49 protein-coding genes, 3 tRNA genes and 3 pseudogenes (1 of these 55 running past the window's edge) are annotated in these 55997 nt (G+C 65.0%); 30 read left to right on the forward strand and 25 right to left on the reverse strand.

What is annotated here, in order from left to right; genetic code table 11:
* The 9 genes and pseudogenes from BRC58_03100 to BRC58_03140 all read left to right on the forward strand — a co-directional run.
* Nucleotides 1-135 (forward strand): transposase (locus tag BRC58_03100; protein PSP18608.1); only part of this gene is annotated, 135 nt, incomplete at its 5' end.
* 32 nt (nucleotides 136-167) lie between these two features.
* Nucleotides 168-419, forward strand: a pseudogene (locus tag BRC58_03105) (sugar ABC transporter).
* 9 nt (nucleotides 420-428) lie between these two features.
* Nucleotides 429-1016, forward strand: coding sequence for a spermidine/putrescine ABC transporter ATP-binding protein (locus tag BRC58_03110; GenBank protein PSP18609.1), 588 nt, complete (start codon nucleotides 429-431; stop codon nucleotides 1014-1016).
* A 143-nt stretch (nucleotides 1017-1159) separates the two neighbouring features.
* Nucleotides 1160-1525, forward strand: coding sequence for a hypothetical protein (locus BRC58_03115; protein ID PSP18610.1), 366 nt, complete (start codon nucleotides 1160-1162; stop codon nucleotides 1523-1525).
* 65 nt (nucleotides 1526-1590) lie between these two features.
* A complete protein-coding gene (lysS, locus tag BRC58_03120; protein ID PSP18611.1) occupies nucleotides 1591-3306 on the forward strand; it encodes a lysine--tRNA ligase in 1716 nt (571 codons plus the stop codon).
* Nucleotides 3307-3373: 67 nt separating this feature from the next.
* Nucleotides 3374-3502 (forward strand): annotated as a pseudogene (locus tag BRC58_03125) (alpha/beta hydrolase).
* Nucleotides 3503-3773: 271 nt separating this feature from the next.
* A complete protein-coding gene (locus tag BRC58_03130; protein PSP18612.1) occupies nucleotides 3774-5429 on the forward strand; it encodes an ABC transporter substrate-binding protein in 1656 nt (551 codons plus the stop codon).
* 11 nt (nucleotides 5430-5440) lie between these two features.
* Complete coding sequence (locus BRC58_03135; GenBank protein ID PSP18613.1) at nucleotides 5441-6448, forward strand: peptide ABC transporter permease; 1008 nt, start codon at nucleotides 5441-5443, stop codon at nucleotides 6446-6448.
* Nucleotides 6449-6462: 14 nt separating this feature from the next.
* On the forward strand, nucleotides 6463-7323 hold the full coding sequence (locus tag BRC58_03140) for a peptide ABC transporter permease (GenBank protein ID PSP18614.1): 861 nt from the start codon (nucleotides 6463-6465) through the stop codon (nucleotides 7321-7323).
* 245 nt (nucleotides 7324-7568) lie between these two features.
* Here BRC58_03140 and BRC58_03145 read toward each other — a convergent pair whose 3' ends face one another.
* The 3 genes from BRC58_03145 to BRC58_03155 form a co-directional block, all read right to left on the reverse strand.
* Nucleotides 7569-8657, reverse strand: coding sequence for an SAM-dependent methyltransferase (locus BRC58_03145; GenBank protein ID PSP18653.1), 1089 nt, complete (start codon nucleotides 8655-8657; stop codon nucleotides 7569-7571).
* Between the two features lie 103 nt (nucleotides 8658-8760).
* The gene (locus BRC58_03150; protein ID PSP18615.1) at nucleotides 8761-11283 is read right to left on the reverse strand and encodes an ATP-dependent Clp protease ATP-binding subunit ClpC; all 2523 of its coding nucleotides are present in this window, start codon (nucleotides 11281-11283) and stop codon (nucleotides 8761-8763) included.
* A 130-nt stretch (nucleotides 11284-11413) separates the two neighbouring features.
* Nucleotides 11414-12028 (reverse strand): ribosomal-protein-alanine N-acetyltransferase RimI, encoded by a 615-nt coding sequence (locus tag BRC58_03155; protein PSP18654.1) that lies wholly within the window; start codon nucleotides 12026-12028, stop codon nucleotides 11414-11416.
* Nucleotides 12029-12152: 124 nt separating this feature from the next.
* On the opposite strand from BRC58_03155, the gene lysA reads away from it, so the two are divergent.
* Nucleotides 12153-13562 (forward strand): diaminopimelate decarboxylase, encoded by a 1410-nt coding sequence (gene lysA, locus BRC58_03160; GenBank protein PSP18616.1) that lies wholly within the window; start codon nucleotides 12153-12155, stop codon nucleotides 13560-13562.
* A gap of 68 nt (nucleotides 13563-13630) precedes the next feature.
* Nucleotides 13631-14563 carry a TIGR00159 family protein gene (locus BRC58_03165; protein ID PSP18617.1) on the forward strand — a complete coding sequence of 311 codons (933 nt, stop codon included), beginning with the start codon at nucleotides 13631-13633 and terminating at the stop codon, nucleotides 14561-14563.
* On the opposite strand, the gene BRC58_03170 is transcribed toward BRC58_03165, so the two are convergent.
* A complete protein-coding gene (locus BRC58_03170; protein PSP18655.1) occupies nucleotides 14560-14829 on the reverse strand; it encodes a DUF3143 domain-containing protein in 270 nt (89 codons plus the stop codon). The two genes, BRC58_03165 and BRC58_03170, sit on opposite strands and share 4 nt — an antisense overlap.
* The gene (locus BRC58_03175) at nucleotides 14829-15434 is read right to left on the reverse strand and encodes a molecular chaperone DnaJ (GenBank protein PSP18618.1); all 606 of its coding nucleotides are present in this window, start codon (nucleotides 15432-15434) and stop codon (nucleotides 14829-14831) included. Before BRC58_03175 ends, BRC58_03170 begins: the two co-directional genes overlap by 1 nt.
* Before the next feature lie 98 nt (nucleotides 15435-15532).
* Here BRC58_03175 and BRC58_03180 point away from each other — a divergent pair, with 98 nt between their 5' ends.
* The 3 genes from BRC58_03180 (at nucleotide 15533) to BRC58_03190 (ending at nucleotide 19646) form a co-directional block, all read left to right on the forward strand.
* Complete coding sequence (locus BRC58_03180) at nucleotides 15533-16342, forward strand: glutathione S-transferase (GenBank protein ID PSP18619.1); 810 nt, start codon at nucleotides 15533-15535, stop codon at nucleotides 16340-16342.
* A gap of 84 nt (nucleotides 16343-16426) precedes the next feature.
* Nucleotides 16427-18145 (forward strand): ATPase, encoded by a 1719-nt coding sequence (locus tag BRC58_03185; protein PSP18620.1) that lies wholly within the window; start codon nucleotides 16427-16429, stop codon nucleotides 18143-18145.
* Nucleotides 18146-18617: 472 nt separating this feature from the next.
* Nucleotides 18618-19646: an RNA polymerase sigma factor, RpoD/SigA family gene (locus BRC58_03190; protein ID PSP18621.1), complete on the forward strand. Its 1029-nt coding sequence runs from the start codon at nucleotides 18618-18620 to the stop codon at nucleotides 19644-19646.
* Here the strand turns inward: BRC58_03190 and cobO are convergent.
* On the reverse strand, nucleotides 19643-20260 hold the full coding sequence (gene cobO / locus BRC58_03195) for a cob(I)yrinic acid a,c-diamide adenosyltransferase (GenBank protein PSP18622.1): 618 nt from the start codon (nucleotides 20258-20260) through the stop codon (nucleotides 19643-19645). The two genes, BRC58_03190 and cobO, sit on opposite strands and share 4 nt — an antisense overlap.
* Before the next feature lie 165 nt (nucleotides 20261-20425).
* Between cobO and pgsA the strand changes: the two genes are divergently transcribed.
* Nucleotides 20426-20989 carry a CDP-diacylglycerol--glycerol-3-phosphate 3-phosphatidyltransferase gene (gene pgsA, locus BRC58_03200; GenBank protein PSP18623.1) on the forward strand — a complete coding sequence of 188 codons (564 nt, stop codon included), beginning with the start codon at nucleotides 20426-20428 and terminating at the stop codon, nucleotides 20987-20989.
* Here the strand turns inward: pgsA and BRC58_03205 are convergent.
* From BRC58_03205 to BRC58_03225, 5 genes are all read right to left on the reverse strand, one after another.
* Nucleotides 20923-21870 (reverse strand): 3-beta hydroxysteroid dehydrogenase, encoded by a 948-nt coding sequence (locus BRC58_03205; GenBank protein PSP18624.1) that lies wholly within the window; start codon nucleotides 21868-21870, stop codon nucleotides 20923-20925. The two genes, pgsA and BRC58_03205, sit on opposite strands and share 67 nt — an antisense overlap.
* Before the next feature lie 58 nt (nucleotides 21871-21928).
* Nucleotides 21929-22678 carry a hypothetical protein gene (locus tag BRC58_03210; protein ID PSP18625.1) on the reverse strand — a complete coding sequence of 250 codons (750 nt, stop codon included), beginning with the start codon at nucleotides 22676-22678 and terminating at the stop codon, nucleotides 21929-21931.
* 3 nt (nucleotides 22679-22681) lie between these two features.
* Entirely contained in the window at nucleotides 22682-24235 is a 1554-nt protein-coding gene (locus tag BRC58_03215) for a hypothetical protein (GenBank protein ID PSP18626.1), read from the reverse strand.
* 335 nt (nucleotides 24236-24570) lie between these two features.
* Nucleotides 24571-24654, reverse strand: a tRNA-Leu gene (locus BRC58_03220).
* 56 nt (nucleotides 24655-24710) lie between these two features.
* On the reverse strand, nucleotides 24711-28454 hold the full coding sequence (locus BRC58_03225; protein PSP18627.1) for a cobaltochelatase subunit CobN: 3744 nt from the start codon (nucleotides 28452-28454) through the stop codon (nucleotides 24711-24713).
* An 83-nt stretch (nucleotides 28455-28537) separates the two neighbouring features.
* Here BRC58_03225 and BRC58_03230 point away from each other — a divergent pair, with 83 nt between their 5' ends.
* A complete protein-coding gene (locus tag BRC58_03230) occupies nucleotides 28538-29152 on the forward strand; it encodes a hypothetical protein (GenBank protein PSP18628.1) in 615 nt (204 codons plus the stop codon).
* Nucleotides 29153-29214: 62 nt separating this feature from the next.
* Entirely contained in the window at nucleotides 29215-29559 is a 345-nt protein-coding gene (locus BRC58_03235) for a hypothetical protein (GenBank protein PSP18629.1), read from the forward strand.
* On the opposite strand, the gene BRC58_03240 is transcribed toward BRC58_03235, so the two are convergent.
* The gene (locus BRC58_03240) at nucleotides 29556-30275 is read right to left on the reverse strand and encodes a hypothetical protein (protein PSP18630.1); all 720 of its coding nucleotides are present in this window, start codon (nucleotides 30273-30275) and stop codon (nucleotides 29556-29558) included. The two genes, BRC58_03235 and BRC58_03240, sit on opposite strands and share 4 nt — an antisense overlap.
* Nucleotides 30276-30470: 195 nt before the next feature.
* On the opposite strand from BRC58_03240, the gene BRC58_03245 reads away from it, so the two are divergent.
* Nucleotides 30471-31388 (forward strand): metallophosphoesterase, encoded by a 918-nt coding sequence (locus BRC58_03245; protein PSP18631.1) that lies wholly within the window; start codon nucleotides 30471-30473, stop codon nucleotides 31386-31388.
* Nucleotides 31388-33184 carry a peptide ABC transporter substrate-binding protein gene (locus BRC58_03250; protein PSP18632.1) on the forward strand — a complete coding sequence of 599 codons (1797 nt, stop codon included), beginning with the start codon at nucleotides 31388-31390 and terminating at the stop codon, nucleotides 33182-33184. Before BRC58_03245 ends, BRC58_03250 begins: the two co-directional genes overlap by 1 nt.
* Before the next feature lie 80 nt (nucleotides 33185-33264).
* Here the strand turns inward: BRC58_03250 and BRC58_03255 are convergent, their stop codons facing one another.
* The 4 genes from BRC58_03255 to BRC58_03270 form a co-directional block, all read right to left on the reverse strand.
* Nucleotides 33265-33987 carry a hypothetical protein gene (locus BRC58_03255; GenBank protein PSP18633.1) on the reverse strand — a complete coding sequence of 241 codons (723 nt, stop codon included), beginning with the start codon at nucleotides 33985-33987 and terminating at the stop codon, nucleotides 33265-33267.
* Between the two features lie 78 nt (nucleotides 33988-34065).
* Nucleotides 34066-35007 carry a 5,10-methylenetetrahydrofolate reductase gene (locus tag BRC58_03260; GenBank protein PSP18634.1) on the reverse strand — a complete coding sequence of 314 codons (942 nt, stop codon included), beginning with the start codon at nucleotides 35005-35007 and terminating at the stop codon, nucleotides 34066-34068.
* Nucleotides 35008-35338: 331 nt separating this feature from the next.
* A complete protein-coding gene (locus BRC58_03265) occupies nucleotides 35339-36385 on the reverse strand; it encodes an ABC transporter substrate-binding protein (protein ID PSP18635.1) in 1047 nt (348 codons plus the stop codon).
* Nucleotides 36386-36412: 27 nt separating this feature from the next.
* Nucleotides 36413-36937, reverse strand: a complete 525-nt coding sequence (locus BRC58_03270) for an adenine phosphoribosyltransferase (GenBank protein PSP18636.1) — start codon at nucleotides 36935-36937, stop codon at nucleotides 36413-36415.
* Nucleotides 36938-37095: 158 nt separating this feature from the next.
* On the opposite strand from BRC58_03270, the gene BRC58_03275 reads away from it, so the two are divergent.
* Both BRC58_03275 and BRC58_03280 read left to right on the forward strand, forming a co-directional pair.
* The gene (locus tag BRC58_03275) at nucleotides 37096-37722 is read left to right on the forward strand and encodes a hypothetical protein (GenBank protein ID PSP18637.1); all 627 of its coding nucleotides are present in this window, start codon (nucleotides 37096-37098) and stop codon (nucleotides 37720-37722) included.
* Nucleotides 37719-38363, forward strand: coding sequence for a DUF4335 domain-containing protein (locus tag BRC58_03280; GenBank protein ID PSP18638.1), 645 nt, complete (start codon nucleotides 37719-37721; stop codon nucleotides 38361-38363). Before BRC58_03275 ends, BRC58_03280 begins: the two co-directional genes overlap by 4 nt.
* Here the strand turns inward: BRC58_03280 and leuS are convergent.
* On the reverse strand, nucleotides 38341-40905 hold the full coding sequence (gene leuS / locus BRC58_03285) for a leucine--tRNA ligase (protein PSP18639.1): 2565 nt from the start codon (nucleotides 40903-40905) through the stop codon (nucleotides 38341-38343). The two genes, BRC58_03280 and leuS, sit on opposite strands and share 23 nt — an antisense overlap.
* Nucleotides 40906-41041: 136 nt before the next feature.
* Between leuS and BRC58_03290 the strand changes: the two genes are divergently transcribed.
* Nucleotides 41042-41983 (forward strand): phosphoribulokinase, encoded by a 942-nt coding sequence (locus BRC58_03290; protein ID PSP18640.1) that lies wholly within the window; start codon nucleotides 41042-41044, stop codon nucleotides 41981-41983.
* Nucleotides 41980-42399: a hypothetical protein gene (locus tag BRC58_03295; protein ID PSP18641.1), complete on the forward strand. Its 420-nt coding sequence runs from the start codon at nucleotides 41980-41982 to the stop codon at nucleotides 42397-42399. The genes BRC58_03290 and BRC58_03295 overlap by 4 nt, the downstream gene beginning before the upstream one ends.
* Here BRC58_03295 and BRC58_03300 read toward each other — a convergent pair.
* From BRC58_03300 to BRC58_03315, 4 genes are all read right to left on the reverse strand, one after another.
* Nucleotides 42396-42914, reverse strand: a complete 519-nt coding sequence (locus BRC58_03300; GenBank protein PSP18642.1) for a transcriptional regulator — start codon at nucleotides 42912-42914, stop codon at nucleotides 42396-42398. The two genes, BRC58_03295 and BRC58_03300, sit on opposite strands and share 4 nt — an antisense overlap.
* A 51-nt stretch (nucleotides 42915-42965) precedes the next feature.
* The gene (locus tag BRC58_03305) at nucleotides 42966-43619 is read right to left on the reverse strand and encodes an RNA polymerase subunit sigma (protein ID PSP18643.1); all 654 of its coding nucleotides are present in this window, start codon (nucleotides 43617-43619) and stop codon (nucleotides 42966-42968) included.
* A 70-nt stretch (nucleotides 43620-43689) separates the two neighbouring features.
* Nucleotides 43690-44568, reverse strand: a complete 879-nt coding sequence (locus BRC58_03310) for a peptidase (GenBank protein ID PSP18644.1) — start codon at nucleotides 44566-44568, stop codon at nucleotides 43690-43692.
* A 10-nt stretch (nucleotides 44569-44578) separates the two neighbouring features.
* Nucleotides 44579-44791: an RNA-binding protein hfq gene (locus BRC58_03315; protein PSP18645.1), complete on the reverse strand. Its 213-nt coding sequence runs from the start codon at nucleotides 44789-44791 to the stop codon at nucleotides 44579-44581.
* A gap of 35 nt (nucleotides 44792-44826) precedes the next feature.
* Here BRC58_03315 and BRC58_03320 point away from each other — a divergent pair, with 35 nt between their 5' ends.
* The 4 genes from BRC58_03320 (at nucleotide 44827) to BRC58_03335 (ending at nucleotide 47282) form a co-directional block, all read left to right on the forward strand.
* Nucleotides 44827-45669 (forward strand): diaminopimelate epimerase, encoded by an 843-nt coding sequence (locus tag BRC58_03320; GenBank protein PSP18646.1) that lies wholly within the window; start codon nucleotides 44827-44829, stop codon nucleotides 45667-45669.
* 344 nt (nucleotides 45670-46013) lie between these two features.
* A complete protein-coding gene (locus tag BRC58_03325) occupies nucleotides 46014-47045 on the forward strand; it encodes an HlyC/CorC family transporter (protein PSP18656.1) in 1032 nt (343 codons plus the stop codon).
* Between the two features lie 72 nt (nucleotides 47046-47117).
* Nucleotides 47118-47201: transfer RNA gene (locus BRC58_03330), tRNA-Tyr, on the forward strand.
* A 9-nt stretch (nucleotides 47202-47210) separates the two neighbouring features.
* A tRNA-Thr gene (locus tag BRC58_03335) sits at nucleotides 47211-47282 on the forward strand.
* On the opposite strand, the gene BRC58_03340 is transcribed toward BRC58_03335, so the two are convergent.
* From BRC58_03340 to BRC58_03355, 4 genes are all read right to left on the reverse strand, one after another.
* Nucleotides 47274-47606, reverse strand: a complete 333-nt coding sequence (locus tag BRC58_03340) for a hypothetical protein (GenBank protein PSP18647.1) — start codon at nucleotides 47604-47606, stop codon at nucleotides 47274-47276. The two genes, BRC58_03335 and BRC58_03340, sit on opposite strands and share 9 nt — an antisense overlap.
* Nucleotides 47603-48586 (reverse strand): hypothetical protein, encoded by a 984-nt coding sequence (locus BRC58_03345; GenBank protein ID PSP18648.1) that lies wholly within the window; start codon nucleotides 48584-48586, stop codon nucleotides 47603-47605. Before BRC58_03345 ends, BRC58_03340 begins: the two co-directional genes overlap by 4 nt.
* A gap of 4 nt (nucleotides 48587-48590) precedes the next feature.
* Nucleotides 48591-51473: an isoleucine--tRNA ligase gene (locus BRC58_03350; protein PSP18649.1), complete on the reverse strand. Its 2883-nt coding sequence runs from the start codon at nucleotides 51471-51473 to the stop codon at nucleotides 48591-48593.
* A gap of 68 nt (nucleotides 51474-51541) precedes the next feature.
* A complete protein-coding gene (locus tag BRC58_03355) occupies nucleotides 51542-52147 on the reverse strand; it encodes a hypothetical protein (protein PSP18650.1) in 606 nt (201 codons plus the stop codon).
* A 153-nt stretch (nucleotides 52148-52300) separates the two neighbouring features.
* Here BRC58_03355 and BRC58_03360 point away from each other — a divergent pair, with 153 nt between their 5' ends.
* From BRC58_03360 to BRC58_03370, 3 genes and pseudogenes are all read left to right on the forward strand, one after another.
* Nucleotides 52301-53722, forward strand: a complete 1422-nt coding sequence (locus BRC58_03360; GenBank protein ID PSP18651.1) for a phosphogluconate dehydrogenase (NADP(+)-dependent, decarboxylating) — start codon at nucleotides 52301-52303, stop codon at nucleotides 53720-53722.
* Between the two features lie 98 nt (nucleotides 53723-53820).
* A complete protein-coding gene (locus BRC58_03365) occupies nucleotides 53821-54789 on the forward strand; it encodes an alpha/beta hydrolase (GenBank protein PSP18657.1) in 969 nt (322 codons plus the stop codon).
* Nucleotides 54789-55997: pseudogene (locus BRC58_03370) on the forward strand (TldD/PmbA family protein); it runs 315 nt beyond the window's last position. The gene BRC58_03365 and the pseudogene BRC58_03370 overlap by 1 nt, the downstream one beginning before the upstream one ends.

A 55997-nucleotide genomic window follows, 5' to 3' on the forward strand; every position in this document is an offset into this window, starting at 1 on the left:
GAGTGCGGCTACACTACCGACCGGGATGTGGCTGCCGCGCAAGTCGTTAGTACCGTTGGGCAGACGGGAAAAATGCTCGCTGAGGGTAAAGGTTCCGGGGAACTGGTACAAGCTAGTTCTAGGGCCTCCCAATGAAGCGAGAATCCCCTTTCTTTAGGAAGGGGAGTGTCAAAACCGGCATTTTGGCCTTTATTTTTTCTTAGAACGAGTTCATTTTTGCGCTTACCTTTATCACCCAAGAGTAGATGAAGACGCTGCCGGTGGGCACCGCGCAACTGGGAGCGACGGCCCTATTCAAGGTTCCCTACGGGCCCATCGCGGCAGCGACTGTCACCGGCACGCTGCCGCTAGTGCTGCTGGTGCTGGTCTTCCAGCGCCGGATCGTGCGCGGCCTGACCGCCGGTGCCGTCAAAGGTTAGGAGCGTGCCATGGCCAAGCTCGAGCTGCGCCAGCTGCAAAAGCAGTACGATCCCCAAACCGTTCCGCTCAAGGAGCTCAACCTGACCGTCGAGGACGGCGAGTTTTTAACCTTTGTCGGGCCCTCGGGGTGCGGTAAGTCAACGCTGCTTCGCACCATTGCCGGTCTGGAGCAGCCCACCCGCGGCGAAGTCGCCATCGGCGGGCGATCAGTCAACCGCTTCCCGCCTGGCAAGCGCAACGTCGCCATGGTCTTTCAGAGCTACGCGCTCTACCCGCACATGACCGTGGGCGAGAACATCAGCTCGCCGCTGCGCATCCGCAAAACCCCCAAGCCCGAGATCGAGCGGCGCGTGCGCGAGGCCATGACTAAACTCAATCTGGATCCGGGGCTGCGCGATCGCCGCCCCAGCCAGCTCTCGGGTGGCCAGCGGCAGCGGGTCGCTGTGGCCCGGGCGCTGGTGCGCGACCCGGACGTATTTTTGCTGGATGAGCCGCTCAGCAACCTGGATGCGCTGCTGCGCGAGCAAGTGCGCGCCGAGCTCAAGCAGATCTTTCAAAACCAGAACAAGCCGGTGGTCTATGTGATACCAATTTGAGCAGCAGATGCACGCCCACCAAAGAACATGACTCCCATATTGAGGGAGTTTCGGGGATCGCGATCTAGTGCATAAACTACGAGTACACCATCTACACGGCACCGGCCAATCGCTTTGTGGCCAGCTTTATCGGCAGCCCGCAGATGAACCTGCTAACGCTCAACTGCCGCGACGGCAAGACCCTCCTGGGCGAGACGCCCGTGCCGCTCCCGGAAGCGGCCCGCGATCGCCCCCAGATCGTGCTGGGCATCCGGCCCGAGGCCCTGCGCCTGGCCCGCGCGGACGACGCCTTGGCCGTAACCGGCGAGCTCTATCTGACCGAGCAGCTGGGCCGGGATCAGCTGGTAAGCTTGCAACTGCCGCGCACGGGCCAAACCCTGCGGGCACTGCTTCCGGCCGAGCGGCGCGAGGCGGGCGAGGCGCTCGAGCTGGCCCTGCCCGACCGGGCGCTGCACTGGTTCGATGTTGAAACGGGCGAGCGCCTCAACGCGGCGCCGCAGGCCGCCTGAGCGGCGAGGTCCCCAGTTGGGATCCGATAGAATCAGACGGGCTGCCCGAATGCCCGGACGCTGTTATGCCCGCCGATCACGCCGACGACAGCACTGCGACGTTAGAGAGCATCCGCGCCACGCGCCGCGAGAAAGCCCAGAAGCTGCAGGCCGTTGGCCTCGAGGCCTACGCCTACCGCTGGGAGCCCACCCACCGCGCTGCCGAGCTGCAGGCTCGCTACGCCGATTTGCCCGCCGGCGCCGAGAGCGAGGCCGAGACTGTGGCAGTGGCCGGGCGCATCATGGCGCGCCGCGTGTTCGGCAAGCTGGCCTTTTTTGAGCTGCAAGATGCCAGCGGGACCATCCAGCTCTATCTGGACAAACAACGCATTGCGGCGGGCATGGCCGAGGTGCCGGAGGCCTTCGACCACCTCAAAAAGCTCACCGATACCGGCGACATTCTGGGCGCGTGCGGCACGCTCAAGCGCACCGACAAGGGCGAGCTCTCGGTCCATGTCGATCGCTACGCCGTTTTGACCAAATCCTTGCTGCCGCTGCCAGACAAACGGCATGGCCTGACCGATACCGAAAAGCGCTACCGGCAGCGCTATGTCGACCTTATTGTCAACCCCAAGGTCCGCGAGACCTTCCGCCAGCGCGCGCGCACGATCTCGGCCATCCGGCGCTATCTGGAAGCGCAGGGCTTTATTGAGGTCGAGACACCGGTGCTGCAGGTGCGGCCCGGCGGCGCCGACGCGCGCCCGTTCGAGACCTACCACAATGCGCTTGAGATGGATCTCTACCTGCGCGTGGCCACCGAGCTCCACCTCAAGCGCCTGGTGGTGGGCGGTTTCGAGCGCGTATTCGAGCTGGGGCGCGTTTTTCGCAACGAAGGCATCTCCACGCGCCACAACCCCGAGTTCAGCTCCCTGGAGCTGTATCAGGCCTATGCCGATTACACCGACATGATGGCGCTGACCGAGGATCTGGTCGCTGCCGTGGCGCGCGAGGTGCTGGGCACGCTGCAGGTCAGCTACCAGGGCCAAACTATCGATTTGAGTCCCCCCTGGCAGCGGGTAACTATGCAGGAAGCCGTGCGCGCCCAGACGGGGGTCGATTTTTGGCAATTGCCAGATCCCGACGCGGCGCAAGCGGCTGCCCGCGAGGCCGGCATCGCGCTCTCGCCCGAGTGCGACACGGTGGGCAAGGTGCTCAACGAGGCCTTCGAGCAAGCCGTCGAGCCCACGCTGATCCAGCCCACGCTGGTGACGGACTTCCCCGTCGAGATTTCGCCGCTGGCCAAGCCGCACCGCAGCCAGCCTGGCTTGGTGGAGCGCTTCGAGCTGTTTGTCGGCGGGCGCGAGATTGCCAACAGTTTCTCCGAGCTCACCGATCCCATCGACCAGCGGCAGCGCCTGGAGCGGCAGGCGGCACTCAAAGCGGCCGGCGATCCCACTGCCCACGGGCCCGATGAAGACTTCCTGGCAGCGCTGGAGTACGGCCTGCCCCCCACTGGCGGCCTGGGCATTGGCCTGGACCGCCTAGTCATGCTGCTGGCCGATCTCACCAGCATCCGCGACGTGATCGCCTTTCCGCTGCTGCGCAGCCACGGCCTGGTACCGCACGCTTTCGACTACGACCGCGAGCACCAAACGCTGCAGGTCACCTTCGATAGCGGCCGCACCTACGCCTACCACGCCGTGCCGGCCGGGGCCTACGACGGGCTGCAGCAAGCGGACTCGGCTGGCGACTACTTCAACGCCCACATCCGCGGCCGCTACCGCTGCGAGCGCATCCGCTAGCGTGCGCGGCCGCAGCGGGCAACCGGCGTAGCTGGATCGGGCGCAGTTGCCGTTCCGGAGCCGCTGGATGGCACTGCAGGGGCACGCGCTGCACTACCTGGATGAAGGCAGCGGCCCGCCGCTGCTGCTGCTGCACGGCAATCCCACCTGGAGCTTTCTCTATCGCCAACTCATCCGGTACCTGCGCGATCGCTGCTGGCCGGCCGGTTCTGGCCGCGGTGTGGCGCCATCTGGACTGCCTGACGGGCAAGCCCAGCCTGCTGCTGTGGGGCGAGCGGGATCCGGCCTTCGGGCGCGCTTACCGGCAGCGCTTGGCGCGGGCGACGGTGGTACCGCTGCCTGGTGCTGGCCACTTCAGCCCCGAGGATGCCCCAGCTGCGATCGCCACAGCGCTGGCGGACTGGCATGCTGGGGGCACTAGTGGGCGCTAGCAGCGACGGCCATCGGCGCCCACGGACAAAATCGCCATGCAGTACCAGCGACACTGGCGGCGGTGGGGCCTGCTGGCAGCTGCCGTTGCCCTGGCCGTGGGCCTGCTCAACTGCAGCGGCAACCCCAATGGCAGCGGCGAGCGCACCGCCTCCACGCCCCCCAACACCTTGGTCTACGGCTCGGGCGGCGAACCTGTCAGCCTCGAGTCGGGCAACATCACCGATGGCAACTCCATCATCGTGCAGAACCAAATCTACAACCGCCTGATCGAGTTCGAGCCCGGTACTACCGAGCTCCGGCCGGGCCTGGCAACGGACTGGCAGGCGGCCGCTGGCGGTCGGGAATGGACCCTAACCCTGCGCCAGGGCGTGCGCTTCCACGACGGCACTCCGCTCAATGCCGAGGCGGTCCAATTCAACCTCGAGCGCTGGTGGGACCCCGAGCACCCGCACGGCTACCGCGACGCCGGCAAAGGGTACGAGCCCTGGGCCTACCTGTTCGGCGGCTTTAAGGGGGACCCCGATTCGCTGGTCCGAGACATTACCGTCACCGGATCCCATACCCTCCGGATCGCGCTCAGCCAGCCGTTTGCAGCCTTCCCTGACGCTCTGGCATCAGGGTATTTTGGCATTGCCAGCCCCAGCGCCATTCGCCAAGCGGGCGCCGATTACAGCACGCCCACGGCACCGGCGGTGGGAACAGGGCCGTTCCAGTTGGACGCGTGGCGCAGCGGCGATCGCGTCGAGCTCAGCGCCCATCCCGACTACTGGCGCGACGGCCTGCCCCGGACCGAGCAGCTCGTCATCCGCTTTGTCAGCGATCCGGCCGCCCGCTTGGCCGAGCTCCGGGCCGGGGCCTTGGACCTAACGGTCGATTTCGCCCCGGACCAGCGCAGTGCCCTGGAGCGCAGCGAGCGCCTGGATCCGGTCCTGCGGCCGGCATTCAATGTGGGCTATCTGGCGCTCAACCCCAGCCACGAGCCGCTGGCCCAGCCCCAGGTCCGGCGCGTGATCGCGGCGGCCCTCGACCGCGAGGCCATCGTCGAGGCCTTTTGGCAGGGGTTGGGGACCGCCGACGCCCACTTTACGCCCCCCGCGCTCGACTGGGCGCAATCGCCCCAAGTCTCGGGCTACGGCAGCGACACCCAGCGCGCCCGGCAGGCGCTCGCCCGGGCGGGTTACCCGGACGGGTTCGAGCTCAACCTCTGGTACATGCCCGTCTCGCGCCCCTACTACCCCACACCCAAGCCCATCGCTGAAGCCTTTGCCGCCGAGCTCAGCGACATTGGCATCGAGGTCAATCTCCAAACCAAAGACTGGGCCGCCTACCTCAGCGATCGCAACCAGGATCCGGGCTTCCAGGCCTTCATGCTGGGCTGGAGCGGCGACTACGGCGATCCGGATAACTTTTACTACCCCCACTTTGGCCCCACCGGCACCGACGACCTAGGCGACTGGCAAAACGAACGCGTGGTGGAGCTGCTGGAGCGAGCGCGCCGCGTGCAGGCGCGCGAGGAGCGCGCCCAGCTGTACGCCCAGGTGAACGAGATCCTGTTTGAGGAGGCCGTGCGCATTCCGGTGGTCCACGCCCAGCCGCTGCTGGGCAAGCGCGCCAACATCACGGGCTGGGATCCTAGCCCGGTGGGCGCAGAGTCGCTCGAGCGCGTCCGCAAAACCGCCGGCACCTCGTAATTGCCTCGCCCATGCTGCGGTACCTGCTTCGGCGCTTGCTGGATCTGATCCCGGTGCTGCTGGGCGTAGCGCTGTTGATGTTTGGGTTTTTGCACTTAACGCCCGGCGATCCGGCCACTGTGCTGTTGGGCGAGCAGGCCACGCCCGCGCGCGTGGCGGCGCTGCGCGAGCAGCTGGGCCTGGATCGCCCGCTGCCGGTGCAGTTCGTGGCCTTTCTGGGCCGAATCCTGCGCGGGGAGCTGGGGACCAGCATTGAGACTGGGTTGCCCGTGGCGCAGGGCATCGCGCAGCGCTGGCCGGCCACCTTCGAGCTGGCGGCCGCTGCCATGCTCGTGGCGGTTGGTTTGGGCATTCCGGCCGGCGTACTGGCCGCTGCCTACCAGAACCGCGCTTGGGACCAGCTCACTATGACCGGATCGCTGTTGGGCGTTTCCATGCCCGTCTACTGGCTGGGGCTGCTTCTGGTGTACGCGTTTGCGGTCAAGCTCAACTGGCTCCCGCCCAGCGGGCGCCTGGGCCTCGAGCGGGCGGCGTTTGAGACCCCCACCGGCTTTTACGTGTTGGACGCGCTCTGGCAGCGCGATGGGCTGCTGCTGCGCGATGCGCTCGCCCATCTGGTGCTGCCCGCCCTGACCCTGGGTACGATCCCGCTGGCCATCCTGGCCCGGATCGCGCGCTCGGCCACCCTAGAGGCCCTCAACCAGGACTACATCCGCACAGCGCGGGCTAAGGAGCTGCGCGAGTCGCTGGTGCTAGGGCGGCACGCGCTGCGCAACGCGCTGCTGCCGGTGGTAACCGTGGCCGGGCTGCAGTTCGGCACGCTGCTGGGCGGCGCCATCCTCACCGAGACCATTTTTTCCTGGCCGGGGTTGGGAAGTTGGATCTACGAGGCCATCCTGGCGCGGGACTACCCGGTCGTTCAGGGCGGGACCTTGGTAGTCGCCGTCGCCTTCGTGACGCTCAACCTGCTGGTCGATATTAGCTACACGCTGCTCGACCCGCGCATCCGGCAGCGCTGAGCGAGGCAGCCGTCATGGCAAGCACCGCACGACCGACGCTGGCGGCGCTGCGCGCAGGCATGCGGCAGTTGTGGCGATCGCCGGCCGGGCGCGTGGGGCTGGTGCTGGTGGGAGCGCTGGTGGGACTAGCCCTGCTGGCTCCCGTGCTGCAGCCGTTCGAGCCCGAGACGGCGCGCAACTATGCGGCGCGGTTGGAGCCGCCCAGCGGCCGGCACTGGTTCGGCACCGACAGTTTGGGGCGGGACGTGCTGACGCTGGTGTGGTATGGGGTGCGCACCTCGCTGCTGATGGGGCCGCTCTCGGTGGCGCTGGGCCTAGTCGCTGGCACGCTGCTGGGGCTAATTGCAGGCTACTTCCGCGGCGCCATCGAGGTAGTAGTGGGCTGGCTCACCGATATCCTGCTGGCCTTTCCGGCGATCCTGCTGGCGATCACCATTGTGACGCTGGCCGGCCCGAGCTTGGCCGGTGCCATGGTTGCGGTGGGTGTGGTGCAGGTGCCCATTTTCATTCGGCTGACGCGCAGCATGGTGCTCTCGCTGCGCGAGCGCGAGTTTGTGGTGGCCGCTCGGGCCCAGGGCGCTGGCTCGGCGCGCGTTCTGTTTCGGCACCTGCTGCCGGCCAGCTTGGGGCCTATCGTGGTGCAGGCCACGCTCTCGGTGGGAACGGCGACGCTGGAAGCCGCCGGCCTGGGCTTTTTGGGGCTGGGCGCGCAACCGCCCACCCCGGAGGTGGGCACGATGCTGGCCGATGCCTTCCGCGGGGGCTACGCCCTCTCGGCCCCTTGGACCATGCTGTTTCCCGGCGCTTTCATTACCGCCATCGTGCTGGCGTTCAACCTGTTGGGAGACGGCCTGCGCGACATGCTGGATCCGTGATCGCGACCGCAGTAGCATTACCGCAAGTTCGGCCTTTTATTTGTTATGATTAAAAAAAATTAACAATCTGGGCGAGGTGGGGCGATGCCACGTCTTGGGGTTTGGTACCTGCTCGTTGCCGCCTGGATCACAGCAGAGCTGCAGCTGGTGGGCCTGGCAGCCATCAAGCAAACGCCGCTGTCGCTGGCAAGCGTGGCGATTGGCGCCGTGCTGCTGGCTATGACGGCGGCCCTCAAGCCCCACGGTTAGGCTGCTGCCGGCTTGCGCGCCACCCAGTACTTGCTGACAAAGTGCGAGCTCGTGCCGAGCAGCTCAAAGCCGGCTTGCGCCAGGCGCGCCTCAATACTGTCGTGGATGTAGTGCCGGTAGTAGGGCTCGTGCAGTAGGACGGGGAAGTTCTCCAACATGGGATTGAGCGCCGGCACGTCATCGAGCTGCAGGGAGTCGCAGAGCACGAATGCGCCCCCCGGGCGGGTAATGCGGCATGCCTCATCCAGCGCGCGCTGGCGGGCGGGCGCCGGCAGCTCGTGCAGCGTAAAAACGCAGCTGACGCCGTGGAAGCGATCGCTAGGGCAGGGCAGGGCCTCTAGGTTGGCGGCCAGCAGCCGCGGTTGCTCGCCCGGTTGGGCAGCGAGCCGCTCGCGGGCCTTGCGCAGGTAGCTCCGGGAGAGATCTATCCCCCACAGGGCTGCTTGCGGGAAGGCGGCGCGCAAAAACTGCAGTGTGCGCCCCGTACCGCAGGCCAGATCGGCCAAACGGCGGGGCTGCTGCGGCGCGGCCAACGCTTGCTGCATTGGCGTCAGGATGCGCCGGCGCATGGCATCGGCGGTGCCGTTAAAAAAGAGCTCCACTTGCAGGTCGTACAAGCGCGCCGACAGCTCGCTGAGGTAGCCATCGGTCTGGTGGTGAAAGTTTTGCAGGTAGTAGTCGGGGTAGCCGCTGGTGTCGATCTCGGGGGCAAATTCGCGGTGGCGGGCCGCCTGGATGCGCTGCCAAGCGCGCATGGCATCCCACCAGAATGTGGGATAGTCGCGCAGCCACTCCGGCCAAGGAGCTTCAAACAGCAGGCTTTGCGGGTAAACGCCGCGCTGCGCGTCCTGCCAGTCTTGGGCTAGCAGCCGCCCGCGCCGCTGCTGCAGTTGCTGCTGCCCGGCTGCCGATAGCGGCTTCGTCGGCTGATCGGCCTGGGGCGCCAGCAACCGTTTCAACTGCGAGGTCGCGCGCTTGTGCGCCAGGCTGAGGCCGCCTCGCAGTTGCTGGATGGCGTAGTAAGCGCCGGCGTTGAGCGGATCGAGCGGGGTCGGGAACGGCTCGCGCTTGGCAATGGCAGGCATGGCGGGGGTTCTATTGGCCGACATACCGGCATCTAGGCAAGCGACGAGTAACCTCCCGTAGGGACCACTAGATGGCCCCTACAGCTAGCACGCTCCGGTTTCGTTACTGCGCCGTTTGCGGCGTCAGCTCTTGTCCCTCGCCGCGATCGCTGCTGGGCAGAACCTGAACGTTGCCCTCCTCGTCCAGATCGACCAATGCCTTGTCTCCTTCCGAGAGGCGGCCGGAGAGCATTTCCTCGGCCAAGACATCTTCCAGCAAGCGCATGATGGCGCGGCGCAGCGGGCGCGCCCCGTAGCTGGGGCTGTACCCTTCCTCCACCAACCGATCGCGGAACCGCTCGCTAACCTCGAGCGAGATGTTCTGCTCGGTCAGCCGCGAGAAGATCTCGCGCAGCAGAATTTCGGCAATGGATTTGACCTCGTCGCGCGTGAGCTGGCGGAAGACGATGATCTCGTCCAGCCGATTGAGAAACTCCGGCCGGAAGTACTGCTTGAGTTCCTCGTTAACCAGGGTGCGAATGCGCTGGTACTGCGACTCGGCTTGATCCTCGTTGAGCTCGAAGCCCAGGCCGCCGCCCCCTTTTTCGATCACCTGCGAGCCGACGTTGGAGGTCATGATCAGCATGGTGTTTTTGAAATCCACCACGCGCCCTTTGGCGTCGGTGAGGCGACCGTCTTCCAGGATCTGCAGCAGCGTGTTGAACACATCGGGGTGGGCCTTTTCGATCTCATCGAACAGCACCACCGTGTAGGGGCGCCGGCGGACGGCTTCGGTTAGCTGGCCGCCCTCGCTGTAGCCCACGTAGCCCGGTGGGGAGCCGATGAGCTTGGAGACCGTGTGGCGCTCCATGAACTCGGACATATCGAGGCGAACCATCGCCTCCTCCGAGCCAAAGAAGTAAGCGGCCAGCGCTTTGGTTAGCTCGGTTTTTCCCACCCCTGTCGGCCCCGAGAACACGAAGCTGGCAATGGGGCGATTGGGGTTTTTGAGCCCGACGCGCGCCCGTCGGATCGCCCGCGAGACTGCCTTGACGGCTTCTTCTTGACCGATCAGGCGGTCGTGGAGCGTATCCTCCATGTTGAGCAGTTTCTCGGACTCGGTCTCGGTGAGCTTGTTCACCGGGACCCCCGTCCAAGACGAGACGATTTGGGCGATTTCCTCTTCATTGACCACGGGGAGATTGCCCGCTTCGCTCTCGCTACTTTCGGCGTCGCTATCGCCATCGCCCTGGGCATCTCCATCCCCTTTGTTGGCCGATGCCAGCGAGCGAATCTTGGCTTTGATTTCCATTTCGCGATCGCGCAGCTCCCCAGCCTTGTCGAAATCTTGGGCCCGCACGGCCTCATCCTTCTGTTTGAGGATTTGGCGCAGCTCGCGATCCAGCTCCTTGGCCGCGGGCGGCAGCTGCGAGTTGATCAGGCGCACCCGCGAACCGGCCTCGTCGATCAAATCGATGGCTTTGTCCGGCAGGTAGCGATCCGAGATGTAACGATCCGAGAGCTTGGCAGCTGCTTCGAGGGCTTCATCGGTGATTTTGAGCTTGTGGTGCTGCTCGTAGCGATCGCGCAGCCCGTGGAGGATTTCGCTAGTTTCTTCTACCGAGGGCTCGCCTACGGTGATGGGTTGAAAGCGCCGCTCTAGCGCAGCGTCCCGCTCGATGTGCTTGCGGTATTCATCCAGGGTTGTGGCGCCGATGCACTGCAGCTCGCCGCGGGCCAAGGCGGGCTTGAGAATGTTGGCCGCGTCGATGGCGCCTTCCGCAGCGCCAGCCCCGATGAGCGTATGGACCTCATCGACCACCAGGATGATGTTGCCGGCCTGGCGGATCTCATCCATGATTTTTTTCAGGCGTTCCTCGAACTCGCCCCGGTACTTGGTGCCGGCAACCAGCAAGCCAATATCGAGGGTGACGACGCGCTTGTCTTCCAAGATGTCGGGCACGTCGTTGTTAATGATGCGCTGGGCCAGGCCTTCGGCAATGGCGGTTTTGCCCACCCCCGGCTCGCCGATGAGGACGGGATTATTTTTGGTGCGGCGCCCCAAGATTTGAATGACGCGCTCGATCTCCTGCTGGCGGCCCACAACCGGATCGAGCTTGCTCTCCTGCGCCATTTGGGTCAGATTGGAGCCAAACTCATCCAGGGTGGGCGTTTTGGTTTTGCCTTGGGGGCTGCCGGTGGATACCTCGGCCGATTCGCCCAGCATCCGGATCGCTTGGGTGCGGACCTTGGACAGATCTACGCCCAGATTCTCCAGCACGCGGGCGGCTACGCCTTCGCCTTCCCGAATCAGGCCTAACAGCAGGTGCTCGGTGCCGATGTAGTTGTGGCCCAGTTGGCGGGCTTCTTCCAGCGAGAGTTCCAAAACGCGCTTGGCCCGCGGCGTAAACGGAATCTCAACTGCCACAAAGCCCGAGCCGCGCCCGATGATTTTTTCGACTTCAATGCGGGCATCTTTGAGGTTGACGCCCATGGACTTGAGCACTTTGGCAGCAACGCCAGTGCCCTCGCCGATCAGGCCCAACAGGATCTGTTCGGTACCGACAAAATTATGTCCCAGGCGGCGCGCTTCCTCCTGGGCCAGCATGATTACTTTAATAGCTTTCTCGGTGAAGCGTTCGAACATGACCTACTTCCATCACCTGCTGAATGCCCTTGTAAAAGCAATCCTAGCACAGGTGTCTTGTCCCGCTTTTGCCCCGGAATCGGCAGTTGGTGGGGAGGCTGGCGAACGGGTGCGACCGCACCGGGTGCAGCTAGGGGCCATCCCAGGCCGGGACCGCCGCCCGATCGCGCTCGTCGCAGAAGGCCCAGCCTGCCCGAGCTAGGCGGCGCTGCAGGGCCGCTTGCTGCCGCTGCAACCACGCCGCCAGGGTGGGCTCGTCCAAGCCGCGCAACCACAGCACCGTGGCATCCTCGATTGGGTCCGTGTAGTAGTTGCGCCGCTGCCCGAGCGCTACAAAACCGAACTGCCGGTACAGCCCGATGGCTGCGCCGTTGGAGGCGCGAACTTCCAGGCTGGCTCGCTCGAGCTGGCGCGCGATCGCGGCTTGCAACAGGGCCCCTAACAGCAACTGCCCCAGCCCTTGCCTCCGGCACTCGGGGCGCACGCCCAAAACAGTGATGTGAGCCTCCTCCAGAATCGACCACAAGCATCCCAACCCCAGGGCCCGCTCGAGCGGAACGCGCGCGCGGCAATCCCGCTCGGCTAGCAACAGCAGCGTACTGTTGGGGCTGGCCAGCTCGCGCGCGTACCCCTGGCGGTTCCACAGGCCGCCCAAGCACAGCCGATCTAGCGCCAGAAGCTGCTCCAGATCCGCTGGCGCTGCCGGTTTGAGCCGCAAAACCCGAGCCGGCCTGTTGCGAGGCATGACAGCAGTGCTTGGGGCCGGTTCGCCTCTATAGTAGGGTGGTGGCTCGGGCATCGCGGCCGCCTGGGCGGCAGTGGCGCCGCCTGCCAGCGAGCCCGGTTCGCCCCACCTGCCTGGTTCGACCATGATTTCGACTTCTGCCGCTGCCGGTACTTCGGGCCTGCAATACCTGCCCTCGGGCGAGGGGTCGCCCAACCAACAGCTGCTGCCGCTAACAGCGCGGGCCAACGCGCGCGATCGCCTCGAGATTGGCGGTTGCGAGGTGACTGTGCTGGTGCAGCAGTTCGGATCGCCGCTCTACATCCTGGACGAGCGTACGCTGCGGAAAGCTTGCCGCCAGTACCGCGACAGCCTGGCGCAGTACTATCCAGGCGAGTCGCAAGTTCTCTATGCCTCCAAAGCCTGGAGCAGTCTGGCGGTCGCGCGCCTGGTGGCCCAGGAAGGCTTGGGCATTGACGTTGCCTCCGGCGGCGAGCTGCATACCGCCCTGCAAGCGGGTCTGGAGCCGGGGAACATCTACCTGCACGGCAACAACAAATCCCGCGCCGAGCTCCAGCAGGCGCTGGACGCCGGGACCACTGTGGTAGCCGACAACTGGCAGGAGCTACACCAGCTGGACCAGCTCGCCAGCGATCGCGGCACGCCCGTCCCGCTGCTGCTGCGCGTGACGCCCGGCATTGAGTGCCACACGCACGACTACATCCGTACCGGCCACCTCGATAGCAAATTCGGCTTCGATCCCAGTCAGCTGGAGGCCGTTTACCGCTTTGTGGCCGCCTGCCCCCAGCTCGATTGCAAAGGCGTTCACGCCCACATCGGCTCCCAGATCTTCGAGTTGCAACCGCACCGGGATCTGGCAGCGGTGCTGGTCGAGTGCTTGCAGCAGGCCGCGGCCTTCGGGCTCGCCCCGCGCGAGCTCAACCTGGGCGGCGGTTTGGGCATTCGCTACACCGAGGCCGACGATCCGCCCGCGATTGTCGCTTGGTGTGAGGCCGTTGCCCGGGCAACGGCCGAGGCCTGCCACGCGCGCGAGGTTCCGCTGCCGCGCTTGCTAATCGAGCCGGGCCGCTCGGCCATTGGGCCGGCCGGCATCACGGCTTACACAGTGGGCAGTCGCAAAGTCGTTCCCGAGACGCGCACCTACATCGCCGTCGATGGCGGCATGTCCGATAACACCCGCCCCATCACCTACGAGTCGGTCTATCGCTGCCTGATTGCCGACCGAATGTCGGCCGCGGCCAGCGAGACCGCAACCGTTGCAGGCAAGCACTGCGAATCCGGCGACATCCTGATTCGGGATGCCGAGCTACCAGCGCCGGCAGCTGGCGACACCCTGGTGGTGATGGCAACCGGCGCCTACGCCTACAGCATGGCTTCCAACTACAACCGCCTGCCCCGGCCGGCGGCCGTGCTGGTTGCCGATGGCGACGCAGCGCTCATTGTCGAGCGCGAGCGCTATGCCGACCTCCTTGCGCGCGATCGCGTGCCGGCGCGGCTGGAGGACCCGCAGTCGGCCGCTACAATCGGGACATAGGGTATTTCTATTTCCTGCCCCAACGCTCGCCCCAGCTGCGGCGCTGACTGACCGATTCCACCTCCGCAATGCCTCCCGCGGCCTCGCCCGACGATCCCAGTAGTTGGTCCTTTTGGCTGACCTACGGGCTCGACATTGGGCTGGTCCTGGCGCTGGCTTACGGCTTGTTGCTCGTCATTGGCGAGCGCCGCACCCTCTGGATGGTGCGCGGCGCGTTTGCACTGCTGGTGGGCCTGCGCTTGGCAGCTATGGGCAGCAGCTGGCTGGGCCTGGCCGTGTTGCCCTTCGTGCTAGATAAGCTCGTTTTGGCCACCATCGTCGCCATGGCGCTGATGTTCCAATCCGAGCTCCGCTACTTTTTGGAGCAGTTGGGGCGCGGCGAACTCGCTTCGGTGTTTCCCAGCTCGCGGCGCCCCAACGCACAGCCCAACAGCGCGTTCGAAGAAATCGTTAGCGCCATCAAAGACCTATCCCAACACCGGACGGGCGCGTTGGTCATCCTAGAAACCAGCGGCGCGATCGATAAGCGCGATTTTTCCGTTCCGGGGGTGCCCATCAACGCCGAAGTCTCCAAGGAGCTGCTGCAGAGCATCTTTCAAACCACCTCCCGACTGCACGATGGCGCCACCCTCATCCGCGGCTACCGCATCGTTTCGGCCGGTATCATCCTGCCGCTGTCAGAGCGGGCGGCCTCGCGGCAGCTGGGAACCCGCCATCGGGCCGCTATGGGGATCACCGAGCGCGTCGCCAACTGCCTCTGCATCGTCGTTTCGGAAGAAACAGGCGCCATCTCGCTGGCCGAAAAGGGCACGCTCTACCGCCCGCTGACCCGCAGCAAGCTCAAAGAGCTGCTCGAGACCAAACTGGCAGCTCCCGGCGATCGCGATGCCGTTGCCGGCGGCCTGAACCGCCTGCGGCGCCGCGTGGGCTCCGATCGCCTGTTACGGCGCCGCAAGCGGGCCTCCTCGCCCCCGTCCTCGGGCAGACAAAGCGGCAGTTAGGGGCCGGCAAAAATCGCCGCTTCCACATCCGCGCGGCTGAGCGAGTATTGAAATGAGCGCTCGGTGCTGCTGCCGCCTGTGGTGGGCTCGTAGCGCACGGCCAGGACCTCCACCTCCAAACGCAGCTCGGCCTGCCAGCCATTGCCCTGCCAGTACCAGCGGTGGCGTCCCTGGCGATCCTGCTGGCAGCCTAGCTCGCCCAGCCACTGCTCCAGCGCCGGCAAGGCATGGTCGTAGAGGGGAGTATCGGCTGAGGGTAACTCCATCAGTTGCGTTGCCATAGGGACTGGGCCGGCAGCGTTAGCTGGACGCTCGCTTGGGCGCTGCCCGCATCGCTGCGCAGTTGGGGCATTTGCAGGACGGCCTCCCCGCGCGTGAGGCCCAACCCAATCGCCAGCAACAGGCAGCCCAAAAACGCCACGCCCAAAACGAACAACACAAAGACCTCGCCTGCCGACAGCGGCCGCTCGGTGGCTTCCAGATAGGCAGGCGAGCCTTGCGGGCGCTGCCCCGCTCGGCCCCGGGCGCGATCGAAATGCGGCGGGGACTGGATGACTGGGGCGCGCGCGTAGCCGATTTGCAAGTCGTATCGCCGCCGCCGCTCGGGATTGCTCAGGGTGGCGTAAGCTTGATTCAGCTGCCGGAATTTAGCGTTGGCCGTCTCCAGCGGCAGGTGGGTGGTATCGGGATGGTAGCGCTTGCTCAGCGCCCGATAGGCGCGTCGGATCTCGATGGCCGAGGCCGCCGGGTGGAGGCCCAACTCGCCGTAATAAGTACGCGCGAACTGAGGCGGCGTCCCGCTCGTGCGCCGGGCATTGGCGGTGGCCTGCTCGTCGCTCACAGGCTGAATCGCTTGAGCGCTTGCATTCATTTTAACCGGGCGCGACCGGCGCGCATGCCCTCTCTCGCGCCATCCGGCGCGTTAGGCTGGGCAAAACTTGATTCGGATCCGCGTTTGGGGATAGGGGCATGCTAGAGCTGTACCAATTTGAACTGTCGCACTATTCAGAGAAAGTCCGCTTTCTGCTCGACTTTAAGGGCTTGGACTACCGCAAGGTAGAGGTCACCCCTAGCATCGGGCAGATGGAGGTGTTCCAGCTCTCGGGTCAATCGGCCGTGCCGGTGCTCAAAGATGGCGAGACGGTGGTGGCCGACTCAACCGAGATTGCCCGATACCTGGAGCGGCAGTATCCTGAACCCGCTGCTATTCCCAGCGCGCCGCGCGAGCGCGGCCTGTGCTGGCTGATGGAGGAGTGGGCGGACGAGTCGATCGGGCTCAAAGGCCGTCGGGCCCTAATCGGCGCGCTCAATCAAAACCAAAACTTGCGCGCTTCGCTGCTGCCGGACCAAACCCCCGATGCCTTCAAAACGCTGGTTAGCGCCGTTCCGCCCGAGCTGTTGGATGTGCTGGGCGCCGGCGTTGGGGTCGGCGGCAATGCGCTCAAAGAGGCGCAAAGCGGCATCGAGCAGGACTTGGAAGCCCTCAGCTTGCTGTTGGAGGCCCAACCGTATCTGGTTGCCGAGACGCCCACGCTTGCCGACTTTGCCGTTGCCGGGCTGAGTGCTGTCATCAAGTTCCCGTCCCAGGCGTATCTCGAGCTCCCCGCCGATCTGGCCGATCGCGGCATCCCGGGACTAGCGGACAATCCGGCTTACGCGCGCTTTTTCGAGTGGCGCGATCGACTCTATCACGACTACCGCCGGCCGCGGGTCCCCAGCACGCCGGGCACTGGCGGGAGCGCCAACGGCGACTCACCCACCTTGATCGCTATTGAGTGACGCGCCCTGCTACCAGCGCAGGGGCTGACAGCGCTGCACCGGCATGCCCTAAAATTCGGCCATTAAGGCAGGCTCGCATCGACCATGACTGAGACGGACGGCGCCCGTTCTGCCCAAACGCTGGGATCCGTTATTGAGGGCTCGCTAACGCAGGGATTGGTCGTTCGGCTGCATCCCGATGTCTCGGTCGAGACCATGCGAGTGGGCAAATTTTTGGTGGTGGAAGGAGCGCGATCGCGCTTTTTCTGCATGCTGACCGACGTTGCACTGGGGACTGCCAGCCCCCGCATTGCAGCCGATCCGCCTCATCCGGACGATGACTTTTTGCGCGAGGTCCTCGCTGGCAGCAGCACCTACGGCACGCTCGAGCTGGCCCCCATGCTGATGTTCACCCCCGAAGGCAACCAGGCTACCGAGGACAGCGGCAATGGCGCCCTGGCCTCCTATCAGCCCCAGACCGACAGCGACATTGCCCTACAGCCGGTCAAAACCATCCCCCGCCACTTCAGCCAGGTCTACGAGGCCAGCGAGCGCGACTTTCGGGCTGTCTTTGGTTGGGAGGACGACCCGCATCGCCGCAACTTCTCGGTGGGCCAACCGCTGGATATGGACGTGCCCATCTGCCTGGATCTGGATGCCTTTGTCGAGCGCAGCAACGGCGTTTTTGGCAAATCGGGGACGGGCAAATCGTTCCTGACGCGCATGCTGCTCTCGGGCATCATCCAGCGGCGCGCAGCGGTCAATCTAATCTTCGACATGCACTCGGAATACGGCTGGGAAGCTGTCAGCGAGGGGCAGCAGTTCAGTACGGTCAAAGGCCTGCGCCAGCTGTTTCCCGGGCAGGTGGAGATCTACACCCTCGATCCCGAATCGACCCAGCGCCGCGGCGTCCGGGACGCCCAAGAGCTCTATCTCAGCTACAACCAAATCGATATTGAGGACCTGCGGCTGGTCAGCCAGGAGCTGGGTCTCTCCGAAGCCAGCATCGACAACGCCAACCTGCTGCGCTCTGAGTTTGGCGATGGCTGGATCCTGCAGCTGCTCAACATGAGCAACGACGACATCCAGGCTTTTTGCGAGGAAAAGCAGGGCCACAAAGGCGCGATCGCGGCACTGCAGCGCAAGCTCGCCCGCTTGGAGCAGCTCAACTACATTCGCTCGGCCTGCCCCCACGACTACGTCGATCGCATCTTGCAGTCGTTGGATGCGGGCAAGCACGTGGTGGTGGAGTTTGGCTCGCAGTCCAACATGCTCTCCTACATGCTGGCGACCAACATCATCACGCGCCGCATCCACGCCTCCTACGTCAAAAAATCGGAGCAGTTCCTGCAGTCCAAGGATTCCCAGAAGCGCCCGCGCCAGCTCGCCATCACCATTGAGGAAGCCCACCGCTTTCTGGACCCTGGCACCGTGCAGCAGACGATTTTTGGCACCATCGCGCGCGAGATGCGCAAGTACTTCGTCACGCTGCTGGTGGTGGATCAGCGCCCCTCTCGCATCGACACCGAAGTCATGTCCCAGCTCGGGACGCGCGTGACCTGCTTGCTCAACGACGAAAAGGACATCGATGCCATTTTTACCGGTGTCTCGGGCGCGCAGAACTTGCGCTCGGTTTTGGCCAAGCTCGAGTCCAAGCAGCAGGCGCTCATTTTGGGCCACGCCGTGCCCATGCCGGTGGTCGTGCGGACCCGCCCCTACGACGAGACCTTCTACGCCCAAATAGGCGAAACGGACTGGGCAGCGGCAGATGATGCCTCTGTCTTTGCTGCCGCGCAGCAAGCCAAAAGCGAGCTGGGCTTCTAGCGGGCGCTGCGGCTGCGGCGATTGCGGCCCGAGGTTCGGCTAACCGTATCGGCCGCTACGCTTTTTTAAAAAATACTAAGCCATTATAGATACAGGCGCGCGGTCGCTCAGGCCATGGACTGCGCTGGTGTACCAAACGGCTAGCTCGCTGTTTGCTGCTTGAGGGGCAACCGCCCCCAGTGGCACCCGGGAACCCGCTGCCCTTTACGGGGGTCGCTCTGTGTAGTAAGATTAAAGAACGAATTCATAACGAGTTCGTATAGAGGTCTCTCCCCACCGCGGGTAGCCCGCCGCCTGCAGCCGCATCCGCCAGCCTCAAAGCGCTTGGGGATGTGCCCGGCGGCCAACTAGCTCTCTCCTGCGCTCGATGCAGCTGCCGCCAACGACCCTCTAGCCTAGCAACAACGCGCCTCCTCAACTCAGGTACTTCAGCAATTAGCTGTCGCTTGCGAACGAAGTCACTGCCATAGCAATGCCCACCGCCAAAGCCGATCCGAACCCCAATCTTGATCGCGAAACGAGCAACCCTACCAACACTAGCGAAGACAAGCCCATGTTCTCGGCCGACATGGTGCGCACCTACCTGCACGAGATCGGCCGAGTCCCGCTGCTAACGCACGAGCAAGAGATCGTCTACGGCAAGCAGGTGCAAAAGCTGATGGGCTTGCTGGAGCAAAAAGACACCCTCGCCGAGGAGCTCGGCCGCGAGCCCAGCCGCCCGGAGTGGGCCGAGCGGGCTCAGCTCAGCACTGAGGAGCTCGAAGACGCGCTGCAGCAAGGCAACCGCGCCAAGCGCAAGATGATCGAAGCCAACTTGCGCTTGGTGGTGGCGATCGCCAAAAAGTACCAAAAGCGCAACATGGAGTTCCTAGATCTGATCCAGGAAGGCACGCTGGGGCTAGAGCGCGGCGTGGAGAAATTCGATCCCACCCGGGGCTACAAGTTCTCCACCTACGCCTACTGGTGGATCCGGCAGGCCATTACCCGCGCCATTGCCCAGCAGGCGCGCTCCATCCGGCTGCCCATCCACATCACCGAGAAACTGAACAAAATCAAAAAGGTCCAGCGCGAGCTGGCCCAAAAGCTCGGGCGCAACGCCACCCCCGCCGAGATTGCCGAGGAGCTCGACCTCGAGCCCGCCCAGATCCGGGAGTACCTCAGCATTGCCCGGCAGCCCATCTCGCTCGATGTGCGCGTGGGCGACAACCAAGATACGGAACTCTCGGACCTGCTGGAGGATGACGAGAACTCGCCCGACTCCTACATCACCCAGGAGTCGATGCGGCAAGACCTCGACAGCTTGCTCTCGGAGCTAACCCCCCAGCAGCGCGAGGTGCTGTCGCTGCGGTTCGGGCTCAAAGACGGCAACGAACTCTCGCTGGCCAAGGTGGGGCAGCAGCTCAACCTCAGCCGCGAGCGCGTGCGCCAGCTCGAGCACCAGGCCCTGGCACAGCTGCGCAAGCGGCGGGCCAACATCCAGGAGTACATCGCGGCCAGCTAATACTCGATCCCGGCTTGGGCTTTAACGCCCTGCTCGTGGAACGGGTGCTTGGTCAGCTTCATCTCGGTGACCAGGTCGGCGCGATCAATGAGGGCCTGCGGGGCACTGCGGCCGGTCAAGATGGCGTGAGAGCCTGCCGGTTTGCCCGCCAGCGCCGCCTCGACTTGCTCCACGGACAAGTACCCCAGCTTGAGGGCAACGTTGACCTCATCCAGCAAGACGAGCCGGTAGTTGGCATCGCTCAGGTAGCGCTCGGCCTGGGCCCAGGCGGCCTGGGCTTTTTCGGTGTCCCGCTCGCGATCTTGGGTCTCCCAGCTAAAGCCCTCGCCCATGGCATGAAAGGCCAGGCGGTCCTGCCACTGGCTCAAAACGGCTTTTTCCGCGGGCTCCCAGGCGCCCTTGATGAACTGGACGATCGCCACGCGATAGCCGTGGCCCAGCGATCGCACCACCATGCCCAGCGCCGCCGTGGTTTTGCCCTTGCCGTCACCGGTGTGAACGACGATCAGCCCCTTCTCGCGCGTGCGCTCGCTCAGGCGCTGCTGCTGAACTACTTTGCGCCGCTGCATCTTTTGCCGGTGCCGTTCCGGATCCGGGGATGAGTCAGCCGCCATGGCAGCCCCTTTGCGAGCAAACGCTACTATTCTGCCTAGCGTGCCACCTCATTGCAAAACCCGCGATGGCGCAGTGACTGCTTGGCCGACAACCCCCTCACGGTGCTGCAAGGGGACATTCCCCAGCAGCGCGTGGCGTCGAGGTCCGCATACCTAGCTTGCCCTATGAACTTGCCCACGTGGATTACGCTCTCGCGCCTGCTGGGCCTGCCCGTGATTTTGGGGGTCCTGTACGCACCCAGCCCCCCGGCCCGATGGTTGGGCGTGGCCGTCTTTTTGCTGGCCGCGAGCACCGACTGGCTGGATGGCTACCTGGCCCGCCAGCGGGGCGAGGTGACCGCCCTGGGCAAGTTCCTGGATCCGTTAGTGGACAAGCTGCTGGTGTTGGGGCCGCTGGCAGTTCTGGTGGAGCTAGGGGCCATCCCGGGATGGGGCCTGTTTTTGATGGTGGGGCGCGAGCTGGCGATCGCTGGCTGGCGCGTCGACCCCCAGTTGGGTGCCCAAGGCGCCATCACCGGCGCCAGCACCTGGGGCAAGCTCAAAACCGTCAGCCAGATCGCCGCAGTCGCGCTGCTGATGGCCCCGCTGCCGCCCGCGTGGGACGGCATCGCCCAGGCTGCCTTCTGGCTGGCGGTGGGCCTAACCCTCATCTCGGGTGGCCTTTACTGGGCGGCGCCCGCCTGGGCTAGGATGCGCTCATCGAGCGAGAAATCCACCTCGGCCTCGTGACGCCGCGAGGCCAGGTAGTCGTTTTGGAACGAGTCCTTGAGCCCCGAGAGCAGATCGAAGCGCGGCGCCCAATCCAGCAGCTGGGTAGCTTTGCCAATGTCGGCGCAAAAGTGCTGCACCCGCAGCGGGAACGCCTTGCGCTTGCCAAAATCGAATTGGTCCGGGTTGTAGTGCACCAGCTCGAGCTGCTCGGGGGCCTTGCCGGCCGCCCGCGCGCAGGTGCGAGCGAGGCCATCGAAGGTGACGTAGCGCTCGCCCGAGACGTTGAGTACCTCGCCAGCGGCGCGATCGCTGCTTAGGGCCGCGACCATGGCCTCGGCCAGGTCCCGCACGTGGCCCAGCTGGGTGACGTGCAGGCCGTTGCCCGGAATGGGAACGGGGCGATCACGCACGATGTGATCGAAGAACCAGGCTTCAACGTCGTTGTAGTTTTGCGGCCCGTAGATGTAGGTGGGCCGAACCGAGGTCCAGGGAATCCCGGCTTGCTCGCAGTAGGCTTCGGTGTCGTATTTGCCCTTGTGGCGGCTGTTGGGATCGATGGGGTCGCCCTCGCGGTAGGGGAGCTGGTCCGAGGCCTGATAGACCCCCGCCGAGCTGACGAACACGTAGCGCTGCACCCGATCTTTGAACAGATCGATTAGCGGTTGCGTGTCGCTGAGCTCGCGGCCGTTGTTGTCAAAAATGGCATCGAATGGCTCGTTGGCCAGTTGCTGCTGCAGCTGCGAGGCGTCCCGGCGATCACCCTGAATTTGACGCACGTTCTCAACCGGCGGCGCGTTGCGGCCGCGGTTGAACAGCGTCACCTCGTGGCCGCGCTCCACCAGCAGCTGCGTTAGATAAACGCCGATAAATCGCGTTCCGCCCACAATCAAAATCCGCATGGCTGCGCTCCTTACGGCTGCTACCCGTTCGATGGGTCCATTTTCTCAAGCAGCTTCCCTACTGCGAGCCCTTGCCGTTGCGCGCAAAGGGATTGCCCGGGAGCCAGCGCCGCCAACCCTGTCGGGGCGGGCCGCCATTGTTGTTGCCGTAGTTGTAGTAGTGGTAGTAGCTCGAGCGCTCGTTGCGCGGATTGACGCCGTTGGCCACCATCCCCACCACGGGCTGCTGCAACCGCGCCAGCGTATCCCGCGAGGCTTCTACTGCATCGCACTCGGCCACGCCCGGCCGCACCACCAGGAGCGTACCGTCGGTGAGTTTGCCCACAATGACGGCATCGGTGGCCGCTTGCAGTGGCGGCACATCCAGCAAAACGTAGTCGTAGGCCTGGCGCCATTGCTGCAGTAAGGTGGCCAGGCGCTGCGAGTCCAGCAGTGCTACTGGGTTGGGCGGAACTTGCCCCGCCGTGAGCAAATCCAGCCCCTCGGAAGCGGGGTGACAGGCTTGTTCTAAGGAACTCTCGCCCACCAATAAGTTGCTCAAGCCCACTGCATTGGCGTACTCCCAAATGCCGTGCTGGCTGGGGTTACGCAGGTCAGCATCCACGATCAGCACGTGCTGGCCCACCTCTGCTAGCGCCAACCCTAAATTGGCTACCAGGGTCGATTTGCCCTCGCCCGGTACTGAGCTGGCCACCGCAATCGCCTGCAGTCGCCGGTCCGCCTGCGAGAATCGCAGGTTGGCTTGCAGCATCCGAAACGACTCGCTCAGTGGCGATCGCGGCGCATCCCGCACCGGTAGAAAGGACATGGATTAGTTGGCGCGCGAGGGGGTATCGGCAGGCTCAGCTTCGGGATGGGGGGTCCGCGGTCCCTCCGTGGCCGGGACATCATCGAAGTTCGGCACCGAGCCTAGCATGGGATAGCCCAGGAGCTGCTGGGCGTCTTCGGCGCTATGGATGCGGCGATCGCGCGCGTCCAGGGCAAAGGCCGCTGCGCCCCCCAGTAGCGCGCCCAGCACGCCCCCCAGCGCTAGGTTGAGCGCAATCTTGGGCGAGACCGGCCCCCCTGGGACCTGCGCCCGCTCGACCACATCCACTTTGCTGCTTTTGCGATTCTCCTCAATGCGCGTTTTCTGTAGCTGCTCCACCAGCCCCTTCAGCGTGGAGCGCGCCGTTTGCAGCTCCCGCTCGAGCTGCGCCCGCCGCTGCTCCAACTGCGGCAGCTGGTTGGCGCGGGCTTGGTAAGTATCGCGCACTTGCTGCAGGGCGTTGACTTGGCTGACCAGGCCCAAGCGCTCCACCTCAGCATTGACCAAATTGCTGATGAGCTGCACTTTGGTCTCGCCCAATTGCAGGTTGCGATCCTCGGCAGTGCCGCCACCGGCAAGTGAAGCGCGCACCCGTTGGCGCAATACTGCCCGCAGCCGCGAGCGCTGCTCCTGCAAGGCCTGGACGGCTGGGTGCTGGGGGGTAAGCTCGCTCTGCTTGTTCGCGAGTTCAGTTTCGACCTCTTGGTACTGCTGCAGCACTTGCTGCACGCCCGGGGACTGGCTGAGCTGGGCCGAGGCCAACCCCTGTTGGGAACTCATGCCCACCTTGTTGCGCAGCGCTGTGGCGCGGGACTCGGCACTATCGAGCGAAGCGCGCGCATCAGACAACCTCTCATTAATGTTGCGCGTGGCTTTAACGATTGACTTAGCTTCCTCGTCCAGGGCGACAACGTTGTTTTGCTCTTTGAACCGGCGAAGCGCGGCCTCGGCCTGGCGTACCTCCTGGCGTACCTGCGGAATTTGCGACTCTAAAAACTGGCGCGTGTTTCGGCTCTCGGCGGTCTGCTCGCTAATGGTGCGCTGTTGGTAAACATCCATTAGCGTATTGGCAATCTGGGCCGCTTGCTGCGGCTGGTTGCTCTGGGCGCTTAACTTGATGACGTTAGTGCTCTCAACTTGCTCGACCTGAATCCGCTCCAGCAACGCATCCGGATCCAGCGGTTCGCCCTGTTTGTTGGTGAGCCCTAGCTTGTCGATGACCTTTTGGGCCAGCGGCCGCGACTGCAGGATCTCGATTTGGTTGGGCAGGCCGCCGCCCTGCGACTGGCCGCCTACCAGCTGCTGCGCCCCCTCCGGTAAAGTAGGCTGACTGCCCGAGGTCTCGTAGAGGAACTTGCTGCTGCTCTCAAAGACGGGAGCATTCTGCAGTTTCCACCAGGAGTAAGCTCCCGCCAGACCTAACGTGGAGAGCAGTACCAGTAGCGCCGGCAGCCAGCGCCGCTTGAGGATGCGCGCGTACTGCCCCAGATCGATTTCGTCATCCTCGGCTTCGGCACGTGCAGTCTCGCGCTCCCATGCCCCGTTTGTGGCGACCATAGCGTTGGGATAGCCTGCAGCAGCGTTCTAACGGCCCACCTCGCAATTGCGCAACCCCCCCATTGGGGCCATCTCGCGAGGGGGACTGGTGGAGCACCGCGCCTACTGGGCAGAATATCACTCGCCAGGCGCCTCAAACGGNNTCGACGCGAAAGACCGCCCGATTGTTGCCCACCAACAGGGCAGCGACTGCCAGCAGATCGTCGGCCTCGGCGTGCTCTAACGCCACAGTCGCTCGCGGCTAAGCTTGCGCACACTGAACCTAAAGTCAGCCTGCGCCGGGCACGCATCCAGGCGAGCACTCAAGTGGAGAGCAACGCAATCGGCTAGCGCTATGCGGATGGCGAGATTCGAACTCGCATGGCACTAAGGCCACACGCCCCTCAAGCGTGCGTGTCTACCAGTTCCACCACATCCGCACGCGATGCCGGTAGCTGCATCGCGCTAACAAGCTAGCACACCGCGCCGCCGGGCTTCAGCCCGCCGTTTCGATCACGCCTTCGGCCTGGTTGGCAATGCCGCGCAACCGCTCCAGCGTGGGCTCGTCTGCCGATTCCCACAGCCCGCGCTGGTGCGCCTCCAACAAGCGCTCGGCCATGTCCCGCAGCGCCCAGGGATTGTGAGCCTGGACGAACTGCTGCACCTGCTCGTCGAACAAGTAGGCCTGGGCGATGCCCTGGTACATGTAGTCCTCGACGCAGTGGGTGGTGGCGTCGTAGGCAAACAGATAGTCCACAGTGGCCGCAAGCTCAAAAGCGCCTTTGTAGCCGTGGCGCATGACCCCCTCAATCCATTTGGGGTTGACGGCGCGGGCCCGATAGACGCGGGCGATCTCCTCGCGCAACGCCCGCACTTTGGGCTTGGCGGCAATGGCATTATCGCCAAAGTAGGTCTGGGGGGCCTCGCCGCGCACTGTCCGCACTGCCGCCGTTAGCCCGCCCTGGAACTGGTAGTAGTCGTCCGAATCTAGCAGATCGTGCTCGCGGTTGTCCTGGTTGTGCAGCACTACCTGCATTTGGCTCAGGCGCTGCTCGAAGGCCTCAGGCGCCGAGACACCGCGGATCTCGCCTTGGGTGCGGGTGTAGGCGTAGGCGCTCCAGTTGATGTAGGCGCGCGCCAAGTCCGTGTCGCTGCTCCAGTTTTGGGCCTCGATGAGCCCCTGCAGTCCGGTGCCGTAGGCCCCGGGACGCGAGCCAAAGACGCGGTAGCACGCGCGCTGCCGGGCTTGCTCGGCCGGGAGCCCCTGTTGCTGCCACTCGGCGCTTTCTTGCTGGGTGCGCGCCGCCAGCGGGTTCCACTCAGCCGGCTCGTCCAAGTCTGCCACGGCCGCCACGGCGCGATCGAACAGGTCGATCAGGTGCGGGAAGCCATCGCGAAAGAACCCTGAGATGCGCAGCGTCACATCCACCCGCGGGCGCTCCAGTACCGAAAGCGGCCAAATCTCAAAATCCACCACGCGGCGGGCGCTGCCCTCCCAAACGGGCTGCACCCCCAACAGCGCCAGCGCCTGGGCGATATCGTCGCCGCCGGTGCGCATGGTGGCAGTGCCCCAAACCGAGAGCGCCAGCGTCTGGGGATGGTCGCCGTTGTCCTGGGCGTAGCGCTCGATGAGCGCCTCGGCGGCCCTGCGGCCCACATCCCATGCCGTTTCGGTGGGGATGGCGCGCACGTCCACCGAGTAAAAGTTGCGCCCGGTGGGCAGTACTTCCGGGCGCCCGCGCGTGGGGGCCCCGGCTGCACCGCTGGGGATGTAGCCGCCGGCTAAGCCGTGCAGCAGGTGCGCCAGCTCCTGCGGGGTCTGGCGCAGGGCCGGCAGCAGGCGATCGCGGATCCAAGCCAGCTCGCGCTGGGTGGCTTCCCCCGCATGGCTAGCGCTCTCCCCTAACAGCAGCGCTTCAACTTCGCGCGCCGCCTGGCCCTCCAGTACCTCCACCGCGTCGCCAGCGGTGCGACAAGCACGCAGGGCCTCGCGGACCTGGGCCGGTGCTGCTGGCGCCTCCGGATGGCAGCGCTCGCCCAGCTCGGCGGTCAGCGGATTGAGATCCAGCCCCCAATCGCTGGCTAGCGCCCGGGTCAGACCGGCGCGCTCGCGGTCTGGAGTGCGCGTGATCGCCACAATCAGGTCCCGCAGCTGCCGGTGCGGCGGACACTGCCCCAGCACGTGCAGCCCGTCCCGGATTTGGGCTTCTTTGAGCTCGCAGAGATAGCCGTCCGCGCGCGTGAGAAACTCAGCTAGCGAGAGCGCATCAAAGTCGTCGATGCCCAAATCGCGGTGCAGCTGCTGCTGGCGCACCAGCTCGCGGATGCGATCGCCGATGGGCTGCAGCCGCGAGGGATCCAGGCTTTGGGCTTCGTAGTACTCATCAATGAGGGCCTCTAGCTGCTGCAGCGGGCCGTAGAGCTCGGCGCGGGTCATGGGCGGGGTGAGGTGATCCAGGATGGCGGCTTGGGCGCGCCGCTTGGCCTGGGCGCCCTCGCCAGGGTCGTTGACGATGAACGGATAAAAGTGCGGCAGCGGCCCCAGCGCCACCTCGGGATAGCACGCCGCCGAGAGGGCGCAGCCCTTGCCCGGCAGCCACTCCAGGTTGCCGTGCTTGCCCACGTGGACGATGGCCTGGGCGCCAAACTGCTGCCGCAGCCAGGCATAAAACGCCAGGTAGGCGTGGGTGGGCGGCAAATCGGGCGAGTGGTAGCTCAGGCTGGGGTCGGCGTTGTAGCCACGCGAGGGCTGGATGCCCACAAAAACGTTGCCCAGCTGCATCCCTGGGATGGGCCAATTGGTGTCCTCGGGCTCGCCCCAGCGATCGCGCACGCCCTGCTGGGCGGCTTCAGGCAGGCTGTGGAAAAAATCACCGTACTGCGCGGCAGGCAGCTGCTGGCGCGGCGCGCGCAGGGCCTGGCCTTCCGGGTCATTGGTGGGACCGGCCGTCAGCCAGCCCATGAGTTCGTCGCCGCTGTTGGGCCGCTCGCCCACGCTGTAGCCGCCCTCCGCTAGCGCCTCTAGGATGCCGACGCAGCTGGCGGGGACATCCAGCCCCACCCCATTGGCCAGGCGGCCGTCCCGGTTAGGGTAGTTGGCCAGCACTAGCGCAATGCGGCGCTCGGCAGGCGGCGTGCGGATCAGCTCAATCCACTGCGCGGCCAGATCCGCGACGAACGCCACGCGATCGGGCACCGGCTGGTAGGCCACCACCTCGGTCTCCAGCTGCGGGTGCCAGTGCTGGGCCGCCTTGAACGAGATAGCCCGCGTCCCCAGGCGCCCATCGATCTCGGGCAGGGCTACGTTCATGGCCACATCCCGCGGTGGCAGGCCCTGGGCGCTGTCTTGCCATTGTTGGTAGGTGCCGCCGCTCAAAATCGCCTGCAGCACGGGCACATCTAGCTGCTGCCAAAAGCGGGCTCCATCCTCGCTACCAATGCGCGCTAGCGAAAAGCTAGTGGTATTGACAATCAGCCGCACGGGATTGCCCGAGTCCGGGCAAAAGGCATCTTGCAGCGCCGCCTGCACCTCTTCGCTCCCCAGCGAGGCGACAAACACGGGCACCGGCTCCAGCTGGCGCTGGCGCAACGCCTGGCATAGAGCATCGATGGGGGCCGTGTTGCCGGCCAGGTAGTGGGCGCGGTAAAAAATAATGCCCACCCGAAGCTTGCCGGATGCCCGTTCAGTGTCAGCTGTGTAGCGCCCCACCCGCGGCACCGATTGGGGGAGATCTGGCTGGTAGGAACAACCCAGCGCCACATCGGCCGCCCACTGCAGCGCGCGCGCGCCGTTGGCGACCCCACCCTCGGTGAAGTAGCGCCACAGCCGGTCGGTGGCGGCCAGCGAGACGGTGGAGTGGCTCATCAGGTCCGGATCAGGGCGATCGTCGCCCGGCAGCACGAACAGCGCTGCGCCCGTGGTATCCGCGGTGGCCTTGAGCGCTTCCAGCCCGTAGGGCCAGTAGGCGTGCCCGCCTAGCAACCGCAGGATGATGGCGCTCGCCTGCGACAGGACCGACTCAGCGTAGGCATCAATGCTGAGCTCCTGCTGCAGGTGCAGCAGGTTAGTGGCGCGCACAGCCGGGCAGTCAGCCGGCAGGTGGGGAAGCGCCGCCGCCAGGGTCTGGATGTCCGTGTCGGCAGCGGTCAAAACGACGATGGGGGCCGGGGTCTGCTCGATGAAGACCACCCCATCGGCTTCGGGATTCCAGCCGCCGGGGGTAGCAGCAATGCGATGCATGAGGGCAGCAGCCTTGATGGGCGCTTTTCAGGATAAGGGATGGGTCGCCTACACTTGGAACCAGCCGGCCGCCCGCCATTGCCATGAGCGAATCCACCGAGTTGCTGCGCTACCGCGACGTTCGCGATCGCCTGGTGCTTGATCGCGACACCACCGAGACCTTGGGCCGCCTCACGCGCCTGGGCATCGACCCGCAAAAGCACCAGATCGAGAGCCTAACCTGCCGCTCGGGCTGGCTGGGCCGCCGCCGCCAGACGTTTGCCTGGTCGCAGCTAGCCGGCATGGGAGAAGACGGCCTGCAGATCGACCGCTCCCCCGATAAAGCCGCCGAGCGCTCGCCCGAGCAGCTCTATGGGCTGATTGGCAGCGAGCTCTGGACGGATGCTGGTGATCGGATTGGCTGGCTCACCGATTACTGGTTCCGCCCGCAGACCGGCGCGATCGCTCGCTACCTGTACGCGGCGCGCAGCTCGCGCGATCACTACCTGCTCGATCCGGTAGGCGTCTCGAGCGCCGGCAACCAGCGCGTGATCGTGCTGACCAGTGCCATCGAGCGGGCAACGCCCTGGCAGGAGGAAGCCCCTGGCGGACTGGCGCGATTGAGCCGGTTCTGGCAGCGCGCTCGCACCCGCCCCCAGCAAGAGACGGCATCTGAGGGCAACAGCCCCACCCCTACCTCGCCCGCCGATCTCTCGTAAGGCAGCGAGACGGCATCCTCCAGCGGCGAAGAGCAACCCCCCCGCTAACCTCGGAGCTTGCCATGCGCGCTTCCTTCATCTTAGGCCTAGCCTTGGCCATCCTGGCCCTCGTACTGGCGTTTCAAAATACGGCACCTGCCAGCGTCAACTTGCTGTTTTGGACCGTTGAGGGGCCGCGCTACGTTGCGCTGCTGGTGGCATTCGGCTTGGGCATCGCCACAGTCGGTCTACTGCTAGGACCGCCGCTGTGGCGGCGATCGCGTCGGTTGCGGCAGCGCAACAAGCAAGTGCACGAGCTCGAGCGCACCCTGGAGCAAAAAGACCAGACGCTAGCTCAAAAGAACAAGCGCATCCAGTACCTAGAAGGCAATTGGTCCAGCGGCAGCTCCCCGACCGAGGGGCCTTAAGAGCGGCGCTCGCGCGCCAAGACCAGCATGTCCGAGCCAAGGTTGGGGCTGCGCGCCAGCAACCGCCCTTCGGCATCAACTGCGCGTACCCAGCTAAAGTCCAGTGCCTGAGCGCGGCGCTGTAGCTTGTTGGCAAGCCGATCCTGCCGTTGGGGTTCTAGCTCGTACCAGCGATCGGCAAGAGTAACCGTGACAGTACTGCTAGCCAGGTCGGGGCGAATGGCCTGGACTAGGTCCGAAGTTTCGCGCTCGGTTAGCTCGGTGATGCGCTCGCGCACTGCCGCCACAAAGGCCTGCTCGGGCGTTGGTTCGGTCTCGGGCGGTTCGGCTGCCGCTTGTGCTTGGGCGGGTGCTTCCGGCTGGGGCGGCGGCTGTCCGGGCTCGCCGCGGGCAACGCTCAAGCCCAGCCACACCAAGGCCACGAACGCGCCCACCAGGATGCCGGTTAGCCCCCAGTCGGGCAGCACTCGATTGAGGGCTGCGGGCAGTCGGTTGCGCACTCGCGCCAGAATGCGCGCCCAACCAGTTGGGGGTGTCGCTCCTTCATCGCTGGTAGCGGCCGGCGTTGGCTCCGCTTGGGATGAGTTGCTGTCCGATTCGGGCGTTTCGCCTCGGTTGGGATCGGTCATGGCAAGCGCGGCTGGGTTGGCCTCCGTTGCGGGCTGCTGCTCGCGCGCCAGCCCATTGGCGATCGCGCACAGGGCCCGGCTCACCATCCGCAGCAGCCCCGCTAGCGCGCGAAGCAGATGGCGCCACAGCAGCGGCTGCCTGCCGGCGGGGGTAGGAGCCGTTTCTTCTGGGGGCGGATGGGCTGGCACGAGCGCTGGGGCGCTTTCCCACGCCCGCTACGATGGGTCAGATAGAGCCTCTACCTGAGGCTATCATTTGCCCGCTCGCCAACGTGCAAGGGAATGCCGCTGACGCGCCGCCAATTGCTGATCCTAGCCGCTGCTACCAGTGCCGGCGGCGTGGCGCTTTGGCGGTATGGCCAGCGGCGAGTACTCGCGCACCGGGCGTTTCGTGATACCAGCGAGCTAGCCGAACCGTGCGGCGAGCCGCTGCTGCGCTTGGCGGCTCTAGCGGATACCGGCACCGGCGGCAGCGATCAGTATGCGGTGGCTCGCGCCCTAACCCAGTACCGCCGTCAGGCACCGTTCCCGGTGGCCCTGCTAGCCGGAGACAATATCTACAACAACGGCGACATCGACCGCGTCGAAGAGACCTTCGAGCGGCCCTACCGGCCGCTGCGCCAGCAGGGCGTGGCGTTCCGCGCCTGCCTGGGCAACCACGACATTCGCACGGCCAACGGCGTGCCTCAGCTGCACTACCCTGGCTTCAACATGCAGGGGCGCTACTATACCTTTCGCCAAGGGCCGGTCCAAGTCTGGGCGCTCGATACCAACCGCAACGCCAACTGGACGGCCCAGCTGGATTGGCTGGAGCGGGAACTGCAACGCTCGAGCGCGCCTTGGAGGGTGGTTTTCGGCCACCATCCCATCTATTCTTCGGGCCACTATGGGGTTAATCCCGAGCTCGAGACCCGGCTGGCGCCGCTGTTTCGCCGCTATGGGGTGCAGCTCTATTTCAACGGGCACGACCACAACTACGAGCGCACCTATCCCATTGGCGGGACGACCTACCTAACCTGCGGAGCCGGCGCCGACGTGCGCTCGGTGGGCCGCTCTCGGTGGACGGCGCACGCCGCCGAGCGGCTCAGCTTTGCCGCACTCGAGTTCCATGCCGATCACGCGCTCGTTCGCGGCATTGGAACCGATGGGAACGCCTTCGATCACGCAGTCGTGCCCCGCGACGCTACGATCACTCGCTAATGCCAGTCTTGCCGCCAATTGCGTTGCCAGTCACCCGCTTGCGCTCGCTCGGACGCCGCGCGATCGCTGCCCTCGTAGCCCTGGGCGTTGCGATCGGGCTAGGCGGATGCAACCCGGCCATTTTGGACGGTCGCACCGGCGAGAGCCGGCAATTGGTCAAAGTCATCCTCAGCAACCCCAAAACCTTCAACGCCATCCTGTCGAAGGAATCGCCCAATGTCTTTGGCTACACCTACCAAGGGTTGGTCGAAGAAAACCCCATTAAGGGCGAGATTGAGCCGGCGCTGGCCCAGTCTTGGCAAATCGCCGAGGGCGGGCAGCGCGTCACGTTTGTCCTGCGCGAGGGGCTGAAGTGGTCGGATGGCGAGTCCCTGACCGCGCGCGATGTTGCCTTTACCTTCAACGACCTCATTTTTAACGAGGCCATCCCTAACAATCTCAAGGACAGCTTCCGCATCGGCCCGGAGGGGCAGTTCCCGCAAGTACGTGCGCTCGATGAGCGCCGGATTGAATTTCGCTTGCCCGAGCCGTTTGCCCCGCTGCTGCGCAGCTTGGGCGTCCCCATCATGCCCGCTCACGCCCTGCGTGCCTCGGTGACCCAAACCGACGAGCAGGGCCGGCCGCAGTTTTTATCCAAATGGGGCATCGATACACCGCCGGGCGAGATTGTGGTCAACGGCCCCTACCAACTGGCCCGCTACGCCACCAACGAGCGGGTTGTCTTCGAGCGCAACCCGCACTACTGGGAAACTGACGAGCAAGGCAACCCGCTGCCCCGCATCGAGCGCGTTGTTTGGGCGATTGTGGGCAACCAAAACACGCAGCTGCTGCGCTTTCGCGCTGGCGATCTGGATGCCATGGGGGTCTCGCCCGAGTTCTTTGCACTGCTCAAGCAACAAGCGGCCGAGAGCGACTACCGCATTTACAACGGCGGCCCTGACTACGGCACGCGCTTTATTTCGTTCAACCTCAACCAGGGCCGGCGCAACGGTGAACCGTTGATCGATCCGGTCAAATCGGCGTGGTTCAATACACTCAACTTTCGCAAGGCCGTGGCCTACGCCATCGACCGCCAGCAGCTAATAAACACCGTCTACCGCGGCCTGGGGGCCAAGCAAAACTCGCCCATCTCGGTTCAGTCGCCCTACTACAACGACAGTGTCAAATCCTACGGTCACGCTCCCGACCGAGCTCGCACCCTGCTGCGCGAGGCGGGCTTCCAATATGACAGCGAGGGTAAATTGCGCGATGCCGAGGGCAACCGCGTCCGTTTTACGCTCATCACCAACGCCGGCAACAAAACCCGGGAAGCCATGGCTGCCCAGATCGAGCAAGATTTGGCCCAAATCGGCATGCGGGTTGACCTTAACCCCATCGAGTTCAACGTCCTGGTCAACAAGCTCAGCAATACCCTGGATTGGGAATGTCACTTGTTGGGCTTTACCGGCGGCAACGAGCCCAATGCCGGCGCCAGCATTTGGTTTACCGACGGCCGCTTGCACTCGTTCAACCAAAAACCCCAAGCGGGGCAGCAACCGCTCCAGGGCCGCCAGGTTGCCGATTGGGAAAAGCAAATCGAGCGGCTCTACATCCGCGCCGCCCAAACGCTGGATGAAGCCGAGCGCAAGGCGCTCTACGCGCGGGCGCAGCAGATCGTGCAGCAAAAGCTGCCCTACATTTATCTAGTCAACCCGCTCGCGATGCACGCCGTGCGCGATCGCGTGCGCGGCATCGATTACTCAGCGCTGGGCGGGCCGTTTTGGAACCTCGAGTACCTGACCCTGAGCCCGGACTAGGGGGCTGGGGGCCTTGAAAAACCGTCCCCATTTAGGGGACGGTTAAAGCAGCGATGGAGCGACTGGGCGAGGGAACGAGCTTAGTTGCTGAGCGGTGCTGCCTTGCCCTCTAGCTCCATTTGGGCGCCAGCATCGGCACCGGCTGCATCAGTCTCGGCTTCGGTTCCGGTGCTGGCTTCGCCTTCGGTCTCGAGCTGCAGCTCCGTCTCGCTGAGGTCCTGACTCTGCGTCTCGGTGCTTTGCTGGGCATCGGCTTCGCCATCCGCCTCAGCCTCAGACTCGCTGTCTTGCTCGGTTTCGCCTTCGGCTTCGGTATCGGCATCAGCGTCGCCCTCAGCCTTGGACTCGCCGGCAGCCTCAACTTCGGTCTCGGTTTCTGCCTCGGCATCGGCACTGCCGTCGGTGCCGTCGGATTCGCCGTCCTTGTCTGAGTGATCCTTGTCTGAGTCGCACTCAGGCTCGGCAGGCATGCCGCCAGCCTCAGCGTCCATCTCGGTCTCAGCGTTCCCCTCCGATTGGATTTTGGCATCAGTGCCTGTAGCGTTGCCGTCGGCCTCAGCAGCTGCATCAGCATTCGAGTCGCCACTAACATCGAGCTCAGCTGCCGTGCCATTCTCCTGGGCACCAGCGCCGACACCAGCATCGACATTGGCACCGGCACCCAGTTGCGCTTCTAGGGCGAGTTGGCTGCCACTAGCAGTGCGATTCCCAACTTCTAACTGCGCGAACGCCGCCGGCGCTAGCAGCGCCGTGCCGGCAGCTGCACCAAGGAGACCGGCAAATCGGATGAGATGGCGCGTCATAGGGCGTCACTCCTTAATATCGGACGTCACTGCCCATGACCGCTGGCGAGCGAGTGAGTTCCGCGAACTTAGCGTTTGCTAGCCCAAACCGGAGTAGGAGGCCGCGGCTGGCGCCGCTGCAGGCGCCGCTCGGTCGACGGGCGCTACACCTGCTTGGTCGAGGATTTGGGGGATGAGGTGCTCTTTTCTAACGGCCATCATGTGAACGCCGTGGCAGCGCTCGCGCGCCATTTGCACCTGCTCGGCAGCAATGGTGATGCCCTCATCGAGCGGATCGGTGGCGCGCTCCAGCCGCTGGACGATCTCCTCGGGGATGGTAACCCCGGGAACGCAGCGGTCGATGAAGCGGGCGTTTTTGGCCGATTTGAACAAAAAGATGCCTGCCAGCACGGGTTTTTCGCTCCCGGCAGCCACCTGGGTCATGAACTGCTCTAGGCGGTCAAAATCCGTCAGCATTTGGCTCTGGAAAAACTGGGCCCCAGCCTTGACCTTGCGTTCGAAGCGGCGCTTGAGGCCGGACCAGCTTTTGAGCTGCGGATCCACGGCAGCACCCGGAAACAGCGCCAAGCCGCCGTCGGGCAAGGCGTTGTCAGTGGGGTCGTAGCCACTGTTGAGCTGGCCGATCAGCTTGAGCAATCGCACCGACTCGAGCTCAAAGACGGCTTGGGCATCGTCGTTGTCGCCGGCACTGACCGGATCGCCGGTTAGCGCCAGAACGTTGCGCAGCCCCAGCGCGTGCGCGCCCATCAAATCGGCTTGCAAGCCAATGCGGTTGCGATCGCGACACGCCAGCTGGCAAACGGGCTCGATGCCCTGCTGCTGCAGCAGGCTAGCCGCTGCCAGCGACGACATCCGCGCCACGGCACGGCTGCCATCGGTAATGTTGACCGCATGCACGCGCCCTTGCAGCGCGCGCGCCATTGCCAGCATGTGGTCCGGGTTGCCCCCTTTGGGTGGCGACACCTCGGCCGTCACGAGAAACTCTTGGGCGCGGATGGCGCGGCGAAAGCAATCGCTCATATGGGGTGAATCCATTCGACAAGGCGGCAGTCCGGCTTGGGAGCGGACCGGGCGCGCAGCACCATTCCTGACCCTGTTAGCAAAGGCTGGTTGGGAATCCGCCGCTTTTGCCCGCCAGCAAGCAGCCGGGGGGCAAGCTAGGTTATTAGTTTAGCAGCCTAGGGCCATTGGCAATGGCGCGATCGTTGGCGTCCCCCACAGGCCGGCTGCGCGCGGCAGTTTGCGCTAATAAACCGGCGCGGCCCCAAGCAGCACCCACCCAATCCCTAGCGCTAGTGCTGCCAGCCCTCGCCGCATCATTCCGCGCGATTGCAACCGCATCAGAGGCCGCCTACTGCAGGTTCTCGAGGCGAATGCGGGGATCGGCAACCTTAAGTAGCAAATCGGCAAGGAAGTTGCCCGCAATCAGCATGGTGGCCCCCATGAGCAGGCTCGCCATAACCAGATAGATATCCTGAGCGCGGACGGCATCCAAGGTAAGGCGACCCAAGCCCGGCCAGTTGAAGAAAAACTCCACCACAAACGAGCCGCTCAACAGGTTGGCAAACTCGAACCCCAGCAACGTAATCAGCGGATTGATGGCATTGCGCAGCGCGTGTACGTAGATAACCCGGTTCTCGGGCAGCCCCTTAGCGCGCGCGGTGCGGATGTAGTCCTGCTGCAACACATCCAGCAGCTGGCCGCGCGTAATGCGCTGCAGTCCGGCAAACCCGAACAAACTCAGCGCCAAGGTGGGCAGTAGCAAGTGCCAGCCAATGTCGAGGACTTTGCCCAGCGGCGAGAGTTGGGCGTGGTTGATGCTGGTCATGCCGCCCACTGGCAAAAGCGGGGTCAGATGCTGCGCCAGGATTAGCAGCAGCAGCGCAGTAATGAAACTCGGTAGCCCCTGCCCGGCGTAACTAATAGCGCGCAGGATGCGATCCAGCGGGCGGTTTTGGTGGACGGCGCTAACAATCCCCAGCGGAATGGCAATGCTCCAGGTGAGCACAAACGAAGCGGCTGCCAGCAGCAGCGTTGCCGGGATGCGCTCCAGCAGCAGCCCCGAAACGGGCCGGGCGTAGACAAAGCTCTGGTTGAAGTTGAAGTGGGCCACCACCTGCCAGAGCCAGCGTCCGTACTGCTCGATGGGGGAGCAATCGAGCCCGAACTGCTGCTTGAGTTGCTGGATGGTCTCGGGCGAGATTTGCGGGTTCTGGCGCAGGTTGTTGAGGTAGTCGCCCGGCGCAATCTGAATGATGGCAAAGCTCAGCATTGACGCTAACAACAGCGTCAGCAAAGCCTGCAGCAGGCGCTTGAGCGTGTAGAGCAGGAGCTCGTTTTGCGCCAGCCGCCGCAGCCCAGCCCCCGCTTGAAACGAGCGAACTTTGCGCGCGACCATAACCAGCTCAAAATAAGTAATGGGCGCTCACTCGTCGTAGGCCATGAGCGCCGTCACCGGCACATCCGGGAGCTTTTGGCGCCCGCCCAACATCCGCAGCTCGACAATAAAACCAAAGCCCAACAACTGGCACCCCATTTGCTGCACCAGCTCGCCGGTCGCCCGTGCCGTGCCGCCCGTAGCGAGCAAATCGTCGACCACGAGCACGCGCGAACCGGCCGGTAGGGCATCTTGGTGAATTTCGAGCTGATCGGTGCCGTACTCCAACTCGTAGTCGATCGCGCGCACGGCAGCCGGCAGCTTCCCGGGCTTGCGCGCCGGGACGAAGCCTGCCGCCCATCGGTACGCCAGGACTGGCCCCAGCAAAAAGCCGCGCGACTCGATACCCACCACATAGTCGGGGGCTTGGGTTGCCTCGGTGCAACGCTGATGCAAGCGGTCGATCGCCTCGCGCAAGCCAGCCGGATCGCGCAGCAGCGTGGTGATATCGCGAAAGCGAATGCCGGGTTGGGGAAAGTCAGGGACTTCGCGAACGAGGGATTGCAAATCCATAAGCGGGTAGCTTCCGTCCGGTTCGGATGCCGCTGCAGCCGCGCAATAGCAGCCCCGCCCGGCAGCCTGCTTTGTGGCATGATTGCACCGGAGGGCTGCCGAGCCAGCGCCTACGAGGCAATGCTAAACCATCGCCGCGCCGCCCGGTGCCAGCGAGAATGGTCGCGACACAGAACCGCTCGATGCCCAACTCAACCGTTCCCAGCCGGCCGCTGGTGTTCGAACGCCTGCCCGAGCCGGCGGGGGCTCAACCGCGGTGCTCGCCGCCCATGCAACGGCGGCTCGATCTGCTGCTGCTCGCGCTGGAGGCCCTGGAGTTGGGCGGCTCGGAGCGCATGCTGGCCACCGTGCGCACGCTGGAGCTGGATGGCATCGTGCGCAATCGCGTCGCCCTGTGGCGCATGCGCTGCACCAATCCCTGGCGGCGCTCGTACGCGCGGTGCTTGTTGAGCCTGGATGAGGCCCGCGCGCTGGTGGCGATCGCCAGCTACCGTGCCCGGGACCTAACTGTAGTCATCCGGCAGCTGGCCCTGGCCCAACAAGTCTTACGCGATCGGGGGCAGTCGCTAGAGCAACACTTTCGCCTGGCCGACTACCTGCAACGCTTTCGCGCTCACTTTCGCAGCCGCATGAACCCGCGACGCACGCATGTAGCGCGCTATACCCAGTCGCAACAGGTGGCGGACGACCTGGCGCTGTCGCTGCTGAACCAGCTGCTATTTTGCACTGGCACTGCCGGGACGCAGCGGCTGTGGTTCAGCCTGTTCGATGGAGAGATCCCATGACGGTCCAACGCCAGTACGGGCTGCCCAACTGCACGCTGGTGCTGGAGGGCTGGAGCAGCGAGGCCCCAACTGGCCAGGGGCGGGCGCCGCTGTCCATTCTGACCAACGTCGAGTGCCATTTCCCCGAGCGTGATCGCTGGCTGAGCGGTGATCGCGACTTTCTGACGCAGCTGGCGCAGGCTGCCAGTGCCTACGCCCAACAGTGCCTGAGCGGGCTAGCGCACCCGCAGGCCCGCGAGGCCACCGTCCGCCTCGAGCCGGCCGAGGGAGACGGGCACCATCGGCTGGTACGGCAGGATGGCTCGACTGAGGCCGAACCCCAGGCCATCGAGCTCACGACTGTGGAGGTCTTTGACCTGGTCGAGGCGATCGATCAGTTGCTCGCCGACCGGCAGACGCTACCGGAGCTCTCGCTGCAGTTGAGCCCGGTGCCGCGGCACCACCGCCAACCGGAGCGCTCTCGGGCACAGCGCGCGGCACCAGCGGCGTTGGGGGTTGCCAGCCTGGCCGTTGCCGGGATCGCGCTGTCGCTGCTGCCGGTGCCCCCGCCGCGCGAGCGCGAGCCCGCCCCGGCCCAGGGCAACAGCTTGCTGCAACCTAGCCCCGGGCGCGCCGCCCTCAGGCCGCCACGACGAAGTTGACCAGCTTGCCCGGGACGACAATGGTTTTTTTGATTGTCTTGCCGGCCAGATAGCGCTCGGCGATGGCTGAGTTACGCGCGTACTGCTCCAGCTCCGCCCGGCTGGCCTCAGCCGGCACCTCGATGGTGCCGCGCGTTTTGCCCATCACTTGCACCACCAGGTTGAAGGTCTCGGCCACCAGCGCGTCCGGGTCGGCCTGGGGCCAGGCCGCGCGATGGATTGAGCTTGGGTGACCCAGCGCGTGCCACAGTTCTTCGGTTATGTGGGGCGCAAACGGCGCCAGCAGCTGCAGCAGCGTCTCGATGCCTTCGGCATAGGCTGGCGAATCCGGGCAGTGCGCCTCCCAGAGGACGTTGCTGAGCTTCATCAGCTCCGAAACCGCCGTATTGAACTGGTACCCGGCTTCCACATCCTCGGTGACCGCCTGAATGGCGCCGTGGGTGGCGCGCCGCAGCGCTTTTTCGGCCTCGCCGAGTTGGTGACGCTCGGGTGGGGTGGAAGGCGGTGGCAGGCTGGAGGCGCGCTCGACAAAATCCGCGACCAGGCGCCAGACCCGATTGAGGAAGCGGAACTGCCCTTCCACATCGGCCTCGTTCCATTCCAAATCTTTCTCAGGGGGCACTTTGAACAGAATGAAGGTGCGCGCCGTGTCGGCGCCGTAATCCGCCAGCACCCGCTGCGGGTCCACGCCGTTGTATTTGGACTTGGACATCTTTTCGTAAAAGCTGGCCAGCGGCTCCCCCGTTTGCGGATCCTTGGGATCGTCGGGATCCACCTGCTCGGGCGGCACGTACTCGCCGGTGCTGGGGTTTTGATAGGTGCGCCCCTGCACCATGCCCTGGGTCAGCAGGCGTTGGAAGGGCTCATCGCAATCGAGCAAGCCGCGATCGCGCAGGACCTTGGTGAAAAAGCGCGCGTACAGCAAGTGCATGACGGCGTGCTCGACCCCACCCACGTACTGATCCACTGGCAGCCACGCATTGGCCTGCTCGCGCGCAAAGGGCTCGCGATCGTTGCGGGCGTCGGCGTAGCGCAAAAAGTACCAGGACGAGTCCACAAAGGTGTCCATGGTGTCGGTCTCGCGCTGGGCATCGCCGCCGCAGTGCGGGCACGCCACGTTCAGCCACTGGGCGTGCTGGCTCAGCGGCGATCCCTGCCCGGTCAAGCTGACATCTTCGGGCAGGGTCACCGGCAGATCGGCTTCGGGGATGGGGACGATGCCGCAGTTGGGGCAATGGACCACGGGAATGGGCACCCCCCAGTAGCGCTGGCGCGAGATCAGCCAATTCCGCAGGCGGTACTGTACCCGCGCTTGGCCCACACCGCGCTCCTCGGCATGGCGCACGATCGCCGCTTTGCCCGCTTGGGCCGAGTACCCATCGAAGGGGCCGGAGTTAACTAGGGTGCCCGGCCCGGTATGGGCGCGATCGAGCGGTTGCGTGCTATCGCCCCCCTCAGGGGCAACGACCGTGCGCACGGGCAGCCCGTGCTGGCGGGCGAAGGCAAAATCACGCTCGTCGTGGGCGGGCACGCCCATGACGGCTCCCGTGCCGTATTCGTAGAGCACGTAGTCGGCAACCCAGATGGGCAAGGCCTCGCCGGTGAAGGGGTGGATGGCCTGGCCGCCGGTGGGGATGCCCTGCTTGGCTTGGGTGCGCGCCTGCTCGCTCTGCTGGGTGACCTCGCGGACGAATTGGGCGACTGCGTCCTGGCGCTCGGCGGTCGCGACCTGCTGCGTTAGCGGATTCTCAGGGGCCAGGACTAAATAGGTGATGCCGTAGATCGTCTCGGGGCGCGTGGTAAAGGCACGGATAGTGCGATCACTGCCGGCAATGGGAAAGTCCAGATCGGCACCGCTCGATTTGCCAATCCAGTTGGCCTGCATGCGCTTGACGCGCTCGGGCCAGCCCTCGAGCCCCTCCAAATCCGCCAGCAACTGCTCGGCGTAGTCCGTAATTTTGAAAAACCACTGCCGCAGGAGCTTGCGCTCGACCTGGGCGCCGCTGCGCCAGGAGCGCCCCTTATCATCCACCTGCTCGTTGGCTAGCACGGTCCGATCCACCGGATCCCAGTTGACGGCTGCCTCCTTTTGGTACGCCAGCCCGGCTCGGTAGAACTGTAGGAACAGCCACTGCGTCCAGCGGTAGTAGTCGGGCGAGCAGGTGGCAATCTCGCGGCTCCAGTCCAGCGAGAGGCCCAGCTGCTGGAGCTGGCGCTTCATTTGGGCGATGTTTTGGTAGGTCCAGCTGGCCGGGTGCGTGCCGCGCTCGATGGCCGCATTCTCGGCGGGCAACCCAAACGCGTCCCAGCCCATGGGATGGAGCACGCGATACCCCTGCATGCGCCGCAGGCGCGCAATGACATCCGTGATGACGTAGTTGCGGACGTGCCCCATGTGCAAGCTCCCCGAGGGATAGGGGAACATCGACAGGGCATAGAACTTGGGTCGCGCTGCATCCGCTGGGGTCCGATCCAGCTCGGCTTCGGCCCAGGCCTGCTGCCATTTGGGTTCGATGGCTGCCGGGGAATAGTGGGGCTCCACCGCAGGACTCCTAACCGCTCGCCAGTTGCATCTCGATTATTGTAGTGCACCCCTGGCGCGGGATTGGCGGCAGCGGCCCATCCCGCTGCGCTGGCTAATAGAATTAAGTTACTTGCCGGAGGGGACAAGCGCAGCAATGGCGCAACGCCGCATCATTCTAGGCATTGTTGGGGACAGCGCTGCCGGTAAAACCACCCTCACCCGCGGCATTGCCCAGATCTTGGGCAAGGACAAGGTTACGGTCATCTGCACCGATGACTACCATCGCTACAATCGCCAGCAGCGTGCCGAGCTAGGCCTAACGGCGCTGCACCCCGATTGCAATTACCTGGACATCATGCAGCAGCACCTGGCGCTGCTGCGGGACGATTACCCCATCCTCAAGCCCATCTACAACCACGAAACGGGCGACTTTGACCCGCCCGAGTACGTCCAGCCCCGGCCGTTTGTCATCGCGGAAGGGTTGTTGGGCTTTGCCACGCCCGAGGCGCGCGACACCTACGATATCAAGGTCTATCTGGCCCTACCGGAGTCGCTGCGCACCCAGTGGAAGTTCAAGCGCGATACGGGCAAGCGCGGCTACAGCCAGCGCCAGGTCCAGCAAGCCCTACAGCAGCGCGAAGCCGACGCCCAGCATTTCATCGTTCCCCAGCGGCAGTGGGCTGATGTGGTGGTGACGTTCTATCCCCCTAACGACAGTGGGGAATCGAACGACGGCCATCTCAACGCCCGCCTGGTGCTGCGCCCCACCATCCCGCACCCGGATTCGATCCGGTTGTTCGATCCCGAGCGCAGCGAGCTGCAGGCAGCCATCCGTTTGGGCCTAGGGCGCGATATGGGCAAGCCCGTCGATGTGCTAGAAATCGATGGCAATGCCACCCGCGACGAGGTGACCCAGCTCGAGCGGATCCTGTGCTCGGAGGTTCCCTCGCTGGAACATGCTTGCCGGCGCGAGGGCGACATCGATTTCGGTCAAGTAATGGGGACGACGGGCGAGTCGCTGCAGAGCTATCCGCTAGCGCTGACGCAGCTGCTGATCGGCTATCACATGCTTAAGGCCTCGCACCAGAACCAATGACGGATCCCAGCGACAGCGCAATCCGCGTGTTTGTTTACGGCACGCTCAAGCCGGGCGAGGCCAACTACCAACCGTACTGCGCCGGCAAAGTTACTGCCATTCGGCCAGCCTGCACCATCGGCCAACTGTTCGATCTGCCCTTGGGCTACCCGACCATGACCCCGGGCAACGGTTGGGTGTACGGGAACCTGCTCGAGTTTGACGATGGCAATGTCCTAGCGAATATTGATGCCCTAGAGGGCTACGACCCGCAAGGGCCGCCCCAAGCCAACGACTACCTGCGCCTGGCCCTGCAGGTCTACACGCCGACTGGCGAGCCGCTGGGCAGCGCGTGGGGCTACATAATGAGCGTTGAGCAGGCACGCGAGTGGGGTGGGACCCTGCTACGCTCCGGGAATTGGCGCGCCCAGGCCTAGAGTTGCTTTGCGTTGGGCGAGGCGCTCCCGTCGGCCGGTTGGGCTTGCGGCACCTCGACAGTGGGCTGATTGAGCTCGATCTGCAGCGCGTCGCTCGTCTCGGGAGAATTGGCTACTGGAGATGTGCCCTCGGTAGGCGAGGATACAGAGGGGCTAGACTTGGGCGATCGCTCGACAACTTGCGGCGCCGGCCCTTGGCTACTAGGCGACAGCAGTCCAATGGCAGCGGCCAAGGCTGCCGCGACCGCGCCGCCACCCCAGAGCGCGCCCTGCCGGACGCGACGCCACCGCAAGCGCCGAAAGACGCGCTGCTCGACCGCCGCAACGTTGAGCTCGCGGCTGGTTCGAGCAATGGCCTGCAAGCCTTGCCGCAACTGGCAAAGTTGCTGGTACTGCCTTTGCGCTTCGGCATCGTTGGCCAGCCATTGCCGGACTTGCCGGCGCTCGGCTGGCGTTACTTTGCCGTCCAAATAGGCGCTCAAAAGCTCGTAGCGATCGCGGGGTTGGTTATCCATGGCTGCCTCTAGACCGACTGACCTGCGAAGGGGAGCAAGCGGAAGGACCGCTCATTCATTAAGGTATCCTTGCAAGACTTCTTGCAAGCGGGTCCGCGCCCGCGCAATGCGCGATTTGACCGTTCCGAGCGAGACGCCGGTCGCCTCGGCAATTTCCTCGTAGGCGAGCCTTTCAATCTCGCGCAGCACGATGGTGGTTCGAAACGTTTCGGGCAAATCGGCGATCGCGCGCTGCAGTTGCTCGTAGAACTCTTGCGTTGCCAGATCGTCATCGGGGCTGGGATCCTCGGAAGGGATCTCCCAGGCCATCTCCCCATCTTCCATGGTACGGGGCGCATCGAGCGAGACTGGGGGCTGCACCCGCTTGCGCTTGCGCAGCTCGTCGTAAAACAAGTTGGTGGCAATGCGGCTCAACCAGCCCTGAAACTTGACCGGGTCCTGCAAGCGCCGGATGTTGCGATAGACCCGGACCCAGACTTCCTGAGCTAGATCCGCGCGATCCGACCAATCCGGGGCTAGGTGGTACAGCACCCGATCGACATGCGGTTGGTAGCGGCGCAGCAGCTCGGCGAATGCGCCTCGTTCTGGGGTCACCCCTTGCTGGCAGCGCAAGATCAAATCGTGGTTCGAAAGCTTCTCGGACAGCACTGACCGGGGTGGAACAGTCACCTCAGCGCCAGACCAGGATACCGGACTCGATTGCATCGTGGACGCGAGCCTGCTCTACGCTTGCTGCTGACGGGCTCGCTCGGCGAAAAGTTTCCGGCTGGCTGGATTAGCGGATCCCTTGATGCCGCCACGGCACCGGATCGACCGCCACGCCGTGGACGTAGAGCCCCCAGTGGAGGTGCGGCCCGGTGGAAGCGCCGGTGGAGCCTACCGTACCGATGCGCTCGCCGGCTTCGACGAATTGCCCCTGCTCGACCGCAATCGAGTTGAGGTGCAAAAAGATGCTCTGGACGCCTTGCCCGTGGTTGATGCCCACGGTATTGCCGTTCAACCGGAACTTCCCCTCAGCGCGCCCAACCAGCCCAATGCGACCGGCTGCCGGCGCAACCACAGCGGCACCGCGACTGGCAGCATAGTCAACCCCGCCGTGGTAGTAGTCCTCGGCAAAATCGCCGTTGTAGTAGCGGCGCACCCCGTAAACCGTGGAGACGCTACCGGGATTGGGACGCTTAAATTGACCGTCCCAGAATTTTTTTTGGGTCACGTTTTGCTTGAAGGCCTCGATGCGATCCAGCTCTGTCTGGGTGGGCTCGGGGCCGCCGCCAGCTAAGTTGATGCGCTGGGTGGGGAAGCTGTGATCGCGCAGCCAAACCGCGACAGTTTTGGTGTTGCTACCGCTGGTGACGCGCAGCTCGAGCCGCCCGGAGGCATCGAGCGGACTGGTGGGGACTAGGGCGCGATAGCGCTTGGGGCCAAGCTGGAACGCCGGATGGCTGCCCTCGGTATTGCTGCTGGTGACTTGGGGACGCTCGGCATCTTGCTCGGTGCGAATGCGAACCGAGATCGTCTCGCCCTGCTTGGGGTTGTCGGGCTCGATATTGAGCTCGAGCGCGCGCGCCGAGCAAGTTGTCATGAGGGTTCCAAGCGGGATCGCCCCGAGCAGCAGGACCAATCGCGCTTGTCGGGCAAGAGACTGCAAATCCATAAGCTTCGTGTCAGGATTGGGGTTTGATGTAAGCCAGCGTTTGGCGCCAAATCAGGGTTTGCTCGCCCTGCCCGTCGCGCAGGCACAGGCAGTGCGGGTCTTGCCAAACTAGGGTGCCGATCAAGCGATCGTTGGTGAGCAGCTTGAGTTCCACCTGGCGCTGGTCTTGGATCCAGCTCTGCAGGTGGCGGATGCTGGGCAAGCCCGAATCGAACTCAGCCATCTCAACCGCGGTGGGGGGTACCCCCTAAAAGCACCATGAGCATTGCGTTTGCCAAGTACCAAGGATTGGGCAATGACTTTGTCGTCATTGACAACCGCCATCGCAGCGAGCCCGTCTTGGGAGCCAATGGGGCCATGCAGTTGTGCGATCGCCACTTTGGCATTGGCGCGGATGGGGTGATTTTTGCCTTGCCCGGCGCAGACGGCACTGACTGTAGCATGCGCATCTTCAACGCCGATGGCTCAGAGCCCGAGATGTGCGGCAACGGCATCCGCTGCTTGGCACGCTTTCTGGCCGAATCGACCGAATCGCAGGTCCCGAGCCGCTACCGCATCGGCACCCTGGCAGGCGTAATGGCGCCGCAATTGCGCTCGGATGGGCAAGTCACGGTCGATATGGGCGAGCCGCAATTGCTGGCAGCGGAAGTACCCACGACGCTGTGCGACGCTAACGAACGCGTGATCGCGCAGCCGCTAGCAGTGGACGGCGAGCATTGGACGGTGACGGCCGTGGGCATGGGCAACCCTCACTGCATCACCTTTGTTGAGGATGCCGATGCCATCCTGCTGGCAACCCTGGGACCGCAGTTCGAGCATCACGCGGCGTTTCCGCAGCGCACCAACGTCGAGTTCGTGCGGCAGCTGCGCTCGGATCGCTTGCAAGCCCGGGTCTGGGAGCGCGGCGCCGGTCAGACGCTGGCGTGCGGCACTGGCGCCTGTGCGGTGGTCGTGGCTGGGGCGCTTTTAGGCACCAGCGATCGCGCCGCTACGGTCGAGCTGCCCGGGGGCAGCTTGCACATCGACTGGTCTCAGCACGACGGGCGCGCCTACATGACCGGACCGGCAGAGCGCGTGTTTGTGGGCACTTACGGCAGCTAGCGCCCCCATGCCAGTGTGCCAAACTGGGACTGAGTTTTTGCCCCATTCCCGGTCGAGCGCACGCGAGAGCGAGGAGCCATGCCCGATCTAAACCGCGGCATCATGAAATTCGACAACGCCGATCAGCCCAGCGCTGTCTTGCTATCGGCCGTGTTGGTGTTGGGCGGCATTGGCGCCGCGATCGCCTGGGGCCTGCAAACGGCCTACGCGATCGACTAGCGCGACCGTGCGCCTCGCTGCCGCAGCTGCCCATCGTGTTAGCCGCGCCCGATCCCCTGCTAGCCGCTGCCGAACCCACGCCGTTGTTCGGTGCGGTGGCTATCGATGCGGGCGTGGTGGTGCTGATGCTGTTTCTCTCGGCCTTTTTCTCCGGCTCTGAGACAGCCATCACCGCCTTTGACGATTTGAAATTGCGGGGCCTGATCCGCGAGCGCGGCGATCCCCGCGGCATCTTTCGCCTGGTCTTAGAAAAGCGCACCCGCTTTATCACCACCATCCTGCTGGGCAACAACCTGGTCAATAACTTTTTGGCCATTTTGACCAGCAACCTGTTTGCCATTTGGCTGGGCCAGGCGGGACTGGGCGTCGCTACGGCTGTCGTCACGGTGATGCTGCTGATCTTTGGCGAGATTACGCCCAAATCGCTGGCCATCAACAACGTCCTGCCGTTTTTCAAGCTGGCCTCGCGCATCATCTACGCGCTCTCGCGGCTGCTGTCGCTGTTTGGCCTCATCGCTCTGTTCGAGGCCTTTACGCAGCGCACTATCCGCCTGTTCCAGCGCTTGTTTGGGCAGAACGTCCAGCAAGGGGAATCGCTCACTGAGCTGCAGCTCATGATCGAGCTGCTGGGGGGCAAGGGCAAGCTGGACCTCTACAAGCACCAGCTGCTCAACAAGGCCCTGATGCTGGATCGCCTCATGGCCAAGGATTTGGTCAAGCCCCGCATCGAGATGCGCACCATCGCGCACCAGGCCCGGCTGCAGGAGCTGGTGGATCTGTGCCTGGCAACCGGTCACTCGCGCATTCCCGTCCAGGAGGAATCCAAAGACCGCATCGTGGGCATCGTTCACTTCAAGCAGGCCCTGCAGCAGCTCCACAGCCTGCCCGAGGCCGAGCGCGATCGCACCCCCGTTACCGATGCCATGGACCCGCCCACCTACTACCCCGAGACCAAGCGCGTGTTCAACATGCTGCGCGAGATGCTGCAGCAGCGGCTGCACATGGCAATTGTGGTGGATGAGTACGGCGGCACGGTGGGCTTGGTGACCCTAGAAGACATCTTGGAAGAGCTAGTAGGCGAGATCTACGACGAGAGCGATTTGCCCCCCTCCCCGGCCGAGCGCAGCGGCTTGGATCGCCAACTCAACCCCTCCTGAAGGCACGCATGCGAGGGATTGAGGTTGAAGTCCCCCGCATTCGGTGTTAGATTGAGCATTTGTGAGTGCCGTGGGTCGGTGTCCGAGTGGTTAATGGAGGCGGACTGTAAATCCGCTGGCTTTACGCCTTCGCAGGTTCGAATCCTGCCCGGCCCACTCCCCCGAGCCCGTGTAGCTCAGTGGTAGAGCACACCCTTGGTAAGGGTGAGGTCACGAGTTCAAGTCTCGTCACGGGCTCTCGCGCCAGCTTTGGGCCAGCAGGGCCGGTCGCAGCAAGGCGGCCGGTGGCTGCATGAGGTGGAGCACGCGGGCGAGCGTGACGTAGGCTGCCGGATCGCGGCTGGCTAGGGCGGCGACGCGATCAAGGTAGCGCTGCCCCAGCCGCACGCTCGCCGCCGGTGGCGTGCGGCTGGGGCAGCGCCAGTCTTCGCCGGTTGCCATCAGCCAGGGCACCGTTTTGAGCCGGGCGAGCTGCCGTTGCACGCGCCGGGTCCAGCCGCGCTTGCAGCGGGCCTGCAGCGCTTGCTGCAATGCCAGTGCCTCTAGGGCAGCCACGGTCATGCCCTGCCCGTAGACTGGGTTGAAATGGCAGCTGGCATCGCCCATGACGAGGAAGTTGGCCGGCTGCGCCGGCAGCGCTTCGTAGTGGCGCCAGCGGTTCTCGATGCCGCGGTAAGGGTATAAGGGCGAGAGCGGCTGGGCCGCTTGCACTGCCGTTGCCAGTTCGGGATGGCCTGTGCTGCGCGCGAAGGCAGCAAAACCCGCTTCATCGCTGGGGGGCGGGTCGCCGCCGGCCCCAGGAGCGTGATGGTCCAGCGATCGCCTTCCACCGGATAAATGATGCCCCCGCGCGGCCGATCAGGGGCTTGTGGCATAGCGTAGAGCACCTTGCAATCGGGCCGGGCAGGGGCTGGCAAGCGGCACCAGCGCGTCGTGTAGCCCAAGCTGGGCTGGACGCGCGTCTCGCGCGGGGCCGGATGACCCAGCTGCTGCAACCACCGGGGGGCTGCCGAGTGGCGACCGCTCGCATCCACCACCAGTTGGGCCGCAATGCCCTCGGTCTTGCCGCTGTCCTGACAGAAGCGGACGCCTTGAACGGCGTTGCCGCGGTCGTTGGCAACCAGCTCGGTGACCTGGCAGCCATCGCGGCATTCGATGCCATCGCGCGCCATCAAAGCCTGGCGCAGCGTTGCCTCCAGCAGCCCGCGGCTGCAGGCGTAGCTGCCTAGCTCGGAGGGGCATTGCGGCGCCCAACGCCCGGCCAGCCACCAACGCACGTCGGCCGTCCAGTTCACCCAGCGCGCGCCGCGCTGGGCCAGCGTTGCCGGCAGCCCCGGAAACAGCGATGCCAAAACCTGCTGTCCGCGCGCGAGCAGCACGTGGGGACGGTAGCTCTGCGGCACGCCGCGGCGCGCTGCATCCGGCTCAGGGACGCGATCGCGCTCCAGCAGCGTGACGCGCTCGAAGCGATCACGCAGGACCCGCGCCGCCAGCAGGCCGGCAACGCCACCCCCAATGACAACGGCGCGGGAGGCAGGCACAGGCTCAGAACCGCCCGGCTAGAGCCGCTTCGCAGCGCTGGCAGATCGTGGGGTGGTGTGTGGACTGGCCCACGCTGGGGTCGTGGTTCCAGCAGCGATCACATTTGTCGCCCTGGGCGCGCGCAATGCCAATGGTAAACCCCTCGCTGGCATGGCAGTGCGCGGCGCGTTGCGCCGGCTCGGGGCTATCCAGCAACTCTACTTGGGAGGCCAGCAGCAGGTAGCGCAGCTCATCTACCGAATCCGCAACAGCCGTGCTATCGGCTGGATTGTAGCGTTGCAGCCACTGGCGCCGCTCGGGATCGCTGACGTAGAGCAGCACCCGCGCCTCCAGCGGTGCGCCAATCGTTTTGGCTGCGCGCGCCTCTTCCATGACCTGGTTGGCCTCCTCGCGCAGCTGGCGCAGCACCGACCAGGCACCGGCGAGGGCCTCATCGGGCCAGTGCGGCTCGCGATGGACCCAGCCCGACTCAAAAACTGAGCGATAGCCCGTGCGGTAGGGCAGGTGCTGCCAGATATCTTCGGCCGTGTGGCACAGCACCGGCGCGATGGCCTTGGCGAGGTTCTCCACCGCGATCGCTAGCACGGTCTGGCAGCTGCGGCGGCGCCAGGCATCGGCCGCCGAGATGTAGAGCCGATCCTTGGCGACGTCGAGGTAGAAATTCGACAGCTCGGTAACGCAGAAGTTTTGGATGGTTTGGAAAAAGCGGTAGAACTGGTAGGTCTCGAACCCGGCGGTGACCTCGTCAAACACCGCTGCCATGCGGTGCAGCAGGTAGCGATCCAACTCGGGCAGCTGCGCGTAGGGAACGCCATGCTGCGCCAGGTCAAAGTCGTAGAGGTTGCCCAGCAAAAAGCGCGCCGTGTTGCGGATTTTGCGGTACGCATCGGCCAGCTGGCTCAGGATGGTGGGGCCAATGGGCACATCCGCCGAGTAGTTGACCGAGGAGACCCACAACCGCAGCAGGTCGGCCCCATAGGGAGGTTGCTTTTTCTGGTCGCGGCCGCCTTCAATGATGGTGGCCGGATCGACAACGTTGCCCAGCGACTTGCTCATTTTGCGCCCCTGCTCGTCCAGGACAAAGCCGTGGGTGAGGACGGCTTGATAGGGGGCTTGGCCGTGGGTGGCCACGCTGGTGAGCAGGCTGGACTGGAACCACCCCCGGTGCTGGTCCGAGCCTTCTAGGTACAGATCGACCGGGTAGTGCAGCGCCGGGTGCTGCTGCGCCACGGCCGCCCAGGAGGTCCCCGAGTCGAACCACACGTCCATGGTGTCGGTGCCTTTACGGTAGGTGCGGCCGTCGCTGCGGTAGGGCTCGGGCAACAGCTCTTGCGCCGAGAGCTCCCACCAGGCATCCGAGCCGCGCTGGGCGAGAACCTGCTGCACGCGGGCGATGGTGGTTTCGTTGAGCAGCGGCTCGCCCGTTTCGGTGTCGTAAAACACCGGGATGGGAACCCCCCAGCTGCGCTGGCGCGAGATGCACCAGTCCGTGCGCTCCTGCACCATCGAGCGGATGCGGTTGGCGCCCTGAGGCGGGTACCAATCCACTGCCGCGATCGCCGCTAGGGCCGCCTGGCGGAAGCCATCCACCGAGGCAAACCACTGCTCGGTGGCCCGAAAGATAGTGGGCTGCTTGGTGCGCCAGTCGTAGGGGTACTTGTGCTCGTAGGCTTGTTCTTGCAGCAGGGCGCCGGCTGCTTGCAGCGCTTCGATGACGGCGGCGTTGCCCTCACCCAGCACATCCAGGCCGGCAAATTGCCCGGCTTCCTCGGTAAAGCGCCCCTTGCCATCCACCGGCGAGAACGTCGGCAAGCCGTAGTGCTGGCCCACGGCGTAGTCCTCCTGGCCGTGGCCGGGGGCCGTGTGGACCAAGCCCGTGCCCGACTCGGTGGTGATGTAGCTGCCGCCAACCACCACCTCCCCCTCGCGCGCGTAGAGCGGGTGGCGGTAGCGCGAGCCGGCTAGGGCACGCCCCGAGAGCGTGGCCTGCACGGGCAGCGCCCGATCCAGGACGGCTGCCAGCCGCTCCACCAGCTCGGCAGCCACCAACAGGTAGCGGCCGCCCGCACTGGCCTCGCCGGCATCAACAACCGCGTATTGCAGCTCCGGGTTGACGGCAACGGCCAAGTTGCCGGGCACGGTCCAGGGTGTCGTCGTCCAGATGGCTAGGGCCAGGTGGGACAAAAAGCCCGCCAGCACGGGCTGAGCCTGCTCCCCCAGCGCCGTTACCAGAAACGCCGTGTAAATGCTGCGCGAGACGTGCCCTTCGGGGTACTCCAGCTCCGCCTCGGCCAGCGCCGTGCGCGAGCTGGGGCTCCAGTGCACCGGCTTGCGGCCGCGGTAGATGTAACCCTGGAGCGCCATTTGCCCAAAGACCCCAATTTGCGCGGCCTCGTACTGGGGGTTGAGCGTGAGATAGGGCTCGTCCCAATCGCCCCAAACGCCATAGCGCTGGAAGCCCGCCAGCTGCTGCTGCATGGCCTCGAGGGCAAAGTCGCGGGCTTTGCGGCGCAGCGCCAGCGGCGTCAGCTCGTGCCGCTCGCTACCGCTGAGCTGTTGCAGCACCTCCAGCTCAATGGGCAGCCCGTGGCAGTCCCACCCCGGGATGTAGTGCGCCTTGTAGCCTTGCAGCAGCTTGTACTTGTTGACGATGTCTTTGAGGATTTTGTTGAGCGCGTGCCCCATGTGCAGCGCGCCGTTAGCGTAGGGCGGCCCGTCGTGCAAGACAAAGGTCTCGCCCGGGTTGTGCCGCGAGAGCTGCTCGTAGATTTGGTGCTGCTGCCAAAACTGCTGGTACTGGGGTTCGCGCTGGGCCGCATTGGCCCGCATGGGGAACTCGGTTTGGGGGAGGTTGACGGTGTCTTTGTAGCTGGGGGCGGTTGTCACGAGTCTCGCGCCACTGGCGTCTGCTACGACTCAACATACCACCGGCCGCTGCGGCTCCTGGCTGCGCGCTAGGACTGCGGTGGTTGCGATGGGGAGCCTCCTTCGGCGTCTTGCCCGTTGCCTTGCTCGGGCGCGCTCTCAGTTGGCCCCTGCTCGCTCTCGCTCGCTGGGGTCTCGCTCGGTTCTGCCGATTCGGCGGATTCCGGTTCTTGGCTTGCGCTGCTTGGGGATGCGGTGGCCGTTGCTTCGGCGCTTCCGCGACTGGGCTCGGCGGCCTCGGTTGAGCTCGCCTCGGTCGCGGTTTCGCCCGCTGGCGCTTGCTGGCGCTGGAAGCGTCCCTGCAGGCGCTCGAGCAGATTGCCTGGGGCCCAGCTGCGGGCTTGCTGCAGCAGCTTGGGCGAGATCTCGGTCTGCTGCGAGGGGGCGACCAGGGCGCGCCGCAGGGTGACCGTTTGCCAGCCCAACCAGCCCAACAGGGCAACGCTAGCAGCCTGGCCCAACAGGACGCCCCCCGTGATGCGGCCGGCACACACCCATAGCACTAGCGCGTAGAACAGGCCGGCGCCACTCCAGAAAAAATCGCTTTTGCGGTGGATCTCGGGTAAGAAGAAAGCCGCCAGGTACAGAGCCAAGCTCCCCAGGGCGACGGCGATCGCGAGCAGGTGTGCCAGCATCTAGGGCCCCCTTAGTCTCAATCGGGCGTTGCTGCCTCTACCCATACCAGCCACAGCGCGGTTTGGGGACAAATCCCGGGCAGCGCCAATCGCCAGTCCGTCCCCAGCGGGCTAGCCTGAGGGTGAAGCAGCCCCACCGCAAGCGAGGCAGCGATGGCACACCCCAGCTTTGGCGTGATCGGCCTGGCCGTCATGGGCGAGAACCTGGCGCTCAACGTCGAGCGTCGGGGCTTTCCGGTGGCCGTCTACAACCGCACGGCGGCCAAAACCACCGAATTCATGGACAAGCGCGCCCAGGGCAAAAACATCACGCCCGCATATTCGATTGAGGAATTCGTCCGCACCCTGGCACCGCCGCGCAAGATCCTGGTCATGGTCAAAGCGGGCAAAGCCGTCGATGCCGTCATCCAGCAGCTCAAGCCCTTGCTCGATCCCGGCGATTTGATCGTCGATGGCGGCAACTCGCTCTACGAAAACACCCAGCGGCGCACCGAAGAGCTGGAAGCAGCTGGCCTGGGCTTTGTCGGTATGGGGGTCAGCGGCGGCGAGGAAGGCGCCCTCTACGGGCCCAGCCTCATGCCCGGCGGCACCCGCGATGCCTACCAAAAGCTCGAGCCCATCCTCAGTGCCATTGCCGCCCAAGTGGAAGACGGCCCGTGCGTGACCTACATCGGGCCGGGGGGCGCCGGCCACTACGTCAAGATGGTCCACAACGGCATTGAGTACGGCGACATGCAGCTCATTGCCGAAGCCTACGACCTGCTGCGCAACGCGCTCGGGCTGGGGCCGCAACAGCTCAGCGAGATCTTTGCCCAGTGGAACGAAACCGAGGAACTGAACTCGTTCCTGGTCGAGATCGCCGCCGATATCTTCACCAAGCCCGATCCCGAAACTGAGCGGCCGCTTCTCGATGCCATCCTCGATTCGGCTGGCCAAAAGGGCACCGGGCGCTGGACGGTCTACAGCTCGCTCGAGATGGGCGTGCCCATTCCCACCATTTACGCGGCGGTTAACGCGCGGGTGATCTCGGCGTTTAAAGAAGAGCGCGTCGCTGCCGCCAAGCAGCTCGCCGGTCCGGCCAGCCAGTACGACGGCGACGCCCAGGCCTTGATCGCCCAAATCCGCGACGCGCTCTACTGCTCCAAAATGTGCTCCTACGCCCAGGGCATGGCCCTTTTGAGCAAGGCTTCCGAGGAGCTCGGGTTCAACCTGGATTTGAGCGAGATCGCCCGCATTTGGAAAGGCGGTTGCATCATCCGCGCGGGCTTTCTGGGCAAGATTCAGGCGGCCTTTGGCGACAATCCCAACCTGGCCAACCTGCTACTGGCCCCCGAGTTCAAGCAAACCATTCTGGACCGCCAGCAAGCCTGGCGCGATGTCATCGCCACAGCCAACCAACTAGGCATCCCCGTCCCAGCCTTTAGCGCCTCGCTGGATTATTTCGATAGCTACCGGCGCGAGCGCCTGCCGCAAAACCTGACCCAGGCCCAGCGGGACTACTTTGGCGCCCACACCTACGAGCGCGTCGATCGCCCCCGCGGCGAGTTCTTCCACACCGAATGGGCCAAGCTCTAGCGATCGCAGGCGTCGTCCGAGCGTTGCCCGCCCCAGCAGCGATAAACTAGGTCCTCTAGAAACCTCTGTCGCAAGCGCGTGCCATGACTGAGCCCCCCATGGCGGCCGACTGGTGGCAGGCGGCGTTTCCCCACGGCCGACAGACCCTGACCGTGCGCGATGCCCGCGGGGCCCCGTTGCGCCTGGCCTACGGCGAAAAGGGGCAGGGCCCGCCGCTGGTGTTGGTGCACGGCATCGGCCACTGGAGCTACGAGTGGCGCCACCTAATCGACCCGCTGGCGCAGCACTTTCGCGTCATTTGCTTTGATGCCAAAGGGCACGGCTTTTCCCAGAAGCCGCGCGATGCCGACATCACCCACTTGGGCACTGAGCTGTGCCAGGTCGTGCGGGCGCTGTGCGAGGAGCCACCTACTGTGATGGCGCAATCGCTGGGCGCGCTGGCAGCGCTGGCCGCCGCCCAGGCCGAGCCGGCGCTGGTGGCCCGGACGATCGCCATCAACGTGCCCGTGTTTGCGCAAGCCCTGCCCAGTTGGGGCATGCAGCTGATGGCGAGCTTGCCGCTGCCGCTGGCTGAGGCGGTCGATGAGTGGCGCCTCGCCCGGCCGTTTGCTGCGCCCATCCGGGCGATTGTGGGCCAAACCAGCCGCGAGGTGGTGGCCGATGCCCGCTCGATCTCGGCGCGGGACTGTTACTGGCTCACCTATCCCTACCTGGAGTGCCCGGGGGCGATCGCGGCCTTCTCGCGCATCCTGCGCCAGGCCGCCCGCGAGATTGCCGGCGCTGCCACCGGCCGGGACACCTACCTGGCCCGCCTGCAGCACAACCTCGATGCCGTCCGCTGCCCCACGCTCGTGCTCTGGGGCGAGCGCGACTGCTGGTTCCCAGTGGCGGATGGCGAGGCCCTGCAGGCACGCTTGCCCGATGCGCGCTTGCAGGTGCTCCCCGGCTGCGGGCACGATGCGGCCGGGTGCTCGCCCGATCGCATCTGCGAGGCCGCGCTCGCGTTCCTCAACGAGACCCAGTGGCCCGCCGGTCGGGCCGCCAACCTGCAGGATTCGAGAGCCTGATGGCCGTACTGCCTCCTACCATCCCCGAAACCGAGCTGGCCGAGCAGGCCGTGGCCGCGATCCGCCAGGCGGGCTGCGAGTACGGCGACATTCGCGTGGGGACCTACCGCCAGCAGCAGCTGGCCGCCCGCGATCGCTCGCTGCACCAGCTCAGTGATCGCCACAGCAGCGGCCTGGGCGTGCGCGTGCTCTACGGCGGCGCGTGGGGCTTTGCCGCCAGCTACCGCCAAACAGCCGAAGCCGTGGCGCAAACCGTTGCCCTGGCGGTGGAGGTAGCCAAGGGCAGCCGCTTGACGCAGCGCGCGCCGGTACGCCTGGCGCCGGTCGCTGCTTACCGCGACACCTACACCACCCCCATCACTACCGATCCGTTTCAGGTGCCGGTGGCAGACAAAGCCGAGCTGCTGCTGTCGTTGACCGAGCGCCTGCTGGCCTACCGCGATCGCGGCATCCAAAAGCCTACGCGTTCCTGGATTTGGGCTGCGAGGCCAAAACCTTTGCCTCCACCGAGGGCTCGCTCATCCAGCAGACGATCTATCGCACCTACCCCGGACTGGGGGCCACCGCGCTGGCCGGCGGCGACGCCCAGAGCCGCAGCTACGACCGTCCCCCGCTCAATGCGGGCTACGAGCACGTCGCTCCCGAGGACCTGCTGGAGCAGACCGAGCGGGTCGCCCAAGAGGCCATGGAAAAAGTCCGCGCCCCCGAGGCTCCCGCCAGCGCCACCACCGATCTGGTGCTCAAGCCCAGCAACCTGTTTTTGACCATCCACGAATCGGTGGGCCATCCCACCGAGCTGGACCGCGTTTACGGCGACGAGGCCAACTTTGCCGGCACCAGCTTTGCCACCCCCCAGGATCTGGGGGCGCTGCAGTACGCCGCCCCGTGGCTGACCTTCCGCGCCGATCGCACCCAAGCCGGCGGGCGCAGCACCGTGGCTTACGACAATGAAGGCGTCCCCACCCACGACTGGCCGGTGATCCAAAACGGCGTGCTGGTGGACTACCTCACTGATCGCGAGACAGCCCACCGCCTGGGGCGCGCCTACAGCCACGGCACAGCCTTTGCCGATAGTTGAGCCAGCGTGCCGCTGGTGCGCATTCCCAACCCCAGCTTGGAACCTGGCCCGGCTGGGGGCGAGCGCACGGCCTCGCTAGCCGAGCAAATCGCCGATACCCCAAGCGGTATCCTCATCGACGGCGCCGGCA

It is taken from the genome of Cyanobacteria bacterium QS_8_64_29, assembly GCA_003022125.1.
GTDB lineage: Bacteria > Cyanobacteriota > Cyanobacteriia > Cyanobacteriales > Rubidibacteraceae > QS-8-64-29.

Excerpts from the sequence above, each read along its gene's own strand:
- BRC58_03110 (PSP18609.1), top strand. The coding sequence starts at position 429 with ATGGCCAAGCTCGAGCTGCGCCAGCTGCAAAAGCAGTACGATCCCCAA.
- BRC58_03115 (PSP18610.1), top strand. The coding sequence starts at position 1,160 with ATGAACCTGCTAACGCTCAACTGCCGCGACGGCAAGACCCTCCTGGGC.
- lysS (PSP18611.1), top strand. The coding sequence starts at position 1,591 with ATGCCCGCCGATCACGCCGACGACAGCACTGCGACGTTAGAGAGCATC.
- BRC58_03130 (PSP18612.1), top strand. The coding sequence starts at position 3,774 with ATGCAGTACCAGCGACACTGGCGGCGGTGGGGCCTGCTGGCAGCTGCC.
- BRC58_03135 (PSP18613.1), top strand. The coding sequence starts at position 5,441 with ATGCTGCGGTACCTGCTTCGGCGCTTGCTGGATCTGATCCCGGTGCTG.
- BRC58_03140 (PSP18614.1), top strand. The coding sequence starts at position 6,463 with ATGGCAAGCACCGCACGACCGACGCTGGCGGCGCTGCGCGCAGGCATG.
- BRC58_03145 (PSP18653.1), bottom strand. The coding sequence starts at position 8,657 with ATGCCTGCCATTGCCAAGCGCGAGCCGTTCCCGACCCCGCTCGATCCG.
- BRC58_03150 (PSP18615.1), bottom strand. The coding sequence starts at position 11,283 with ATGTTCGAACGCTTCACCGAGAAAGCTATTAAAGTAATCATGCTGGCC.
- BRC58_03155 (PSP18654.1), bottom strand. The coding sequence starts at position 12,028 with ATGCCTCGCAACAGGCCGGCTCGGGTTTTGCGGCTCAAACCGGCAGCG.
- lysA (PSP18616.1), top strand. The coding sequence starts at position 12,153 with ATGATTTCGACTTCTGCCGCTGCCGGTACTTCGGGCCTGCAATACCTG.
- BRC58_03165 (PSP18617.1), top strand. The coding sequence starts at position 13,631 with ATGCCTCCCGCGGCCTCGCCCGACGATCCCAGTAGTTGGTCCTTTTGG.
- BRC58_03170 (PSP18655.1), bottom strand. The coding sequence starts at position 14,829 with ATGGAGTTACCCTCAGCCGATACTCCCCTCTACGACCATGCCTTGCCG.
- BRC58_03175 (PSP18618.1), bottom strand. The coding sequence starts at position 15,434 with ATGAATGCAAGCGCTCAAGCGATTCAGCCTGTGAGCGACGAGCAGGCC.
- BRC58_03180 (PSP18619.1), top strand. The coding sequence starts at position 15,533 with ATGCTAGAGCTGTACCAATTTGAACTGTCGCACTATTCAGAGAAAGTC.
- BRC58_03185 (PSP18620.1), top strand. The coding sequence starts at position 16,427 with ATGACTGAGACGGACGGCGCCCGTTCTGCCCAAACGCTGGGATCCGTT.
- BRC58_03190 (PSP18621.1), top strand. The coding sequence starts at position 18,618 with ATGCCCACCGCCAAAGCCGATCCGAACCCCAATCTTGATCGCGAAACG.
- cobO (PSP18622.1), bottom strand. The coding sequence starts at position 20,260 with ATGGCGGCTGACTCATCCCCGGATCCGGAACGGCACCGGCAAAAGATG.
- pgsA (PSP18623.1), top strand. The coding sequence starts at position 20,426 with ATGAACTTGCCCACGTGGATTACGCTCTCGCGCCTGCTGGGCCTGCCC.
- BRC58_03205 (PSP18624.1), bottom strand. The coding sequence starts at position 21,870 with ATGCGGATTTTGATTGTGGGCGGAACGCGATTTATCGGCGTTTATCTA.
- BRC58_03210 (PSP18625.1), bottom strand. The coding sequence starts at position 22,678 with ATGTCCTTTCTACCGGTGCGGGATGCGCCGCGATCGCCACTGAGCGAG.
- BRC58_03215 (PSP18626.1), bottom strand. The coding sequence starts at position 24,235 with ATGGTCGCCACAAACGGGGCATGGGAGCGCGAGACTGCACGTGCCGAA.
- BRC58_03225 (PSP18627.1), bottom strand. The coding sequence starts at position 28,454 with ATGCATCGCATTGCTGCTACCCCCGGCGGCTGGAATCCCGAAGCCGAT.
- BRC58_03230 (PSP18628.1), top strand. The coding sequence starts at position 28,538 with ATGAGCGAATCCACCGAGTTGCTGCGCTACCGCGACGTTCGCGATCGC.
- BRC58_03235 (PSP18629.1), top strand. The coding sequence starts at position 29,215 with ATGCGCGCTTCCTTCATCTTAGGCCTAGCCTTGGCCATCCTGGCCCTC.
- BRC58_03240 (PSP18630.1), bottom strand. The coding sequence starts at position 30,275 with ATGGTGAGCCGGGCCCTGTGCGCGATCGCCAATGGGCTGGCGCGCGAG.
- BRC58_03245 (PSP18631.1), top strand. The coding sequence starts at position 30,471 with ATGCCGCTGACGCGCCGCCAATTGCTGATCCTAGCCGCTGCTACCAGT.
- BRC58_03250 (PSP18632.1), top strand. The coding sequence starts at position 31,388 with ATGCCAGTCTTGCCGCCAATTGCGTTGCCAGTCACCCGCTTGCGCTCG.
- BRC58_03255 (PSP18633.1), bottom strand. The coding sequence starts at position 33,987 with ATGACGCGCCATCTCATCCGATTTGCCGGTCTCCTTGGTGCAGCTGCC.
- BRC58_03260 (PSP18634.1), bottom strand. The coding sequence starts at position 35,007 with ATGAGCGATTGCTTTCGCCGCGCCATCCGCGCCCAAGAGTTTCTCGTG.
- BRC58_03265 (PSP18635.1), bottom strand. The coding sequence starts at position 36,385 with ATGGTCGCGCGCAAAGTTCGCTCGTTTCAAGCGGGGGCTGGGCTGCGG.
- BRC58_03270 (PSP18636.1), bottom strand. The coding sequence starts at position 36,937 with ATGGATTTGCAATCCCTCGTTCGCGAAGTCCCTGACTTTCCCCAACCC.
- BRC58_03275 (PSP18637.1), top strand. The coding sequence starts at position 37,096 with ATGGTCGCGACACAGAACCGCTCGATGCCCAACTCAACCGTTCCCAGC.
- BRC58_03280 (PSP18638.1), top strand. The coding sequence starts at position 37,719 with ATGACGGTCCAACGCCAGTACGGGCTGCCCAACTGCACGCTGGTGCTG.
- BRC58_03290 (PSP18640.1), top strand. The coding sequence starts at position 41,042 with ATGGCGCAACGCCGCATCATTCTAGGCATTGTTGGGGACAGCGCTGCC.
- BRC58_03295 (PSP18641.1), top strand. The coding sequence starts at position 41,980 with ATGACGGATCCCAGCGACAGCGCAATCCGCGTGTTTGTTTACGGCACG.
- BRC58_03300 (PSP18642.1), bottom strand. The coding sequence starts at position 42,914 with ATGGATAACCAACCCCGCGATCGCTACGAGCTTTTGAGCGCCTATTTG.
- BRC58_03305 (PSP18643.1), bottom strand. The coding sequence starts at position 43,619 with ATGCAATCGAGTCCGGTATCCTGGTCTGGCGCTGAGGTGACTGTTCCA.
- BRC58_03310 (PSP18644.1), bottom strand. The coding sequence starts at position 44,568 with ATGGATTTGCAGTCTCTTGCCCGACAAGCGCGATTGGTCCTGCTGCTC.
- BRC58_03315 (PSP18645.1), bottom strand. The coding sequence starts at position 44,791 with ATGGCTGAGTTCGATTCGGGCTTGCCCAGCATCCGCCACCTGCAGAGC.
- BRC58_03320 (PSP18646.1), top strand. The coding sequence starts at position 44,827 with ATGAGCATTGCGTTTGCCAAGTACCAAGGATTGGGCAATGACTTTGTC.
- BRC58_03325 (PSP18656.1), top strand. The coding sequence starts at position 46,014 with ATGCTGTTTCTCTCGGCCTTTTTCTCCGGCTCTGAGACAGCCATCACC.
- BRC58_03340 (PSP18647.1), bottom strand. The coding sequence starts at position 47,606 with ATGACCGTGGCTGCCCTAGAGGCACTGGCATTGCAGCAAGCGCTGCAG.
- BRC58_03355 (PSP18650.1), bottom strand. The coding sequence starts at position 52,147 with ATGCTGGCACACCTGCTCGCGATCGCCGTCGCCCTGGGGAGCTTGGCT.
- BRC58_03360 (PSP18651.1), top strand. The coding sequence starts at position 52,301 with ATGGCACACCCCAGCTTTGGCGTGATCGGCCTGGCCGTCATGGGCGAG.
- BRC58_03365 (PSP18657.1), top strand. The coding sequence starts at position 53,821 with ATGGCGGCCGACTGGTGGCAGGCGGCGTTTCCCCACGGCCGACAGACC.